Here is a 57,671-nt window from a genome sequence, read left to right on the forward strand (position 1 = left end):
GACCGAACCCTGCGCCTCCATCACCGCGAGCGGCGCGAAGTTCTCGGAGGCGATCATCTCCAGGGTGGACTGCTGACGCTCCAGCTCGGCGTCGACCGCGGCGGCCACCTCCGGGTCGAGCTCGTGCAGGGGCTGGTTGAACAGGGTCATCGGCGGTCTCCTCGGGTGTGGGCACAGTGGGCGGCGTAGGCATCGGCGTTCAGCGCGCCGGCGATGTTCTCGACCCGCAGCCGGAACAGCCAGCCGCCGGTGTAGGGGGCGGCGTTGACGACGCCGGGGTCGTGGGCCAGCGCGGGGTTGACTTCCAGGACGCGGCCCGAGGCAGGGGCGTACAGGCCGCTGACGGCGGTCCGTGACTCGATCCGCCCGCAGCTCTCCCCTGCCTCGACCCAGGTCCCGACGTCGGGCAGTCGGAGGTGGACGACATCACCGAGGGCTTTCGCCGCGAACGCGGTGATGCCGACGGTGGCGTTGCCCTCGTCCACGACCAGCCATTCGTGGTCCCAGGTGTAGCGCAGGTGCCGCGGAACGCTCTGGGCGGTCTCCGCTGCGGATTCCGGGGAGAGTCGGGGCGCGGAGCTCATGACACGACGGCCGCGGCGGCGGGGACGAGGGTGCGGCGGAGCCGGTTGAAGAACTTCGGCTGGTTGAGGGAGAGCACGGCGACGGGGGTGCCCTCGCGCCGGTAGACGGCCGTGAAGGTGCGGCTGTCGATGTCGCCCTCGACGACCTCGGGTGCGGCGCCGGGACCGACGTACCCGGCGACCTGGATGCGGACCTGGTACTGGTCGGACCAGAAGTACGGCGGGGTGAGCGGGGCTTCGGCCGACACACCGGTCAGCAGGGTGCGGGCGGCGGTCTTCGCCTGCTCGGTGGCGTTGCTCCAGTGCTCGATGCGGGCGTGCCGTCCGGTGAACGGGTGGGGGCAGCGGGCGACGTCACCGACGGCGACCACGCCCGGGACGCCGGTCGAGCAGCCGGAGTCGCACACCACGCCGTCGTCCACCTGCACACCCGAGCCGGCGAGCCAGTCGGTGTTGGGCCGCACGCCCACGCCGGCCACGACGATGTCGGCGGGCAGCACCCTCCCGTCCGCGAGCCGTACGCCCGTGACCCGGCCCTCGCCGATCAGTTCCGCCACACCGGTGCCGCACAGCAACTGAACACCGTGATCGCTGTGGAGCGAGGAGACCACCAGTCCCATCTCGCGTCCGAGTTGACGCTCCAGCGGGACAGGGAGCGCCTCGACGACGGTGACGTGGAGTCCGAGCCGGTGCGCGGTGGAGGCCACCTCCGCGCCGATGAAACCGGCGCCGATGACGACGACGCGGGGCAGGCCGTCGAGCAGTTCGGCGCGCAGGGCCTGGGCGTCCTCCAGGGTTCGCAGAGTGTGGACGCCCGCCAGTCCGTCGGTGCCGGGGAGGGTACGGGGGGTGGCGCCGGTCGCGATGACAACGCCGTCGGTGCGCACATGGCGTCCCCGGGCCAGGGTGATCGTGCGGGCGACGGGGTCGAGCCGCACGGCGCGCTCGCCGAGCAGCCACTGCGCGTCCAGGACCTCGTACTCGTCCGCGTCGCCGAGCGCGAGGGCGTCGGCGTCGATGTCGCCCTTGAGGAAGTCCTTGGACAGCGGCGGACGGTCGTAGGGAGTGTGGCGCTCCTCCCCCACGACGACGATCTCGCCGTCGTAGCCCTCTGCGCGCAGCGCGCGGACCGTGCTCAGGCCTGCCAGCGACGCTCCGACGACGGTGATGCTCCTCATGCCGGCTCCAGACGGGATGTCTCATATGACACAACGACAATCGCTATGCGCAACATGGTTTCGATGGAATTCGGGGGTGTCAAGGGAGGAACCACATATCGGTTCCCGATCACGCACAGGGTTGCACTCACCGCAACACCTGTCCCCTGGCCCGCCCACCTGCCGGAGGGGCCGCAACAGCAGGTGGGCGGGCGGTACCGGGGGGCGGGGTCAGTGCGTGGGCCGGACCTCGAGCTTGTTCTGCAGCCAGGTGTGGAACTCGCCGATGTGGTGCTCGCTGGGCACCAGCACGCCGCCCTTGGCATACGCCTTCGAGCTCATCGCCGGCTGGGTGCGTTCGCAGGCGTCGAAGTCCTGCTGGTTGACCCGGTGGAACAGTTCCACCGAACGCTCCACGTCCTTGCCGCTCTCCACGACGTGCGGCAGGTACAGCCAGTCGCACTCGACGACCGTGCGGTCGGGTGCCATCGGGTACATCCGGTGGAAGATCACGTGGTCGGGCACGAGATTGATGAACACCTGGGGCCTGACGGTGATCGCGTAGTAGCGGCGGTCCTGATCCTCGGCGACCCCGGGAATGCGGTCCAGACCCTCCGAGCCGTCGACGGTGAAGCCCTGGACGTCCTCACCGAACTCCGCGCCGTGGCCGACGTAGTACTGGGCGGCGTAGCCGTCCGCGAACTCCGGGAGTACCTCCGTGAGTTCGGGGTGGATGGTGGCGCAGTGGTAGCACTCCATGAAGTTCTCGATGATGAGCTTCCAGTTCGCCTTCACGTCGTAGGTGATACGGCGGCCCACCTGGAGGTTGTCGATGCCGTAGCGCTCGATCGACTCGAGGTCGCCGAGGCGTTCGACGACCGCGCCCTGCACGTCCGCCTCGAAGGACGGCGGGTTGTCGGCGAGGCACACCCACACATACCCGAGCCACTCCCGCACATGGACGTTGATCAGGCCGTACTCGGTCCGGTCGATGTCCGGCATCGACGTCAGGTTCGGGGCCGCGACCAGCTTGCCGTCCAGGCCGTAGGTCCAGGCGTGGTACGGACACTGGAAGGCGCGCTTGACCTCGCCGGACTCCTCGGTGCAGAGCTTGGCGCCGCGGTGCCGGCAGATGTTGAGGAACCCCTTGATCGAGCCGTCCCGCGAGCGGGAGATCAGCACGCTCTCGCGGCCCACCTGGTAGGTGCGGAAGGCGCCGGGCTTGTCCAACTCGGCGGCGCGGGCCACGCAGAACCACATGGCCTCGAAGACCCGCTCCTGTTCCTGGGCGAAGACCTCGGGGTCCGTGTAGTACTCGCCGGACAGCGTGGGGATCAGGCTGGGCGGCAGGTTCGTGATGGTCATCGTGTCACCTTTGGAGATTCGGACGTTCGGAAAGTCAGACGCGTACGCGGCGCGGGTCGAACAGGGCGATGGGGTGGTCGGTGGTGCCTTCGGTGGCGAGGTCGGCGAGGATCTCGCCGATGACGGGCACGAACTTGAACCCGTGGCCGGAGAAGCCGCAGGCCACCGTCACCTGCGGGTGCTCGGGGTGGTGGGCGAGGACGAAGTGCTCGTCCGGGGTGTTGGCGTACATGCAGGCGGCGGCCTTGAGGCAGCGGCCGGGCAGGGTGGGGATGCGCGGGCGCAGGTACTCGGCCATGGCCGCGATCTCGTCCGGGTGGATACGGCGGTCGAGGTGGTCGGGGTCGCAGGGCCCTGTCGCCACATTCCCGTCGTCCGCCTGAAGGGCGGGCCGCGCGGCGTCAGGTGCGTGCTCTCGGCGTGCCGGGCGGAGGCCCTCGTACTGGTTGTACGTGGGCCTTCGCCCGGTGCGGCGAGAGTGCGTGCATGGCGTCGCGCGGCAGGCGGGAATGTGGCGACAGGGCCCAGGGACGCCCTTGCGGAAGAAGGCGACCTTGGCGCCGCCGTCGGGTCCGTCCAGCGCGGGGAAGCCGTAGATCTGGGTGCCGTCCGGGTCCTCCCAGATGTAGACGGGGTGGCGTTCGGCGCTGAACGGGCGGGTTCCGCCCTCGGGCTGGAACCAGTACATGACCTGTCGTTCCACCGTCACGCGCACGCCGAGGTCGGACAGGAGCTTCGGAGCCCAGGCGCCGGGAGCGATGACGAGCCGGTCGGCGGTGTAGGCGCCGCGGTCGGTGACCACCCAGGCCCTGCCGCCCGGGCCGTCGGCCTCCCAGCCGAGGACCATCTCCGCGAAGTGCAGGTCTGCGCCGTGGGCCCGGGCCAGGTCCAGGTGGGCGGTGACGGTCGCCTCGGGCCGGGCGATACCGGCCTTGCGCTCGTGGAAGGCGACGTCCTCGGCCGCCGGGTTGAAGGTGGGGAAACGGCGCCGGATGTCGGCGGCGCCCAGGACCTCGTGGTCCAGGCCCCACTCGTGGGCGCTGCGCAGGGTGCCGGCGAAGGCGTCGCTCTCCTCGCGGCCGATCATGAGACCGCCGGTCTCGGTGAAGACCTCGCGGCCGGAGTCGACGGCGAGCTTCTCCCAGAGTTCATGGGCACGGAGGAGCAGGGGCACGTAGGCCGGGTCCTCGAAGTACGCCTGCCGGTAGATGCGGGAACCGCCGTGGCTGGAGCCGAGGTTGTGGGCCGGGCCGAAGCGCTCCAGGCCGAGCACCCGTTGGCCGCGGGCGGCGAGGTGGCAGGCGGCTGCGCTGCCCATCCCGCCCAGGCCGACGACGATCACGTCGTACGAAGAGGCCATGTGTCCATCTCCTGGGAATCTTGCCGATGAGGGTGTGGTTCTGCTGGGGCTCGGGCGCGTTCAGCGCCGGATGCGCGACATCTCGGGGTCGAAGAGGGGCTCTGCGGCGGTGACGGCCGGGACCTTGGCGCCGAAGTACTCGATCTCCACCGGGGTTCCGGGGGCGGCGTGTTCGGCGGGCAGCCAGGCGTACGCGATGGGCGCGCCGATCGTGTAGCCGTAGGCGGCGCTGGTCACGTAGCCGGCGGGGCGGCCGTGCACGTACACCGGTTCGTGGCCCATCACCACGGACCGCTCGTCCTGGACGACCAGCGGCGTGAGCCGGCGGGTGACCGTCCCGTCGCTCATGCCCTCCAAAGCGGCCTTGCCGGTGAAGTGCTCCTTGGTGCGGCGGACGGCGAAGCCGAGACCGGCCTCGTAGGGGTTGTGCTCGGTGGTCATGTCATGACCCCAGGAGCGGTAACCCTTCTCCAGGCGCAGGCTGTTGAAGGCGCTGCGGCCGGCGGCGATGATGCCCAGCTCCTGCCCGGCCTCCCACAGGGTGTCCCACAGCCTGGCGCCGAGGTCGGCGGTGGTGTAGATCTCCCAGCCCAGCTCGCCGACGTAGCTCAGCCGCATCGCGGTGACCGGGACGTCGCCGAGGTATGCCTGCTTGGCCTTGAAGTAGCCGAATCCCTTGTGCGAGAAGTCGGTGTCGGTGAGCGGCTGGACGAGGTCGCGGGCGCGCGGGCCCCAGACGCCGAGGCAGCAGGTGCCGGCGGTGATGTCCCGTACCTGCACGGAACCGTCGCCGGGCAGGCGTCGGCGCAGCCAGTCCAGGTCGAGGTTGCCGTTGGCGCCGATCTGGAAGCGCTCGGTCTCCAGGCGGGCGATGGTCAGGTCGCTGCGGACACCGCCGGCGGCGTCGAGCAGCAGGGTGTAGGTGACCGACCCGACCGGCCTGTCCAGCTGATTGGTGGTCAGGTTCTGGAGGAAGGCGAGCGCTTCGGGGCCGGTGACCTCCAGCCGCTTCAGCGGGGTCATGTCGTACAGGGCGACGCGCTCACGGGTGACGAGGGCCTCGGCACCGGCGATCGGCGACCAGTAGCGGGACGCCCAGGCGTTACGGCTGGGGACGCGGGCCACCTCGGGCAGGTCGGCGTTGGCCTCGTACCAGTGCGGGCGCTCCCAGCCGCCGCCCTCCAGGAAGACCGCTCCGAGGGCTTCCTGACGGGCGTGGAAGGGGCTGGTCCGCAGCGGGCGCGGGCGCTCGGCGGGCTGCAGCGGGTGCAGGATGTCGTACACCTCGGCGAAGTTCCGGCAGCTGCGCTCCATGACGTACGACGGCGCCAGCTGGACTTCCTCGAAGCGGTTGACGTCGCACGCGTGGACGTCGGTGCCGGGGCGGCCGTCGACCAGCCACTCGGCCATGGCCTTGGCGACGCCGGCCGAGTGGGTGACCCAGACGGCCTCCGCGACCCAGAAGCCCTGGACCTTCGGTGACTCGCCCATCAGCGGCATGCCGTCGGAGGTGAAGGAGAAGATGCCGTTGAAGCCCTCCTCGATCTTCGTGTCGGCGAGGGACGGGAGCAGGGCGAGGGAGTCGGCCCAGGCGCCCTCGAAGTCGGCCTCGGTGAAGGCCAGCGAGGACGGCATCGCGGCTTCGCTCGGGTGCGCCACCTCGTCCAGGGACACCGGTATGGGGCGGTGGGCGTAGGAGCCGATGCCGATGCGGTCGACGAGTTCGCGGTAGTACAGGCCGGCGTCCTGGTTGCGCAGGATCGGCAGGGAGGCCTCGGTGTGCTCGTCGTTGCGGCCGGCGAGCAGCGGGAGTTCGGTGGTACGGGCGTACTGGTGGGCCATGGGCACCAGGGGCACCGGCTGCCCGACCATCCGGCCGATCCTCGGGCCCCAGAAGCCGGCGCAGGAGACCACGATGTCCGCCGGGAAGGTGCCCTGGTCGGTGACGACCGCGCTGACCCGGTCGCCGGTCGTCTCGATGCCGGTCACCGTGTGGTGGGGGTGGAAGCGGGCGCCGCGGGCCGTCGCCAGGCGGGCCTGGGCCTCGCTCGCCCGCAGCGCCTTGGCCAGACCGTCGCTGGGGAGGTGGAAGCCGCCGAGGATGCGCTCGGGGTCGAGCAAGGGGTGCAGTGCGGCTGACTCCTCGGGGGTGAGGACGCGGCTGTCGACCCCCCAGGAGCTCAGCCAGCCGTGCCGGCGCTGGATCTCCGCCAGGCGCTCGGGGCTGGTGGCCACCTCCAGGCCGCCGACCTGGTTGAAGCACCACTGGCCGTCCAGGGTCAGCGCGCTGTACTTCTCGACCGTGTACCGGGCGAACTCGGTCATCGTCTTGGAGCCGTTGGTCTGGAACACCAGACCGGGGGCGTGCGAGGTGGAGCCGCCCGTGGCGAAGAGCGGCCCCTGCTCCAGAACGGTGACGTCCGTCCAGCCGCGTGCGGTCAGTTCGTCGCTGAGTGCGCACCCGACGATGCCGGCGCCGATGATGACCACCTTCGGCTGTGCCGCCATGGTCTTCCTCCAGGTTCGTAGTGCGGTGACGGGCTTCGTACTGCGGTGACGGGCTTCGTACTGCGGTGACGGTCGGGCGGGTCAGTGGCCGCGGGCGATCCACTCGTCGAGGTGGGGCGCCTCGGCTCCGATCGTGGTGGAGGGGCCGTGGCCGGTGTGGACGGTGGTGTCGGCAGGGAGGTTGAGCAGCCGGTCGCGGATGGAGGCGATGATCGTGTCGAAGTCGGAGAAGGAGCGGCCGGTGGCTCCGGGGCCGCCCTGGAAGAGGGTGTCGCCGGAGAACAGGGCGTTCAGCTCAGGCCCGTACAGGCAGACGGAGCCGGGCGAGTGCCCTGGGGTGTGCAGTACCTGGAGCTCGGTGCCGGCCACGGTCAGGTCCTCGCCGTCGATCAGCTCCCAGAAGTCGGGCACCCGCATGCCGTGCACCGTCTTCCACAGCACGGCGTCGGCCGGGTGGAGCAGGATCGGCGCGCCGTAGCGGGCGGCCAGGTCCGGAGCGACGCCCACGTGGTCGTTGTGGGCGTGGGTGCACACGACGGCGACCAGGCGCCGGTCGCCGACGGCGGCGGCGATCAGGTCGGTGTCGTGGGCGGCGTCGATGACGAGGACCTCGTCGTCGTTGCCGATGAGCCAGACGTTGTTGTCGACCTCCCAGCTGCCGCCGTCCAGTTCGAAGGTGCCGGAGGTGACGAGGCGTTCGATGCGCGCGGTCACAGGACCACCACCGAGCGCAGGACGTCGCCGTGGTGCATCTTGGCGAACGCGGCCTCCACGTCGTCCAGGCCGATCGTCTCGGTGACGAACTCGCCCAGGTCGAAGCGGCCCTGGAGGTAGAGGTCGACCAGGGCGGGGAAGTCCCGGGAGGGGAGACAGTCGCCGTACCAGGACGACTTCAGCGCCCCGCCGCGGCCGAAGACGTCCAGCAGGGGCAGGTCGAGGGTCAGCTCCGGGGTGGGGACACCGACCAGGACGGCGGTACCGGCCAGGTCGCGGGCGTAGAAGGCCTGCTTGAAGGTCTCGGGGCGGCCGACCGCGTCCACGACGACGTCGGCGCCGTGGCCGCCGGTCAGCTCGCGGATCGCCTCGACGGCGTCGGTCCGGGAGGAGTCGACGGTGTCGGTGGCGCCGAACTGCTCGGCCCACTTCAGCTTCCGCTCGTCGACGTCCACGGCGATGATGCGGGAGGCGCCGGCCACCTTCGCGCCCGCGATCGCGGCCATGCCGACGCCGCCGCAGCCGATCACCGCGATCGAGTCGCCGCGCCCCACGCCGCCGGTGTTGACCGCGGCACCGAACCCGGCCATCACCCCGCAGCCGAGCAGGCCGGCCGCGGCGGGCGAGGCGGCCGAGTCGACCTTGGTGCACTGGCCGGCGGCGACCAGGGTCTTCTCGGCGAAGGCGCCGATGCCGAGGGCCGGGGACAGCGGCGTGCCGTCGGCCAGCGTCATGGGCTGCGTGGCGTTGTGGGTGGCGAAGCAGTACCACGGCTTGCCCTTGCTGCAGGCCCGGCAAGTTCCGCAGACGGCGCGCCAGTTGAGGACGACGAAGTCGCCGGGCGCGACGTCGGTGACGCCCTCGCCGACCGCCTCGACGACACCCGCTGCCTCATGGCCGAGCAGGAAGGGGAACTCGTCGTTGATCCCGCCCTCGCGGTAGTGCACGTCGGTGTGGCAGACGCCGCATGCCTGCACCCGCACCAGCGCCTCACCGGGGCCGGGGTTCGGCACCAGGATGGTCTCCACCGAGACCGGTGCGCCCTTCTTCCGGGCGACGACGGCGCGTACCTCGTGTGTCACGGTCGATCTCCTCGTCGAGGGGACGGCCGAATGCGATCTTCGGGATCTTCGGCCTGATGTTCTGGGGAGGGAGGGGTCCGAGTGCCCAGCCAGGTTGCGTACTACGCAACTCTCTTCGCTATAAGCAACGACCGACCAAACTGTCTCCCCGCGGACACTCACTGTCAAGAGGTCGGTCGCGCGAACTTGCCATCCCGTCGGAAAACGGACGGCACAGGCCCGCAGACGTGCAGCGACATGCAGCCGGCCGGCCTCTCAGGAGGCCGGCCGGCTGCATGTCGCACGGTTCGGTGCCCGCCCGGTCAGGAGCGGCCCAGCCCGCTTTCGCGCAGGCTGTCGCGCCGCTCCTCACTGCCCGCCCCGGGCCGCATGGCGCCGGGCACGGCGCTGGTCTCGGCCAGGGTGCGACCTCGCGTCTCCTCGGCCCAGGCGAAGGACACCAGCCACCCCACCGCGGTGATGCCGGCGCCGATCAGCATGGTCGTGCCGATGCCCAGCCGGTCCAGGGAGATCGGCAGCAGATAGGTACCGGCGGCGGCGCCGATACGGCTGATCGACGTCGCCACGCCTCCCGCGGTGGCCCGGATACTCGTCGGGAACAGCTCGTTGGGATACGTCCACTCCAGCACCGTGGGCCCGCCCGAGAAAAGGGCGTAGGCGCAGAAACACGCGATGACCACCGCGACGGGGAGCGCCGAACCGCCGCCGAGCACCGCGAGCGGCACGACCATCAGGGCGAACGACCACACGATGACGGGGCGGCGCCCCACCCGGTCCACCAGACGCAGCGCGGGGATACAGCCCAGCACGAACACGACGCTGATCAGCGCCGAGCCGAGATTGCTCTCGTTGCCCTCCCCCAGCCCGAACGAGCCCAGGATGGCGGGACCGAAGGTGTACAGGGCGAACATCGGCGTGATCTGACACATGCAGAACAGCCCGCAGAACAGGGTTCGCCTCAGATAGGCGCCCTGGAACAGGTCACGGAACCGGCTCCGCTCCACCGACTGTTCGGCCGCCGAGGCCGCCAGCAGTTCCTCGACCGGGACGGTGCGGTCGAGGGCTTTCCTGATCGCTTTCTGGGCATCGGCCGTACGGCCCTTGTTGACCAGCCAGAGCGGCGACTCCGGCGTACCGATACGCATCAGCAGGATCAGGGCGCTCAGTACGGCGCCCGAGGCGAGCATCCAGCGCCAGGAGCCGTTGCCCCCGATCTCGGTCATCACATAGCCCACCACGTAGGCGGCCGCCGCTCCGACGTACCAGGCCAGGATGAGGATGCCCAACAGTCGGCCCCGGTGCTTGTTCGGCACCCATTCGGCGAGCAGCGACGTCGCGATCGGATAGTCGGCCCCGATGGCCATGCCGAGTACGAAGCGCAGCACGACGAACTGCCAGGTCTCGGTGGCGAACACCGACAGCACAGAGCCGCCGACGAGCACCGCCAGGTCGATGGTGTACATCGCCTCACGGCCGAGCCTGTCGGTGACGGGGCCGAAGAACAGGCCTCCCACGAAGATGCCGACCAGAGCGGCGGCACCGATGAGGCTCTCGTCCCCGGTGCTCAGGTTCAGTTCGTCGCTCATGCCGATGAGCGCGACGCCAATGATGCTGAGCAGGTAACCGTCCAGGAACCGGCCGCCGGCGCTGCGCTTCAAAGAACACGTTTCCTCATACGCAACCGAACATCGCTAGCGTGTCGCCGTCAAGGCGGGACGCCGAACCTCTCACCGACCCTTGACGATGCCTCACCCGGTCCGCATGATGTTGCATATAGCTCACAGCGTTGCGTAATACGCACCCAATGACGGAGGAAGGCAATGTCTCCTCGACCGCAGCCCGGCCGTGAGTTCATCCTCACCCTGTCCTGTCCCGACCAGGCCGGTCTCGTCCACGCCGTGACCACCTTTCTCATCGGCCACTCCGGCAACATCCTGGAGAGCCAGCAGTTCGACGACCGTCTGCAGGACCGCTTCTTCATGCGGGTCCACTTCGCCGTCTCGGACCCCGGCATCTCGCTGGAGGACCTGCGCACCGGCTTCGGCCCGGTCGGCCAGGCGTACGGGATCACCTGGCAGCTGCACGACGCCTCGACCCCGACGCGCACGCTGATCATGGTGTCGAAGTTCGGCCACTGCCTGAACGACCTGCTCTTCCGCAAGTCCACGGGCGCGCTCAACATCGAGATCCCCGCGATCGTCTCGAACCACCGGGACTTCGAGGGGCTCGCCGAGACGTACGGCATCCCCTTCCACCACGTCCCGGTGACCAAGGAGACCAAGGACCAGGCCGAGGCACGGCTGCTGGAGCTGGTGCGCGAGCTGGACATCGACCTGGTGGCACTGGCCCGCTACATGCAGATCCTCTCCGACGACCTGTGCAAGCAGCTCGACGGCAAGGCCATCAACATCCACCACTCGTTCCTGCCGAGCTTCAAGGGGGCCCGGCCCTACGTCCAGGCACACCGGCGCGGCGTGAAGCTCGTCGGCGCCACGGCCCACTACGTCACCCCCGACCTCGACGAAGGCCCGATCATCGAGCAGGACGTCGTCCGCGTGGACCACTCGCGCGACCCCGACGAGCTGGTCACCATCGGCCGTGACGTCGAGGCACAGGTACTCGCCCGCGCCGTCGAGTGGCACAGCGAGAGCCGCGTACTGGTCAACGGGAACTGCACGGTCGTCTTCCGCTGACGAACCGGCCGCCCTAGAGTGCGCGGAGACAGTCGGCGTCAAGTACCGAACCGGCCTCCTGCCCGGTCGCCGCGGCCCCTCGTAACACGCCGACGAATGCGTATAGTTGCGCTATGAGCAACTACGCCGCAGATAGCGAAACAACAGGCACCGTGGTGAACGGCGTGCAGTCCGTCGACCGCGCCGTCAGCGTCCTGGAGATCCTCGCCCAGCGCGGCGAGGCGGGCGTCAGCGAGGTGGCCGCCGAGATCGACGTGCACAAGTCGACCGCGTTCCGGCTGCTCGGGGCCCTGGAGGCGCGCGGCCTGGTCGAGCAGACGGCCGAGCGGGGCAAGTACCGGCTGGGCTTCGGGATCGTGCGCCTGGCCGGCGCGGTCACGGGGCGCCTCGACATCACCCAGCAGGGCCGGCCGGTGTGCGAGCGGCTCAGCGAGGAGATCGGCGAGACGGTCAACATCGCCGTCCTGCAGGAGCACTACGCCGTCAACCTCTACCAGGTGCGCGGCCCGGGCGCGGTCGGCACGCACAACTGGGTCGGGCAGCTGACCCCGTTGCACGCCACGTCCAGCGGCAAGATCCTCCTGGCCCACCTCTCGGAGAAGGAGCGCGCCGACGTGCTCGCGGCTTCCGGGACGCAGAAGCTGACGCCGCACACCCTGACCTCCAGGGCGAAGCTGGAGAAGAACCTCGCCGAGGCGCGGGAGCGGGGGTACGCGGTGGCGCTGGAGGAACTCGAGATCGGATTGCACGCCGTGGCCGCCCCGATCCGCTCCCGCGACGGCGAGGTGATCGCCGCCCTCAGCGCCTCGGGCCCCACGTACCGCTTCACCGAGGAACGCATGCACGAGCTCGCACCCGTGCTGATCAAGGGCGCGGCGGAGATCAGCCGCCGGATGGGCTATCTGGGCTGAGGCTCCGGCGACTGTGCGGGCTGTGGCTCCAGCGGCTGTCCGGGCTGAGGCTCGAGCGGCTGTGCAGGCTGAGGCTCAATGGGGGCGCGCCCCACGGGGCGCTCAGCGCAGCGACGACCGCGCCGACGCCGCCGCCCCGATCGCCTGCCGCTTGCCCGCCGCCTCGATGCCCCAGCGAGCCGTCACGCGCACCGCGTCGGCCGTGGAGGCGACATCGTGCACGCGCAGGCACCAGACGCCCTGCGCGGCGGCGAGCACGGACACGGCGCTGGTCGCGGCGTCGCGCAGCCGGGCGGGGCGGGGTTCTCCCGTCGCCCGGTCGGCCAGCAGGCTGCCCAGGAACGACTTGCGTGACGCGCCGACGAGAACGGGGTGGCCCAGGGCCATGACGTCCCCGAGGCGCCCCAGGAGCTCCCAGTTGTGCTCGGGCGTCTTGGCGAAGCCCAGCCCGGGGTCGACGACCAGACAGCCGGGCGGTATCCCCGCCTCCAGCGCGGCGTCGATCCTCAGGCGCAACTCGTCGAGCACATCGGTGACGACGTCGTCGTAGACGGCGTGCGCCTGCATGCCGGCGGAGTGTCCACGCCAGTGCATCAGCACATACGGCGTTCCCGCGCGGGCCATCAGCGGCAGCATCGCGGGGTCGGCAAGGCCTCCTGAGACGTCGTTGACCAGCCGCGCACCCGCGTCCAGTGCTCGTGCGGCGACCTCGGCCCGCATGGTGTCGACGCTCACGATCGCGCCCGCCGCGGCGAGTTCCCGGACGACGGGCAGGACGCGTCGCAGTTCCTCCTCGACCGGTGGGCGTTCCGCGCCGGGGCGGGTCGACTCGCCGCCCACGTCCACGATGTCCGCGCCCTGTTCGAGCAGCGCGAGCCCGTGCGCTACGGCCGCGTCCGCGGCGAACGACAGCCCGCCGTCGGAGAACGAGTCCGGGGTGACGTTCACGACCCCCATGACCAGTGCCCGGCCGGGTCGTGGCAGCCCGTATGGGTGGCGGCCGGGCGTTCCGGGGTGCGGTGGGGTGGTGGTGTCAGCCGTGACGGTCACAGGGGCCAGCCTTCGATCGGTAGGGCGAAACTCAGTGCGCACATCTCACTGCGCAAAGCCCTGTGGGAGCCCCTCGACGGAGCTCCCACAGGGGGACGGGGCAGTCCCGTCCATACTGCTCAGACGTATTCCGTCGCCGCGTCGAGCAGCCAGTCCGCCAGATAGCCGGCGAACGTCGAGCGCACCAGGACCCAGAACCCGGCCCTCGGTTCGTCCCGGGCGACCAGGACGACCTGCGTGCGGCCCAGGGTCGTCTGGGCGCAGCGTCCGACGCCGAAGACCCGCGGATGCAGGTCCAGCGAACAGCCGTGGGCCAGCAGGTCATGGGCGCGGGAGCCCGAGACGAGGAGCGTGGTGCGCTGTGCGGAGACGTCGGTGACCGAGACGGGCTCGTCGCCCGCGGCCTCCCGGATCCGGCTCTCCAGATCCCGCTCGCTGCCCGGCGGTCCCACCAGCAGCCACTCGTCGGGGCCGAGCCACAGCGCGGTCGACTCCCCCGCGCGGACGACGGTGTTCGGCTGGAGCGGCAGTTGCAGGTCCAGGGCGAGTCCGACGGCTGCCGCCGCCGCTCCCTTGGCGTCCAGGCGCACGTTGAGCTGGGCCAGGAAGGGAAGTTCGGCCAGCCGGATCGCACCCCCGGACGCGTGGGTCGCGGCGGCCAGCCGGTCGGCGACGCGCGACAGCGGGCTGCGCAGCGGGGCGGTAAGGGCGGTCTCAGCCATCGCGGCGTGCTCCCTCGGGGTCGTAGAGGACGGGGCCGGCCACGGTCACCGGCACCAACTGGTCACCGACGGGGGCGTACAGCCGCTCGCCGATGCGGTCCCGGCCGCCCTTGATCAGGGCGAGCGCGAACGTCCGGCCGAGGGCCGCGCTGCGGTAGCTGGACGTGACATGGCCGAGCATGGGGACGGGCGGGGTCGGCAGCACACCCTCGGCAACCAGGTGGGTGCCCTCCGGGAGGAAGGTCGCCGGGTCCTCGGGGAGCAGGCCGACCAGGTGCTTGCGGTCGGGGCGGGAGGTGTCGGCGCGGGCGTAGGAACGCTTGCCGATGAAGTCCGGCTTCTTCTTCGACACCACCCAGCTCATGCCGAGGTCCTGGGGGGTGACGGTGCCGTCCGTGTCCTGGCCGATGATCGGGTAGCCCTTCTCGGCGCGCAGGACGTGCATGGTCTCCGTGCCGTACGGGGTGATGCCGTACGGGGCGCCGGCCTCGTACACCGCCTCCCACAGGGCGAGGGCCCGCCACGGTGACACGTTGATCTCGAAGGCGAGTTCGCCGGAGAAGCTGATCCGGCAGACCCGGGCCTCGATGCCCGCGACGGTCGTCTCCCGCCAGGCCATGAACGGGAAGTCGTCGTTGGCGACGGCCAGTTGGGGCGCGAGCGCGGCGAGGACCGCACGGGACTTCGGGCCGACCAGGGCGACCGTGGCCCACTGCTCGGTCACGGAGGTGCAGTGGACCTTCAGTTCGGGCCACTCGGTCTGGAGCCACTCCTCCATCCAGTCGAGTACGGCGGCGGCGTTGCCCGTCGTCGTGGTGACCAGGAAGCGCTCCGGGGCGACGCGGATGACCGTGCCGTCGTCGAAGACCATGCCGTCCGGGCGGCACATGACGCCGTAGCGGATCATGCCGACCTTCAGGGTGCTCATCATGTTGGTGTAGAGCCGGTCGAGGAAGACGCCGGCGTCCGGGCCCTGGACGTCGATCTTGCCGAGGGTGGAGGCGTCCATGAAGCCCACGCTCTCGCGGGTCGCCCGGCACTCGCGCAGTACGGCGGCTTCCATGTCCTCGCCGTCCTGCGGGTAGTACCAGGGGCGCTTCCACTGGCCGACGTTCTCGAACAGGGCGCCGTGCGCGACATGCCACTCGTGGATGGCGGTCGTGCGGACCGGGTCGCTCAGCGCTCCCCGGTCGCGGCCCGCGAGGGCGGCGAAGGAGACCGGGGTGTACGGCGGACGGAAGGTCGTCGTGCCGAGGGCCGAGATGTCCACGCCGAGGAGTTCGGCCACCACGCCGCTGGCCAGGACGCCGGAGGTCTTGCCCTGGTCGTTGGCCGTGCCGGCCGTGGTGTAGCGCTTGGTGTGCTCGACCGAGCGCAGGCCGGCGCCGGTCGAGCGGGCCAGGTCGTCGACGGTGACGTCACGCTGGAGGTCGACGAAACGGGGGCCTTCCGCGTCGCCCGGGACGACGTACACGTGCATCGGCGGCGTCTGCCGCGGCTGCGCGGGCACCTCCGGGAGGCGCGGTGCCCCGGGCGTGTAGCCCTCGGCCTCGACCGCGCGGGCGCCGGCGGCCGCGCCCTGTGCCAGGACGGTGGCCGCATCGAGGGAACCGCTCGCGCTGCCGACGACCTCGACCGCCTGACGGGTGGTGTCGGGGACGAAGGAGCCCAGTGTGTCGTCGTAACGCAGCTTGCCGCCGGACTGGCTGAACAGGTGCGCCACCGGGTTCCAGCCGCCGGAGACCAGCAGCAGGTCGGCGGCGAACTGCCGGCGGCCCGCGGACTCTCCGTACGGGGCGACGGTCACGGCGGTGAGGCGGGCGTCGCCGCCTTCCGTGCCGGTGACGGCGTGGCCGGGCAGGACTTCGATCCCGGCCGCCCTCGCGCGCTCGGCCCACTCCCCCGGTTCGGGGCGGGTGTCGACGATCGCCGCGATGGCCAGGCCTGCCGAGGCCAGGTCCAGGGCCGCCTCGTACGCGCTGTCGTTGGTCGTGAAGACGACCGCGTGGCGGCCGGGCAGGGCGCCGTGGCGGTTGACGTGGGTGCGGGCCGAGGAGGCCAGCATCACGCCGGGGCGGTCGTTGTCCGCGAAGGCCAGCGAGCGCTCGTGGGCGCCGGTGGCGAGGACGACTCGGCGCGCGCGGATGCGCCAGACGCGTTCGCGGGAGACGTTCTCCGGGGCTTCGGCGCCGAGGTGGTTGGTGCGGCGCTCGACGGCGAGGAGGTGGTTGTCGTCGTAGTAGCCGAAGACGGTGGTGCGGGGCAGGACGCGGACCTCGGGGGCGGCTTCGAGCTGCTCCCGGACCTCCCGCACCCACTCGAGGTGTTCGGCCGTGCCGAGGAGGCTGCCGCCGAGCTCCGGCTGGTCGTCGGCGAGGATGACTCGGGCGCCGCTGTTCGCCGCGGCCGCCGCTGCCGCGAGGCCGGCCGGGCCGGCGCCGACGATCAGCAGGTCGCAGTGGGCGTGTACGGCGTCGTAGCGTGCCGGGTCCGGTTCCGTGGCGAGGCGGCCCTGGCCGGGGAGGCTCGTTGCCACGAGGCCGTCGTAGAGCTCCACGGTCGTGGCGGGGAGCATCGGCTCCGGGAAGGGTTCCTCGATCTGGATGACCGCGTTGGGCTCTTCGACGCCGGCGGAGAAGATGCCTCGGGGGCGGCCGAGCTTGATGCTGGTGCCGGTCCGGATGACGCCGTTGGCGAGGAGGGCGGAGGCGAGGGTGTCGCCTCGGAAGCCTCGGTATTCGGTGCCGTCGAAGGTGAAGGTGAGGGGGGTGTCGCGGTCGATTCGGCCGCGGGTCGCGTGGCGGAACGGTTGTGTCTCGCCCCCGCCGCCCCTACCCGTCCCATCCTGAAGGGGCTCCGCCCCTTCGACCCCGCTGGGGGCTGCGCCCCCAGACCCCCCTTCGGCCTGAACGGCCTCGTCCTCAAACGCCGGACGGGCTGAGATTGCCTGGACCGGCACCGACGAGTGGCCGTCCGCGCCCTGAGGCGAAGCCCCCTGCGGGTGGGCGGGGGATTGGGACGGTGTTGCCGCGTCCCCAAGCGCCGGACGGGCTGAAAGAACTGACCTTGGCTCAACAGGTGCCGGGCGTTCCTCTCCCGTCCTGTACACCGTCAGGATCTCGTTCGTCGACGTGTCCCGTACCGCGTTGAACCAGCGGCGGCAGCCCGCCGCGTGGCTCCAGCGTTCGGCGAAGGGGCCCTTCGGGTTGTCGCGGAAGAACAGGTAGCGGGCCCACTCCTCGTCGGAGAGGGACGCCGGGTCCTCCGGGTAGGGCACGTGGGCCTGGCCGCCGTAGTGGAACTCGGCCTCGTCGCGGGGCCCGCACCACGGGCAGGGGATGAGCAGCATGGATCGGCTCCCAGATTCCAGTGGTCCTAGTGGGCCACCGCGGCCGCGCCGTGCTCGTCGACGAGCGCGCCGGTGGTGAAACGGTCGAGCGAGAAGGGGGCGTTGAGGGCGTGCGGGGTGTCGTTGGCGATGGTGTGGGCGTAGACCCAGCCGACGCCCGGGGTGGCCTTGAAACCGCCCGTTCCCCAGCCGCAGTTGAGATAGAGGTTGTCGACGGGGCTGAGCCCGATGATCGGTGAGGCGTCGGGGCTGGTGTCGACGATGCCGCCCCAGGTGCGCAGGACGTGGGCGCGGGCGAAGACCGGGAAGAGCTCCAGGGCCGCCGACATCTGCTCTTCGATGATGTGGAAGGCGCCCCGCTGGGTGTACGAGTTGTACGCGTCGATGCCCGCGCCCATGACCAGCTCGCCCTTGTGGGCCTGGCTGACGTACACGTGGACGGCGTTGGACATGACGACCGTGGGGTGCACCGGCTCCAGCAGCTCGGAGACCAGGGCCTGCAACGGGTGGCTCTGGATGGGGAGTTCGATGCCCGCCATCGCCGCGAGGACCGAGGTGTGGCCCGCCGAGCAGAGCGCGACCTTGCCGGCCGCGATGGGGCCCAGGTTCGTCTGGACGCCCACTACCCGGTTGCCGACCACGTCGAGGCCCGTGACCTCGCAGTTCTGGATGATGTCGATGCCTGCCGCGTCCGCAGAGCGGGCCAGGCCCCAGGCGACGTAGTCGTGCTTGGCGATGCCCGCTCGCGGCTGGTACGTGGCGCCCAGGACCGGGTAGCGCACGTCCGGCGAGATGTTGACGATCGGGCAGACCTCCTTGACGCCGTCCGCGTCGAGCCACTCCGCGTCCACACCGTTGAGGCGGTTCGCCTCGACGCGGCGGACGCTGTCGCGGACGTCCTGGAGGCTGTGGGCGAGGTTCAGCACACCGCGCTGCGAGAAGAGGATCGGGTAGTCGAGCTCCTCCGCCAGGCCCTCCCAGAGCTTGAGGGCGTGCTCGTAGATGCCGGCGCTCTCGTCCCAGAGGTAGTTGGAGCGGATGATCGTGGTGTTGCGGGCCATGTTGCCGCCCGCGAGCCAGCCCTTCTCCAGCACCGCGACGTTGGTGATGCCGTGGTTCCTGGCGAGGTAGTGCGCGGTGGCGAGGCCGTGGCCGCCGCCGCCGACGATCACCACGTCGTACGACTTCTTGGGCTCGGGATTGCGCCACAGGAAGTCGGGGTGGTCGGGCAGGTCGGCGCCGGGGGTGCGGGGGCTCATCGGACGTCTCCGTCTTCTGAAAGGGCGTCTGCGAGGTGCGGATGCTGCGGGTACTCGGGGGCGTGCGCGTTCATACGGCGGTGGCGTTCCTCTCGGCGGCCTCGACGACGTTGGCGAGCAACATCGCCCGGGTCATGGGGCCCACGCCGCCGGGCATGGGCGCGATCCATCCGGCGACCTGGGCGGCGTCCGGGTGGATGTCGCCGACCAGGCCCTGCTCGGTGCGGGTGATGCCCACGTCCAGGACCGCGGCGCCGGGGCGCAGCATGTCCTTGGTGACCAGTCCGGGCGAGCCGGCGGCGGCGATGACGATGTCCGCCTCGCGGACGTGCCAGGCCAGGCCCTTGGTGCCGGTGTGGCACAGGGTGACGGTGGCGTTCTCGGAGCGGCGGGTGAGCAGGAGGCCGATCGGGCGGCCGACCGTGATGCCGCGGCCGATCACGCAGACGCGTGCTCCGGCGAGCGGTACGTCGTGGCGGCGGAGCAGCTCCACGATGCCGCGCGGGGTGCACGGCAGTGGTGCCTCGACGCCCAGGGTGAGCCGGCCGAGGTTGACGGGGTGCAGGCCGTCGGCGTCCTTGGCCGGGTCCATGCGTTCCAGTACGGCGTTGGCGTCCAGGTGACGCGGCAGCGGGAGCTGGACGATGTAGCCGGTGCAGGCCGGGTCGGCGTTGAGCTCGTCGATCGTCTCCTCGACCTGCTGCTGGGAGGCGTCGGCGGGCAGGTCCCGGCGGATGGAGGCGATACCGACCTGCGCGCAGTCGCGGTGCTTGCCGGCGACGTAGGCATGGCTGCCGGGGTCGTCGCCGACCAGGACGGTGCCCAGGCCCGGCGGGCGGCCGTTCGTGGCCGTCAACTTGGCCACGCGCTCCGCGAGTTCGCGGCGGATGTCGGCGGCGGTCGCCCTGCCGTCGAGCAGCTGTGCGTTCACCGGCGGTGTTCCTTCCCTCGGAGTCGACGCGGGGGTGTCAGCCACGGAGGCGGGACATGGTGGGGTCGAACAGGGGCTCCTCGGCGACGACCGCCTCGACGCGCTGGTCGAAGTAGCCGATCTGCAGGGGCGTGCCCGGGTTGGCCAGCTCCGCCGGGAGCCAGGCGTAGGCGATGCCCTTGTCGATGGTGTAGCCGTAGGCGGCGCTGGTGACGTAGCCGACCGCTCGGTCGCCGTCGTACACCGGCTCCTTGCCCAGGACGACCGCATGCGGGTCGTCGATGGTGAGGCAGGTCAGCCTGCGCCGTACGTTCTCCTTGCGGCGCTCCAGCGCCGCCTTGCCGATGAAGTCGCCCTTGTCGAGCTTGACGGCGAAGCCGACGCCGGCCTCGTAGGGGTCGTGCTCGTAGGTCATGTCGGTGCCGAAGGAGCGGTAGCCCTTCTCCAGGCGGAGGCTGTTGAAGGCGCCGCGGCCGGCGATGACGCCCCCGAGCGGCTTCGCCGCCTGCCACAGGGTGTCCCACAGCTTCTGGCCCTGATCGGCGGTGGTGTACAGCTCCCAGCCGAGTTCACCGACGTAGGACAGGCGCATCGCCGTCACCGGGACGCTGCCGATGTAGGCGCGCTTGGCGCGGAAGTACTTGAGGCCGTCGTTGGTGAAGTCCTCGTCCGTCAGCGGCTGGAGGACCTTGCGGGCGAGCGGGCCCCACAGGCCGATGCAGCAGGTGCCGGGGGTGATGTCGCGTACCTGGACCGTGCCGTCCGCGGGGAGGTGGCGGCTGAACCAGTCGAGGTCGAGGTTGCCGTTGGCGCCGACCTGGAAGAGGTCGCGGGCGAGGCGGGCGACGGTGATGTCGCTGCGGATGCCGCCGTCGTGGTCGAGGAGCAGGGTGTACGTCACCGAGCCGACCGACTTGGCGACCTTGCCGGTGCACAGGCGCTCCAGGAACTCGGCGGAGCCGGGGCCGCTCACCTCCAGGCGCTTGAGGGCCGTCATGTCGTACATCGCGACGGTCTCGCGGGTGACCTGTGCCTCGGCGCCGACGATGGGCGACCAGAACTGTGCGGCCCAGTCGTTCGGGGTGGGGATGGAACGGCCCTCGACCAGCTTCGCGTTGGCCTCGTACCACTGCGGGCGCTCCCAGCCGTTCGCCTCCAGGAAGAAGGCGCCGTGCTCCTGCTGACGGGCGTGGAAGGGGCTGGTGCGGATCGGGCGCGGGTCGCCGGACGGCTGGAGGGGGTGGAGGATGTCGTAGACCTCGACGAAGTTCTGGCAGTCGCGGGCCAGGACGTACTCCGGGGACAGCTGGTGCGGCTCGAAGCGGTTGACGTCGCACTCGTGCAGGTCGAAGGACGAGCAGTGGCCGTCGACCAGCCACTCGGCCATGGCCCGGCCGACGCCCGCGGAGTGGGTGACCCACACGGCCTCGGCGACCCAGAAGCCCTTGACGTCCGGGGACTCGCCGAGGAGCGGGAAGTTGTCGGTGGTGAAGGAGAACAGGCCGTTGATGCCCTCCTCGACCTTCGCCTCCTTCGTGGCGGGGAGGAGGGACTGCGTCTCGGTCCAGGCCGGCTCGAAGTCCTCCTCGGTGAACTTGAGGATCGAGGGCATCTCGGCCGCCTCGTCGACCGAGAGGATCTCGTCGGCGGTGATCGGCATCGGGCGGTGGCCGTAGTAGCCGATGCCGATGCCGTCGAAGCGGTCACGGTAGTAGAGGTCGGCGTCCTGGTGGCGCAGGATCGGGCGGACCGCCTCCTCCGTCTGACCGGCGAGGGCCGGGACGGGGCCGGTCCAGGCGAGCTGGTGGGCGAGCGGGGTCAGCGGCAGGTTCATGCCGACCATGCGGGCGATCTTCGGGCCCCAGATGCCGGCGCAGCACACGACGATGTCGGCTTCCAGATCGCCCTGGTCGGTGCGGACGCCCGTCACCTCGCCGTCGGCCGTCAGGACGTCCAGGACCTCGTGGCGGGCGAGGAAGCGTACGCCGCGCTCGGTGGCCCGGCGGATCTGGGCCTCGACGGCGAGGACGGCCTTGGCGAGGCCGTCGGTCGGGACGAGGAGGCCGCCGAGGACCTTGTCGCGGTTGACCAGTGGGTGCTGCTCGACGCACTCGTCGGCGGTCAGGATCCGTGACTCGATGCCCCAGGCGGTGATCCAGCCGTGCCGGCGGTGCAGTTCGGCGAGGCGCTCCGGCGTGGTCGCCACCTCAAGGCCGCCGACCTGGAGGAAGCAGGGCTTGCCGTCGACGTCGAGGGAGCAGAACTTCTCGACGGTGTAGCGGGCCAGCTCCGTCATGGTCTTCGAGGAGTTCGTCTGGAAGACCAGGCCGGGGGCGTGCGAGGTCGAGCCACCGGTGGCCGGGAGCGGCCCCTGGTCGACCACGGTCACCTCGGTCCAGCCCCGCGCCGAGATCTCGTCCGCGAGCGCCGCGCCGACGACCCCCGCTCCGATGATGACCACACGCGGTCCCGCCATCGCCGCACCTCCGGTTGAGTTGCTCTTTACGCAACGTGATTCAAGTTGCGCAACTCAATGTGCCTGCCCCGCAGGTGGGTGTCAAGAGGTCCGGTGACGTCGGAAAACGGCCCGGAAAACAGGAATGCCCGGTGGGCGGTGCGCGTCCGGGCGCACCGCCCACCGGGCATCCGTGGAGGGCCTACTTGATCCAGGCCTCCACCTTGTCCCGGTTGGCCTCGACCCACTTCTTCGCGGCCGCCTCGGGGGTCATCTTGTCCACCGCGATGTACTTGGCCACGATGTTCTGGTCCTCGTTGGTCCAGGTGAAGTTCTTCACCAGGTCATAGGCCGGGCTGCCCGACTTGGCGAACTTCGCGCTGACGATCTTGTCCAGCTTGTAGACCGGGTAGTCGCAGTCGACCTTCTCGGCGTCGGCGTCGCAGCCCGTCTTGTATTCGGGCAGCTTGACCTTCTTCAGCGGCACCTCGGACATGAACCACTGCGGCTCGTAGAAGTAGCCGATCACCCATTCCTTGTCCTTCTCCGCCTTGCGGAAGGCCTGGATGAGGGCGGTCTCGCTGCCCGCGTACACCACCTTGTAGTCCAGCTTGAGGTTCTTCACCAGCGCCTCGTCGTTGGTCACGAACGACGGGTCGCCGTCGAGGAGCTGGCCCTTGCCACCGGACTCGGACGTCTTGAACTCGGCGGCGTACTTGTTGAGGTTGTTCCAGTCGAGGATATCCGGGTGCGCCTTGGCCAGCCACGGCGGCACGTACCAGCCGATGAGGCCTTCGTTGCCGGTCGGGCCGGCCTCGACGGCGGTCTTCTGGTCGGTGATGTACTTCTTCTTCAGGTCGTCGTGACCCCAGTTCTCGACGACGGCGTCGACCTCGCCCGTCCCGAAGCCCTGCCAGGCGATCTCCTCCTTGAGGTCCTTCTGGGTGACCTTGCAGCCGAGGTCGTGCTCCGCGACGTACGCGATGACCGCCGCGTTGGCCTCGTAGCCCACCCACGGGTTGACCGCGAGGTTGAAGGTGCCGCACTTGCCCGAGCTGCCCGAGCCGCCGGCGTCCGAGGAGCTGTCACCGACCTTCGCACCGCCGCAGGCGGTGAGGGTGAGCCCGAGGACGGCCATGCCCGCTATGCCGGCCGTGCCGACTCTCCACTGTCTTGCTTGCCTTGCCATGGTCAGTTGCTCCTTACGCGCTGGTACGCCGCGCCGCTGCCTGAGTGATCCGGTCGAACATGACTCCGAGAAGGACGATGGCGAGCCCTGCGGCGAGCCCCTTCCCGAACAACTGCCCCTGCGAGAAGCCGGCCACGACGTCGTAGCCGAGGGCGCCCGCCCCCACCAGGCCGCCCACCACAACCATCGACAGCACGTAGATCAGGCCCTGGTTGGTCGCGAGAGTCAGGGCGCCGCGTGCCATCGGCAGTTGGACCTTGGTGATGATCTGCCAGGTGTTGCACCCGGCGGAGGTGGCCGCCTCCACGGTCGTCGCGGGCACGTTCCGCACGCCGTCCGCGATGATCTTCATCGCGACGGGAGCCGCGTAGACGACGGCGGCGACGATCGCCGTGAAGCGGGTCGCGCCGAACAGCGCGAGGAACGGCACGAGGTAGACGAACGGCGGCATGACCTGGGCCGCGTCCAGGGTGGGCCGGATCAGCCGGTCCACCAGCGCGCTGCGTCCCATCCACACGCCGAAGACGACGCCGAGCAGCATCACCAGCACCGTGGCGACGAGGGTGGACGCCAGCGTCGTCATGCCGTCCGACCACACTCCGGTGCCGACCAGCAGGCCCACGCACACCGTCGTGGTGACACCGGCGCGCCAGCCGCCGAGGACGACGGCGAGCGCGATCAGTGCCGCGCCGACGAGCCACCACGGGGAGTCCGTGAGCAGCGCCTGGAACGGGTTGAGCAGGCTGTTGGTGATGGCGTCCCGGAAGGCGTTGGTGATGCCCGAGAGGTTGTCCTGCACCCAGGTGGTCAGGTTGTCCGCCGTGCTCCTGATGGTGGTGCCGGTGCTCCCCTCGCCGGGGAACTCCGCCGCCCACAGGTAGGTGTGGGACAGATAGGCCAGGACCGCCGTGACCGCCGCTCCCGCCGCCAGCAGCGGGCGTCGCCAGGTCAGGAAGCGGTTCTTCGAACGGCGGGCGGCCTCCTCGCGTGCGCTCGCCGCGGTGGTGACCCGGTCCAGCACGATGGCCATGACGACGATGGCCAGACCCGCGTTGAAGGCGGTGCCGACGTCGAGCGTCTGGAGTGCCTGGACGACGGTCTTGCCGAGGCCGGGCGCGTCGATCAGGGCGGCGATGGTCACCATGGCCAGGGCGGCCATGATGGTCTGGTTGACGCCCATCACCACGGTCCGCTTGGACATCGGCAGCAGGACCTTCATCAGCGACTGCCGTCGCGTCGCACCCAGCGAGTCGGCCGCCTCCACCGTCGTCTCCGGTACGGAGCGGATGGCGTGCGCGGTGATGCGGATCGTCGGCGGCGCCGCGTAGATCAGCGTGGCGATCGTGGCGGAGGCCGGGCCGATCTGGAAGAACAGCGTCAGCGGGGCCAGGTAGACGAAGGTCGGCATGGTCTGCATGAGGTCGAGGAAGGGCGTCACGAACCGGTTGAACCGGTCGGACAGCCCCGCCCACACACCCAGCGGGATCGCGATCACCAGCGCCACGAAGACGGCGGAGACGGTGAGCGCCAGGGTGTCCATGCTCTCCTGCCACAGGCCCTGAAGGCCCAGGAAGGTGAAGCCGGCCACCGCCAGCAGCGCGACCCGCCAGTTGCCCACGGCCCAGGAGACATAGCCGGCGATGCCGACCACACCGAGCCAGCCGATCTGCGGGACGGGGCGGCCGGCGGGCTCCTGCGAGATCAGCTCCTGGATGAAGGTCACCAGGTTGTCGATGACCAGGCGGATCTCGTTGAAGAAGTACAGGAAGACGGGGTTGGAGTTGCGGTTCGCGCCGATGGAGTCGTTGACGTCGTTGAACCACCGGTGCAGATCGGTGAGGTCGGCCGCCGCCAGGGCGAGGGTCTGCTTGCCGCGCAGTGCGACGAACAGCACCAGCCAGACGACAAGGATGGCGCCGACCACCATGGACCGGCTGACCTTGCGTGTCTCTTTGACGGGAGCGGCCGGCTCGGGTGTCCGCGTCTTCTCGGGTTTCTCGACGACGACGGTCATCACGCGCCGCCTTCCTGCCCGGCGACCACCGCGAGGATCTCCTCGTCGCCGACGATGCCGAGCAGTTTGCCGTTCTCGACGACCTTGACCGGCTTGTCGGCCGCGAGCACCGCCCGCGTGGCCTCCTTCACCACGACGTCCGGGCCCAGCTCGGGGCCGTCCAGGGCGTCGCCGTCCTCCAGAGGCCGCATGATCCATCGCAGGGTCAGCACGTCACCGCGCGGCACGTCCTTGACGAACTCGCGCACGTAGTCGTCCGCCGGGGCGCCCACCAGCTCGTCGCCGGTACCGCACTGGACCATCTTGCCGTCGCGCATGATGAGGATGCGGTCGCCCAGTTTGAGGGCCTCGGAGAGGTCGTGGGTGATGAACACCATCGTCTTGCCGACCTCGTGGTGCAGCCGGATGACCTCGTTCTGCATGTCACGGCGGATCAGCGGGTCGAGCGCCGAGAACGGCTCGTCGAAGAAGAGCACGTCCGGATCACCGGCCAGCGCCCGGGCGAGGCCCACACGCTGCTGCATACCTCCCGACAGCTGGTCGGGGTAGGAGTTCTCGTATCCCGCGAGGCCGACCAGCTCGACGACCTCCTGGGCCCGCCTGGTGCGCTCTGCCCTGCCCATGCCCCGGATCTCCAGACCGAACGCCACGTTGTCCACGACGCGGCGGTGGGGCAGCAGACCGAAGTGCTGGAAGACCATGGAGAACTTGCGGCGCCGCAGATCGCGCAGGCGCTTGTCGTCCGCCTGGCGGATGTCCTCGCCCTCGAAGACGACCTCACCGGCGGTGGGCTCGATCAGGCGGGTCAGACATCGCACCAGCGTGGACTTGCCCGAACCGGACAGGCCCATCACGACGAAGACCTCACCGGGCGAGACGTCGAAGTGGACGTCGCGTACGGCCGCGGTGCATCCGGTGCGGTCCATGAGCTCGCGGCGGGTGAGCCCGCACAGCTCCTCGGAGTCCGGCACCTGGTCGGCCTTCGGCCCGAACACCTTCCACAGCCTGCGCACGGAGATGACCGGGGTGGAGCCCGAGTCCTGGGGCGTGCCGCGCCGCTGCGACACCTCGGTCTGTGTGGTCACGTTCGACCTTCTTTCGGCGTTCAGCCGCGGAACCAGTGCTGCGGCCGGGGTTGGATGTTCTGCCAGATGTGTTTGGGCTCTCGGTATTCGTCGAGACCGGTCGGTCCCAGCTCCCGGCCCACGCCCGAATGCCCGAAGCCACCCCATTCCGCTTGCGGCACATAAGGGTGGTAGTCGTTGATCCACACCGTGCCGTGGCGCAGCCGCCGGGCGACCCACTGGGCCTTGCCGGCGTCCTGCGTCCACACGGCTCCGGCGAGTCCGTACTCGGTGTCGTTGGCGATGCGTACGGCGTCGTCCTCGTCGGTGAAGCGCTCCACCGTGAGCACGGGCCCGAACGACTCCTCGTGCACGACGCGCATGTCCTGCCGGCACTCGTCGAGCACGGTCGGCGAGTAGTAGTGGCCGTTCGCCAGCGCGGGATCGTCGGGGCGTGCGCCGCCGCAGCGCAGTACGGCGCCTTCGGCGAGGCCGGCCGCGACGTACGCCTCGACCTTCGCGAGGTGCTGTGCGGAGATCAGCGCCCCGGTCTCGGCCTCGGGGTCGAAGGGGCCGCCGAGGCGGATCTGCCGGGCACGGCGGACGATCTCGTCGACGAAGCGGTCGTGCAGACGGTCCTCGACGATGAGGCGGGTCCCGGCCGAGCAGACCTGCCCCGAGTGCAGGAAGACGGCCGTGAGGGCGAAGTCCACGGCCGTCTCGAAGTCGGCGTCGGCGAAGACGACGTTGGGGTTCTTGCCGCCGAGCTCCAGCGCGACCTTCTTCACGGTCGCGGCGGCGGTGGCCATGATGCGCTTGCCGGTCTCCAGGCCGCCGGTGAAGGAGACCATGTCGACGGCCGGGTGCTCGGAGAGCGGTGCGCCCACCTCGGGCCCCGTGCCCAGGACGAGATTGGCGGCGCCGGCCGGGAGTCCTGCTTCCTCCAGCGCCTTCATCAGCAGGATCGAGGTGGAGGGGGTGAGCTCGCTGGGCTTGAGGACGATCGTGTTGCCGGCGAGGAGCGCCGGGGCGACCTTCCAACTGGCCTGCAGCAAGGGGTAGTTCCAGGGTGTGATGAGCCCACACACCCCGACCGGCTCGTACACGACGCGGCTGACGGCGTCATCGCGACCCGTGTCGATCACCCGGCCGGCGTCCGTGCCGCCCAGCCCGCCGTAGTAACGGAAGCAGGAGACGACGTCGACGATGTCGTACTCGCTCTCCACCAGCCGCTTGCCGGTGTCCAGGGACTCCGCGCGGGCGAACTCCTTGGCGTCGCGCTCGACGATGTCGGCGGTGCGCAGCAACAGCGCGCCGCGCTCCCGCTCGGAGGTGCTCGGCCAGGGCCCCTCGTCGAAGGCCCGGCGGGCCGCGGCGATCGCCGCCTCGGTGTCGGGGCGTGTCGCCTCCGAGACGGTCGCCGCGAGCGTGCCGTCAGCGGGACATCGGATCTCCCGGTGCCCGCCGGCCACCGGGTTCCGCCATTCGCCATCCACGTACAGGTCTGCCACGCGCCGAGCCTTTCAACAGAAATTCGTTGCGCATCGTGCACCCAATTGCTTGTGGTGGAACACCCTGGCGAATGTCCAGACAGACGTCAAGAGGTTGGCCGATGACGATTTGGCCATGCGATCACTTACTGCGACCACTTACCCGGCCACCCTTGACCGCAAGCCTCGCCGCGCCGACCATGTTGCGTATCGCTCACCATGTTGTGCATTACGCACCGACGGAGGCCGCTTATGTCCCCTCGACCGCAACCTGGCCGTGAGTACGTCCTCACCCTCTCCTGTCCCGACAGCGCCGGACTGGTCCACGCCGTGAGCGGCTTTCTCGTCAGGAACTCCGGCAACATCCTGGAAAGCCAGCAGTTCGATGATCGACTCCAGGGCCGTTTCTTCATGAGGGTCCATTTCGACGTTTCCGATCCGAACGCCGGTCTGGAACAACTGCGTTACCGGTTCGGCCCCGTGGCCCAGGCCTACGGCATTTCCTGGACGCTGCGCGAGGCGGCCACGCCGACCCGGACGCTGATCATGGTGTCCAGGTTCGGCCACTGCCTGAACGACCTGCTCTTCCGCCGCCGCACCGGCGCCCTCAACATCGAGATCCCGGCGATCGTCTCGAACCACCGGGACTTCGAGGGGCTCGCGGAGACGTACGGCATCCCCTTCCACCACGTCCCGGTGACCAAGGAGACCAAGCCCGAGGCCGAGGCACGGCTGCTGGAGCTGGTGCGCGAGCTGGACATCGACCTGGTGGTGCTGGCCCGCTACATGCAGGTCCTCTCCGACGACCTGTGCAAGGAGCTGGAGGGCCGCGCCATCAACATCCACCACTCCTTCCTCCCCAGTTTCAAGGGCGCACGCCCCTACGAGCAGGCCTACCGGCGCGGAGTGAAGCTCGTCGGCGCGACGGCCCACTATGTGACGCCGGACCTGGACGAGGGCCAGATCATCGAACAGGACGTGGTCCGGGTGGACCACTCCCTCGACCCCGGCGACCTGGTCACGGTCGGACGGGACGTGGAGGCACAGGTGCTCGCGCACGCGGTGAAGTGGCACAGCGAGAGCCGCGTGATGGTGGACGGCAACCGCACGGTGGTCTTCCGCTGAGCCAAACCCACAAGGGGGCGGGACCGGATTCCGGTCCCGCCCCCCTTCGTATACGGTCCCGGGCGCGCCGCCCTCGGTCACAGCGGCAGCTGAAGGAAGGCGATGAGCGCCGCCGTGAGCTCCGCGGGGGCGTCCTCCTGGACGAGGTGACCCGCGCCGGCGATCGGTTCGAAGCACGCGCCGGGGATGAGAGCGGCGAGCTCGCGCCCCTTGGCCACAGGGATCCAGGTGTCGTCCTCGCCCCAGCAGACGAGCGTGGGGATGCCGATCGCGCCGTACCGACTCTGGATCTCGTCGGTGTACCGCTGGTCGGCCTGAGCGATCTGCCGGTAGAAGGCCGCCTGGCCGGGGCCGTCCACCCAGGGCTCGACGAGCCGGTCGAGGACCGCGGGATGCAGGCCGGGGCTGCTGGCGGAACTGACGTACTCACGCACCAGGGCGCCGTGGAGCGCGGGCGGCAACTGCTCGAAGACGTCGGCGTGCTCGCCGACCAGCCGGAAGAACGGGGACCCCCACGGTGCCAGCGCCACCGGGTCCACCAGGGCGAGGCCCCGGTAGCGGGCGCCGTGCAGCAGGTGGGCCCGTAATGCGACGGCACCGCCGAAGTCGTGGGCGACGACGAGCGGTTCGTCCAGGCCCCAGCGGCTCAGGAGTTCGGTGAAGACGCGGCCCTGCGCGGCCAGCGACACGTCCTGGCCCGCTGCCTTCTCCGAGGCCCCGTAGCCGGGCATGTCCCAGACGAAGACCTCGTGGTGGCGGGCGAGCGAGCGGGCGACGGCACGCCATACATACGAGGAGAAGGGCGTGCCATGCAGAAGCACGACCGGCGGTCGGCCGGGCTGTCCCAGCCGACCCCAACGGACGTGCCCTGATGCGCTGTTGAAGGTCTGGGTCAGCTTCCAATCGAGGTCCGTTGCCATCCTTCTCCCGGTTCAGCCGCCCAGCCGGTCCAGCAGCGCGCGGCGCCACCGCTCCGTCTCGGCGATCTGGTTGAACGTGAACATGTGCAGACCGGCCACGCCGGCCGAGGGTGCGGTGAGCGCCTCCTGCGTGCGGGTCAGCAGCCTCTCGGGCGCATACCCTCCGGGCGCCGCGAAACGCACGAACCAGGAGGCGTGCTTCGTCAGGAAGCGCGTCGACTCCCCCACCCCGATCTTCGTGGCCATCGCCAGGAGCTTCGCCCGCTGCACGGGCCCGGCGACCCCCACATACAGGGGCAGGGTGACGTCCCGGCGCCGTATGCGCGCGATCCACTCCCCCAGCACCCTCGGGTCGAAGCAGAGGTTGCTCACGAGGTACGTGGCGTGCTCGCGCTTGTCCCACATCGCCTGGATGGTGACGTCGTCGTGGATGAGGGGATGGCTCTCGGGGTAGCCGGTGACGCCGACGTGAGCGAAGGGGCTGCCCAGCTCGCTCAGCCTGCGCAGCACCGGCAGCGCCCCGTCGTAGACCCCGGCGGGCGGGTCGGCGTCGCCCGCCGGGACGAAGACGTCGTCCACGCCCGCCTCGCGCAGCCGGCCCGCGACCTCCTTCAGGTGCAGGTCGTCCCGCAGCAGCCGCGCCGGCACGTGCGGGACGACCCGGTAGCCGTGGCCCGCGAGCCGGCCGGCGAGGGCGAGGGTCGGTTCCAGGCCCTTGACCGGCGAGGCCGTCACGGTGACGACGACGTCGCGCGGCACATGGGCGAGGACCTTGTCCTCGGTCGCCTTCGCGGGCAGCACCTCATAGCGGACGCTGTGCAGCAGCGCCCTGAGCCCTGCGGTGCCCAATGTCTACCCCGTCTGCTTCTGAGCGTCGCGGAGGCGGTAGTACGCGGCCTTCGACGGCTCCAACGGCTGCTTGCCGAGGATCAGGTCGGCGGCCTTCTCGGCGATCATCATCACCGGGGCGTAGATGTTGCCGTTGGTGACGTAGGGCATCACCGACGCGTCCACCACGCGCAGGCCCTCCACGCCGTGCACCCGCATGCTCGCGGGGTCGACGACGGACATCTCGTCGGTGCCCATCTTGCAGGTGCAGGACGGGTGCAGGGCGGTCTCGCCCTCCTTCGCGACCCAGGCGAGGATCTCCTCGTCCGTCTCCACCGACGGCCCCGGCGAGACCTCCCCGCCGTTGTACGGGGCGAGGGCGGGCTGGTTGAGGAGCTTGCGGGCCACACGGATCGCCTCGACCCATTCGCGGCGGTCCTGCTCGGTGGAGAGGTAGTTGAAGCGCAGCGCCGGGTGTTCGCGCGGGTCCTTGCTCTTGATCTTCACCGAGCCGATGGCGTCGGAGTACATGGGTCCGACGTGCACCTGGTAGCCGTGGTCACCGGCGGGCGAGGAGCCGTCGTAGCGGACCGCGACGGGCAGGAAGTGGAACATCAGGTTGGGGTAGTCGACGTCCTCGTTGCTGCGGGCGAAACCGCCGGCCTCGAAGTGGTTGGTCGCCGCCGGACCCTTCCTGAACAGCCACTGCAGGCCGATGAAGGGGGCACGCCACTTCGCCATGTACGGCTGCATGGAGACGGGCTGCTTGCAGGCGTACTGGACGTAGACCTCAAGGTGGTCCTGCATGTTCTCGCCGACGCCCGGGAGGTCGTGGACGACGTCGATGCCGAGGGCGCGCAGCTCTTCGGCGTTGCCGACACCGGAGAGCTGCAGCAGCTGCGGGGAGTTGATGGCGCCGCCGCAGAGGATGACTTCCCCGGCGCGGACCTGCTGGAGCGCACCCCGGCCGCGCTGGAACTCGACACCGACGGCGCGCTTGCCCTCGAAGAGGACGCGGGTGACCAGGGCGCGGGTCTTGACGGTGAGGTTGGGCCGCTTCATCGCGGGCTTGAGGTACGCCTTCGAGGCCGACAGGCGACGTCCACGGTGGACATTCCGGTCGAACTTGGCGAAACCTTCCTGTCGATAGCCGTTGACGTCCTCGGTCGGCGCGTAGCCCGCCTCCTCAGTGGCCTTGAGGAAGGCGCCGAAGAGGGGATTGGTCGCCGGGCCGCGTTCGAGCACCAGCGGCCCGTCGTGGCCGCGGAACTCGTCGTCCGGATCGGCCGCCAGACAGTTCTCCATCCGCCGGAAGTACGGCAGACAGTGGGCGTAGTCCCAGGCCTCCATGCCCGGGTCGGCCGCCCAGCGCTCGTAGTCCATGGGGTTGCCGCGCTGGAAGATCATGCCGTTGATGCTGCTGGAGCCGCCCAGGACCTTGCCGCGGGCGTGGTAGATGCGCCGGCCGCCCATGTGGGGCTCGGGCTCGGACTCGTACTTCCAGTCGTAGAACCGGCTGCCGATCGGGTACGTCAGCGCCGCGGGCATGTGGATGAAGACGTCCCACGGGTAGTCCGACCGGCCGGCCTCCAGGACCAGCACCCGGTTGGCCGGGTCAGCGGAGAGTCTGTTCGCCAGTGCACTGCCGGCCGAACCGCCGCCGACGATGACGAAGTCGTACTGCACAGGAGCCATGGTGCCTCGTCTCGCTCGCGCCGTAGATATGCGAGGCATGCTAAACCCGGTCGCGTTATACGCACCAGGTTGCGAACCACGCAACTTCCAACATCTTGGTTTCGGTCCGGTTACTTGCAGGGGCGTTGTTTACTACGCGTATAGTTTTACTGTGAGCAACTACAGCCCTGACTCAGAAACGTCGAATTCGCAGGCCGGCGGCGTGCAGTCGGTCGACCGCGCCATCAGCGTCCTGGAGATCCTCGCCCAGCGTGGCGAGGCGGGCGTCAGTGAGGTGGCGGGCGAGATCGACGTCCACAAGTCCACCGCCTTCCGCCTGCTCGGTGCCCTGGAGGCGCGTGGCCTGGTGGAGCAGGCCGGTGAGCGCGGCAAGTACCGGCTCGGCTTCGGCATCGTCCGCCTGGCCGGCGCGGTCACCGGCCGGATCGACATCACCCAGCAGGGCCGCCCGGTCTGCGAGCGCCTCGCCGAGGAGATCGGCGAGACGGTGAACATCGCCGTCATGCAGGAGCACTACGCGATCAACCTGTATCAGGTGCGCGGCCCGGGCGCGGTCACCGCGCACAACTGGGTCGGCCAGCTGACGCCGCTGCACGCCACGTCGAGCGGCAAGATCCTGCTGGCCCACATGCCCGCGAAGGAGCGCGCCGCGCTGCTGTCCGCCGCCGGCATGAAGAAGGTCACCCCGCACACCATCACGGCGAAGACGAAGCTCGAGAAGAACCTCGCCGAGGCGCGGGAGCGGGGCTACGCCTTCACCCTGGAGGAGCTGGAGATCGGCCTGCACGCCATGGCCGCGCCGGTCCGCAACCGGGACGGCGAGGTCATCGCGGCACTGAGCGCCTCCGGGCCCTCCTACCGGTTCACCGAGGAGCGTCTGCACGAGCTCTCCCCGGTGCTCGTCAAGGGCGCCGAGGAGATCAGCCACCGGATGGGCTACCTGGGCTGAGTCAGCCCTGAGAAATGCCCAGGCGCTCGTTCACCCAGTCGTGGAAGGCGCCGATGTGGTGCTCGCTGGGCACCAGCACGCCCCCCTTGGCGTACATACGGGAACTCATGCCGGGCTGCGTGCGCTCGCAGGCATCGAAGTCCTGCTGGTTGACGCGGTGGAAGAGTTCCACGGACCGGCTGACGTCCTTGCCGCTCTCGACGACATGCGGCAGGTACAGCCAGTCGCACTCGACGATCGTGCGGTCCACGGACACCGGGTACATCCGGTGGAAGATCACGTGGTCGGGCACGAGATTGATGAACACCTGGGGCTTGACGGTGATCGCGTAGTAGCGGCGGTCCTGATCCTCGGCGACCCCGGGAATGCGGTCCAGACCCTCCGAGCCGTCGACGGTGAAGCCCTGGACCTCGTCACCGAACTCCGCGCCGTGGCCGACGTAGTACTGGGCCGCGTAGCCGTCCGCGAACTCCGGCAGTACCTCCGTGAGTTCGGGGTGGATCGTGGCGCAGTGGTAGCACTCCATGAAGTTCTCGATGATGAGCTTCCAGTTCGACTTCACGTCGTACGTGATCCGCTTGCCGACGGAGAGGTTGTCGATGTCGTAGCGCTCGATCGACTCGACGTCGCCGAGGCGGGCGACGACCTCACCGATGACGTCCTCCTCGAAGGAGGGCGGGTTCTCGGCGAGGCAGACCCAGACATAGCCGAGCCATTCGCGTACCGCCACGCTCACCAGGCCGTACTCGGTGCGGCCCACGTCGGGCATCTTGGTGAGGTTGGGCGCCGCGACGAGCTTGCCGTTCAGGTCGTACGTCCAGGCGTGGTAGGGGCACTGGAAGGCCCGCTTGACCTCGCCGGTCTCCTCGGTGCAGAGCTTGGCCCCGCGGTGCCGGCACACGTTGAAGTACGCGCGGATGCTGTTGTCCCTCGCCCGGGTGACCAGGATGCTCTCGCGGCCCACGTCGACGGTGCGGAAGGCACCGGGCTTCGCCAGCTCGGAGGCCCGCGCCACGCAGAACCACATGGTCTCGAATATGCGCTCCTGCTCCTGGGCGAAGATCCCCGGGTCCGTGTAGGAGGAGCCGGGGAGGGTGGCGATCAGGCTGTCCGGCAGGCTGGTCGAGGTCACGGTGCACTCCTCGGGAGAACGTCGTGGAGGGGTCATTCACGCGCCGGGAAGAGCGACTCCGGACGGCGTTGTGTATGGAGCAACGCTGCGTGCTATATGCAACCGCAGCATGGGATGCCGCTGGGGCGGTGTCAAGATGCGAGCGGTGTCAGGATGCAGATGGTGATGCGGTGGCGGCGAGTTGCTTGCGCCAGCGCATGAACAGCCGGGGCTGGTTCATCCCGAGCACGGCGACCGGGTCCCCGGACCGCCGGTAGACGGCCAGGACGTCGCGGTCGTCCGCTGAGCCCGCCTCGATGGTCACTCTGTCCGCGCCGGCCGCGTGACCGGCGAACTGGATCTTCACGCCGTACTGGTCGGACCAGAAGTACGGCGGCCTGGGCACACCCGGTTCCACCGCGCCGCCCGCCAGCAGCGTGGCGATCGCGGCGTCGGGCCGCTCCCGCGCGCCGGTCCAGTGCTCGACGCGACGATGGAGACCCGCGCGCGGGTCGTACCAGTTGGCACAGTCGCCGACCGCGACCACACCGGCCAGGCTGGTGCGGCCGTCGGCGCCGCACTTGACGCCGTTGTCGAGAGCGATGCCGGAACCTTCCAGCCACTCGACGTTCGGGCGTGCGCCCACTCCGACCACGACGATGTCGGCCGGGATACTGCGGCCGTCCTCCAGCAGGACGGCGTCGACACGGGTCTCCCCGCTCAGCCCCTTGACGCCCACGCCGCACTCCAGCCGTACGCCGTGGTCGGCGTGGAGGGCGGAGACGATGGCGCCCATGGTCTCGCCGAGCGGTCCGGCGAGCGGTGTCGGGGCCGCCTCGACGACGGTCGCCTCCAGCCCGAGGGCGTATGCGGTGGAGGCGACCTCGGCTCCGATGAAGCCTCCGCCGATCACCACCAGCCGTCCGCCGCGGGCCAGTTCGTCGCGCAGGGCGCGGGCGTCGTCCAGGGTGCGCAGGGTGTGCACGCCGGCCAGCCCCTCGGAGCCGGGCAGGGTGCGCGCCGCGGCGCCGGTCGCGATGACGACTCCGTCGGCCTGCACCTCCCGTCCGTCACCGAGCCGGACGACACGCCGCGCGTGGTCGAGTCCGGTGGCGCGGACGCCGAGCAGCCACTCGGCCCCGAGGTCCTCGTCGTCCGTCTCGAGGGCGAGTTCGGCCTCGCCGAGCGTGCCGGACAGGAACTCCTTGGACAGCGGGGGCCTGTCGTACGGGCGGTGGAGTTCGTCGCCGATGACGACGAGCCGCCCGTCGTAACCCTGCCTGCGCAGTGAGCGCGCCGCCGACAGGCCGGCCAGTGAGGCGCCGACCACGGCGACGGTCCTCACGCGGGACCCCCGGCGAGCCGGGCCGAGATGCAGGGCGGCAGGTTGGGGGCGTCGGTGGACAGCCGCACGAAGATCATGCCGTCCTCGACGACGACCTCGTGCGTCCGGACCGGGAGCTTGGCCGGCGGGGCGTCGACCGCGCCGGTCCGCAGGTCGAACTTGGAAGCATGCAGCGGGCATTCCACCTCGCAGCCCTCCAGCCAGCCGTCGGCGAGCGACGCGTCCTGGTGGGTGCAGGTGTCGTCGATGGCGAAGAGTTCGCCGTCGTCGGTGTGGAACACCGAAACCGGCGGATCGATGTCGAGCCGGTGAGCCTCGCCTCGGGGGAGGTCCTCGAGACGGCACGCGGGAATCATCATGACACCTCGGTGCGTATAACGAAACGGATTGCGGTAAGCGCAACATCAGTCTGGGGTCGCCCAGAACCCTTGTCAAGGCGTTCAGAGGCCGCTTGCGGCCACTGTTTTCGTTGCGTCATACAAAACGTGACTCATATAGAACAACAGCAGCCCGCCGTATCGGCTCGCGATGTCCGCGAGCCGATACGGCGGGCGCTCAAGGGCTGCCGGTGCGGCGTCAGAAACCGCGGTCGACCCACTCCTGGAGGTGCGGGGCCTCCGCGGCGATGGTGGTCGTGTCACCGTGGCCGGTGTGCACGACGGTGTCTCCCGGCAGTGTCAGCAGCCGGTCCTGGATCGAGTCGATGATGGTCGGGAAATGGCTGTACGACCGTCCTGTCGCCCCCGGCCCGCCCGCGAACAGGGTGTCGCCGCTGAAGAGGGCCTGCAGGGCCGGTGCGTACAGGCAGACCGCCCCAGGGGCGTGGCCGGGCGTGTGCAGCACGGTCAGCTCGATGCCGGCCACCGTGAGGCCCTGGCCGTCGGTGAGTTCGGCGTCCGGTGCCCGGTCGGGGTGGGTCTGCTTCCACAGCGGCAGGTCGTCCGGGTGGAGGAGGACCGGGGCGCCGGTGCGGTCGGCGAGTTCGGGCGCGGCGTCGATGTGGTCGTTGTGGGCGTGGGTGCACACGATCGCGGTGAGGCGCCGGGCGCCGACGGCCTCGGCGATGGCCTCGGCGTCATGCGCGGCGTCGATGACGATCACCTCGGTGTCGTCGCCGACGATCCACACGTTGTTGTCGACGTCCCAGGTACCACCGTCCAGCGAGAACGTCCCCGAGGTGACGAGGTGTTCGATGCGGGCGGCCATCAGAGGACCACCACCGAGCGCAGCACGTCGCCGTGGTGCATGCGCTCGAAGGCCTTCTCGACCTCGTCCAGCGCGATGGTCTCCGTGACGAAGGCGTCGAGATCCAGGCGGCCCTGGAGGTAGAGGTCGATCAGCATCGGGAAGTCACGGGAGGGCAGGCAGTCGCCGTACCAGGAGGACTTCAGGGAGCCGCCGCGGCCGAAGACGTCCAGCAGCGGCAGTTCGAGCTTCATCTCCGGGGTGGGCACGCCGACCAGGACGACCGTGCCGGCGAGGTCGCGGGCGTAGAACGCCTGCTTGTACGTCTCGGGGCGGCCGACCGCCTCGATGACGACGTCGGCGCCGAAGCCGCCCGTCAGCTCGCGGATCGCCTCGACCGCGTCGGCGTCCTTGGAGTTGACGGTGTGGGTCGCGCCCAGCTTCCTGGCCGTGTCCAGCTTGCGGTCGTCGATGTCGACGGCGATGACCTTCGCCGCGCCCGCCAGGTTCGCCCCGGCGATCGCCGCGGCCCCGACACCGCCGCAGCCGATGACGGCGACCGAGTCACCCCGGCCCACGTTGCCGGTGTTGATGGCCGCGCCGATGCCCGCCATCACGCCGCACCCCAGCAGACCGGCGGCGGCCGCCGACGCGGTCGGGTCGACCTTGGTGCACTGCCCGGCCGCGACCAGCGTCTTCTCCGCGAACGCGCCGATGCCCAGTGCGGGAGACAGCTCGGTACCGTCCAGCAGGGTCATCTTCTGCTTGGCGTTGTGGGTGTTGAAGCAGTACCACGACTCCCCGCGCAGACAGGCACGGCACTGGCCGCACACCGCCCGCCAGTTGAGGATCACGAAGTCGCCGGGCGCGACATCGGTGACGCCCTCCCCCACGGACTCCACGATCCCCGCGGCCTCATGGCCCAGCAGGAACGGGAAGTCGTCGTTGATGCCGCCCTCGCGGTAGTGCAGATCGGTGTGGCAGACCCCGCAGGCCTCGATCTTCACCAGCGCCTCACCCGGACCCGGGTCGGGCACGATGATCGTCTCCAGGCTGACGGGGGCGCCCTTGCCCCGCGCGACGACAGCACGGACCTGGTGCGTCATGGCCACTCCTCGGCTGGTCGTGACTTGAATCGAATGTCGATCAGATGTTGCTCATTACGGCACACATTTCATGTGCCGCAACACAGCATCGTGGAGCGCCGACCGGGGGTCAAGCGGCTCGACGGGGTTGCCTCAGCTGGATCGATCCCGGCGGAACAGCGCGAACGCCCGGCGGGGTCGTGACCGGACATGCCGGTTCACGACCCCGCCGGGCGTGGGTCCCGCCGATCTCAGCGGGCAGAGGAGGAGGTCGTTTCCGTGGCCTCCGTGGCCTGCGTGGACTGCTCGGGCTGCTCGGACTGCTCGGAATCCGGGCCCTCGTTGCACGCCACGGGGCCGATGCGCAGCTCGAAGTCGCCGTCGTACTTCTCGTGGCCGGTGATGACGGCCGTTTCGATGGCCTCCTTGCCGATGCGCCCGCGAATGATGAGCGGGTCCTGGCGCAGGTCGCGGGTGAGCGCGATGCACAGGCCGACCATCACCAGGGTGAAGGGCGCCGCCGCGAGGATGGTCAGGTTCTGCAGTCCGGTGAGCGCGTCGCCCTTGCCGCCGCCGATGAGCAGCATGATCGCGGCGACCGCGCCGGTCAGCACGCCCCAGAAGACGACGACACCGCGGGTCGGTTCCAGGGATCCGCGCTGCGAGAGCGTGCCCATCACGATCGAGGCGGCGTCGGCGCCGGAGACGAAGAAGATGCCGACGAGGATCATCACGACCACACTCGTGATCGTGGCGACCGGGTACTGCTGCAGCACGTCGAAGAGCTGGCCCTGGGCGGTCGAGGCGTCGCTGAGCTTCTTCTCGTCCTGCAGGTGCATCGCCGAGCCGCCGAAGACGGCGAACCACAGCAGGCTGACGGTGCTGGGGACCAGGATGACGCCGCCGACGAACTGCCGGATGGTCCGGCCGCGGCTGATGCGCGCGATGAACATGCCGACGAACGGCGTCCAGGAGATCCACCAGGCCCAGTAGAAGACCGTCCAGCCGGCCAGCCAGTCGGCGACGCCCTCGCCGCTCGACGCCTCGGTACGCCCTGCCATCTGGGTCAGGTCGCCGAGGAAGGCGCCGATGGACGTGGGCAGCAGGTCGAGGATGAAGATGGTCGGGCCGACGAGAAACACGAAGACCGCCAGGGTCACCGCCAGCACCATGTTGATGTTGGACAGCCACTGGATGCCCTTCTCGATCCCGGACACCGCCGAGGCGACGAACGCCACGGTCAGCGCCGCGATCACGGCGACCAGCAGGCCGGTGCCGACGGATCCCAGCCAGCCCAGTCCGGTGAAGCCGCTGCCGATCTGCAGGGCGCCGAGCCCCAGGGAGGCCGCGGAGCCGAAGAGCGTGGCGAAGATCGCGAGGATGTCGATGATCCGGCCACCCCAGCCGTTCGCCCGCTTCTCGCCGATCAGCGGGGTGAACACGGCGCTGATCAGCTGGCGGCGGCCGCGCCGGAAGGTGCTGTAGGCGATCGCGAGACCCACCACCGCGTACATCGCCCACGGATGCAGTGTCCAGTGGAAGAGGGTGGTGGCCATGGCGGTCTCCATGGCCTCGTTGGCGTCGGCCGGGTCGGTGCCCGGCGGCGGTGTGACGAAGTGGGAGAGCGGCTCGCTCACGCCGTAGAACATCAGGCCGATGCCCATGCCCGCGCTGAACAACATGGCGATCCACGAGACCGTGCGGAACTCGGGCTGCTCGCCCTCCTTGCCCAGGGTGATCCGCCCGTAGCGGCTCATCGCCAGCCAGAGGGCGAAGACCACGAAGCCCGAGGCGGCGAGAACGAAGGCCCAGCCGCCGTTGCGGATGGTCCCGTCCAGCAGCTTCCCGGACACGCTCTCCAGCGTGTCGGTCGCGACGGCGCCCCACACGACGAAGGCGAGGGTGAGGACCGCGGCGACACCGAAGACGATCAGGTCGGTGCGGGGTCCGGCGGATGCCGCCGGGCTTCCCGGCAGATCCGCTGCGACGGGATGACCACGACTCCCGTCCCTTTCGCGTACTTTATTCATCTGCTCGTCCTTTCCACAGGCGGCGGTGGAGTCTTTGTCGCGGACGACGAGAGAAGGGGAGGCGGAGCGGCCGCCATCGTGCGTCGTTGCGAATAATGCATCGTCACTCACTATGAGCAACAACCTTCTGGGCGCCGCAGAGGGCTGTCAAGGGGGCGGACGTGCTGAGTTGCCCGTCCGCCGGCTCTGCGCCCACCCATGGGCTACGCGTCGGCGGTCACCGGTTCCAGCCGGACGACGATGGACTTCGACGTGGGCGTGTTGCTGATGGCTGCCGTGGAGTCCAGGGGTACGAGGACGTTGGTCTCGGGGAAGTAGGCGGCGCAGCAGCCTCGCGGGGTCGGGTACGGCACGGCCCGGAAGGCGTGTGCCCGGCGCTCCACCCCGTCCCCGTACTCACTGACGATGTCGACGAGGTCCCCGTCGGAGAGGCCGCGCTCGGTGAGGTCGTCGGGGTGCAGGAAGAGGACCCGGCGGCCCTGGTGGATGCCGCGGTAGCGGTCGTCCAGGCCGTAGATCGTGGTGTTGTACTGGTCGTGCGAGCGCAGCGTCTGGAGCAGCAGCCGGCCCGGCGGGACCTTGGGGCTCTCCAGCCGGTTGACGGTGAAGTTGGCCAGCCCGGTGGCGGTCGTGAACCGGCGCTCGTCGCGGGGCGGGTGGGGCAGGGCGAAGCCGCCCGGTAGCCGCACCCGGGCGTTGAAGTCCTCGAAGCCGGGGATCACGCGTTCGATGCGGTCGCGGATGCGGTCGTAGTCGGCCTCGAAGTCTTCCCACGGCACTTGCGGGCCGGTGTCCCCGAGGGCGGCGCGTGCCATCCGGCAGATGATCGCGACCTCGCTCAGCAGGTGCTCGGACGCGGGCGCGAGCCGCCCTCGTGAGAGGTGCACCATGCCCATGGAGTCCTCCACCGTGACCAGCTGGGGTCCGCCCGGCCGCAGGTCGGCCTCGGTCCGGCCGAGGCACGGCAGGATGAGGGCCTGTTCCCCGGCGATGACATGCGAGCGGTTCAGCTTGGTGGAGATCTGGACGGTGAGCCGGCACCTGCGCAGCGCCTGCTCGGTCAGGTCGGTGTCGGGGGCCGCGGCGACGAAGTTGCCACCCAGCGCGACGAAGACCCGTACGTCACCGTCGCGCATGGCGCGGATGCTGTCGACCGCGTCATGGCCGTGGTGTCGCGGAGGTGTGAAGGTGAACTCGGCGCCGAGCCGGTCCAGGAACGCGGCGTCCGGCTTCTCGTAGATGCCCATGGTGCGGTCGCCCTGCACGTTGGAGTGGCCGCGCACCGGGCACAGGCCGGCGCCCGGGCGGCCGATGTTGCCGCGCAGCAGAAGGAAGTTGACGACGTCCCGGATGGTGGGCACGGAGTGCTTGTGCTGGGTGAGTCCCATCGCCCAGCAGACGACGATCTTCTCGGCGGCCAGCACCTGGCCGAACGCCTCCCGGATCTCCTCCTCGGGCAGGCCGGTGGCCTGGAGGATCTCGTCCCACGACACCTTGCGGGCGTGCTCGGCGAACTCCTCGAAGCCATGCGTGTACCGCTCGATGAAGGAGGTGTCCAGGGTGCCGGGCGCCTCGTCCTCCGCCTCCAGCAGCATGCGGTTGAAGGCCTGGAAGAGCGCCTGGTCCCCGCCCAGCCTGATCTGGAGGAACTGGTCCGCCAGCTTCGTGCCGCCGCCGATGACGCCGGAGGCCTTCTGGGGGTTCTTGAACCGCAGCAGTCCCGCCTCGGGCAGCGGGTTGACCGCGATGACGCGGGCACCTTGCTGCTTGGCCTTCTCCAGCGCGGAGAGCATCCGGGGGTGGTTGGTGCCCGGGTTCTGGCCGACCACGAGGATGAGATCGGCCTCGTAGAGATCCACCAGGCTGACGCTGCCCTTGCCGATGCCGATGGTCTCCACCAGGGCCGAGCCGCTGGACTCGTGGCACATGTTGGAGCAGTCCGGCAGGTTGTTGGTGCCGAAGCCGCGGACGAAGAGCTGGTAGAGGAACGCGGCCTCGTTGCTCGCCCGTCCTGAGGTGTAGAAGGCGGCCTGGTCCGGGTGGTCGAGCGCGGCGAGTTCGCGGGCGATCACGGCGAACGCGTCGTCCCAGGAGATCGGCTCGTAGCGGTCGGCGCCGGCCGGGCGGTACATCGGGTGGGTGAGGCGTCCCTGCTGCCCGAGCCAGTAGTCGCTGCACGGGAGCAGGTCCTCCAGAGTGTGCTCGGCGAAGAAGTCCGGGGTGACCCGCCGTACGGTGGCCTCCTCGGCCACGGCCTTGGCGCCGTTCTCGCAGAACTCCGCCTTGTGCCGGTGATCGGGCTCGGGCCAGGCGCATCCCGGGCAGTCGAAGCCCTCCTTCTGGTTCACCCGGAGCAGAGTGAGCAGGCTGCGGCGGGCCCCCATCTGTTCGCCGGCGTGCCGCAGCGAGGAGGTGACCGCGGGGATGCCGGCCGCGTACTCCTTCGGGGGTCCGATCCGCAGACGGGCGTCGCCGGGGTCCTCAGCAGGTGGCTTGCGAGTCATCTGTAGCGCTACTCCGCGATGTAGGGGAACCAGAGCCGTGCCATGGCACCTTCGCCAGTTGCGCATTATTCAACAGTAGCGTGATGCGCAACAGACCTAGGGAAGCCCGACCGGCGACCCCCTGTCAAGGCCCGCAGCGCCTGACGTGTGCCTCGGCGAGGAGCAGGTAGCTCGCGGCCGTCCAGGTGTAGGCGCGGTCGCGCAGGCCGGTTCCGGTGAGGGCGTCGAAGTTCTCGGCGAAGCCGTGGGTCTCGCACAGGGTGCGGAAGCGGGCACTGATCTCGTCCGCCAGGCGGTGGTGGCCGGCGCGGCGCAGCCCGTCCTCGATCAGGACCGTGGCAGGGGCCCAGATGGGACCGCGCCAGTAGCCGTCGGAGAGGTAGTGCGGCGAACTCGGCAGCTCGGTGGCCAGTCCGTACGGCGTCAGGTGGGCCTCGATACGGGCGGCCAGCACGCCGCTGATCTCCTCCGGCAGATGCTCGCCCAGCGCGATGGGCATCAGGTCGAGAAGGCTGGAGCTCTGCCAGGTGTCGCCGCTGTCGACTCCCCGGGCGACGAACCGGTCACCGGTCCAGAGCTGCTCGAGCATCGCCGCCTGGGTGGCCTCGGCGGCCCGCGTCCATCGGCGGGCGTCGTCCGGCCGGGCCAACTGGATGGCCAGTTCGGCGAGTTCGCGGAGCTGGAGGACGAGGAAGGCCGCCAGGTCCGCGGTGACGACGACGCGTTCGGGGGCGAAGGTAGTGGCGTTGTCCCAGCCGCTGTCGTTGCCGTGCTGGTAGTGGGGCAGTGCGGCGCCGGGGGCGCGCCGTGCGGTGAGCCAGAAGTCCGTCCAGCGTTCCAGCCTGTCGTACGTCTCGGCCAGTTCCGCCCGGCCGGGCGGCGTGGGCAGGCGACGGCGCAGGTGCCCGAACGCCCAGCCGTGGATGGGCGGTTTGACGAAGTTGTGGAGGACCTCGGAGTGGGTGACCGAGTCGGGCAGCGCCCCGGTCTCGTCCTGGTGGTCGAAGGGCAGGTGGTACTGGTCCCGGGCCAGCTCGGGGCGGCCGGGGGCCAGGGCCAGTGCGTTGAAGCAGTGGTCCCAGCTCCAGACCTTGTCCATCCAGTGCTTGGACATCAGGACGGCGGGCCGGGTGACCAGACCCGCCGGGCGTACGGTCGCGGACCACAGGACGTAGGCGGCGAGTTCGGCGGCCGGTGTCGCGGACGAGCGCCACGGGGCCACCGTGTCGACGAAGTCCGCGAAGGCGTTCCGCGCGGCCTCGACGACCTTGCCGAAGGTCGCCGTCGACGCGTACGGCCGGCGGGCGGTGTCGAGTTCCTCCACCGCGATCTCCCAGGGCGCCTCCGCGTCCGGGCCGGCGGCGACGGTGAGACCGCGGTCGGCAGCGCCGAGGGCCTGGCCGCCGAACGTGTCGGTCGCCGTGCCGGAGAGCACGGTGACGCGGCAGCGGCGTCCGGTCTCGTACGACGTGAACACGTACGCGTCCCCCGCCGGGTCGCGGAAGAAGTACGTACCGCTGAACGGCGTCAGGGTCTGCGCCGCGGCGAGCACTCGGATGCCCAGACCGCTCCCCCGCAGCCGTACGGTGTCCGGCGACTCGTAGGCGAGGTCGACACGGCCACGCCCGGCGGTCCAGCTGAGCAGTCCCGGCGTCGCCTCGACGCGGGTCTCGGCGCGGTGGCCCGTCACCGGGTCCACGGGGACCAGACGCAGGACGGCGTGCATGCCGTTCTGGTGCGAGACGAGGTGGAGATCTTCGGCGTACGTCTTCTCCGCCACCACGGGCGAGATGTCGAACCAGGATCCGTACGTGCTGAACGGGATGTCATGGACGGAGAAGGCCGGGCCGGGAAGGGCGGCGGTCATGAAGTGCGACTCGTTTCTCGAGCACGGGGACTCGAACAGAGGGAAGGGTCTCGGTCCCTCGGAGGGAAGGGAGCTCAGTCCTTGACCGCGCCGGCCGTCACGCCGGCGGCGACGTAGCGCTGGGCGAGGACGAGGATGACCGCGGCGGGCAGCGAGGCCACGACGGCGGTGGCCATGATGGCGTTCCACTCCTGGTTGTTGTTGCCGATGTAGTGGTAGATGCCGAGGGTGATCGGCTCGTGGGCGCCGCCGTTGACGAGGGTGCCGGCGAAGACGAAGTCGGACCAGGACCACAGGAACGCGAACAGGGACACCGTGACGACGGCGTTGCGGCTCATCGGCAGGACGATCGACCAGAACGTGCGCAGCGGTCCGGCGCCGTCCGTCTTCGCGGCCTGGAGCAGTTCGCCGGGGATGCCGGACATGAACGCGGTGAAGATCAGGACCGCGAAGGGCACGGCCAGGGTGGAGTCGGCGACGATCAGGCCGGGGACGGACTGGAGCAGGCCGAGCTGGAGGTAGATGGCGTAGAAGCCCATCGCCATGATGATGCCGGGGATCATCTGGGCGGCCAGCAGGAGAAAGCTGAGCACACCGCCGCCGCGGGGGCGCAGCTTGGCCAGGGCGTAACCGGCGGGGGCGGACAGAGCGACGGTCAGCACGACGGTGCCCAGGCCGATGACGAGGCTGGTGCCGAGGTAAGGCAGCTGCTCGGCGAGGACGGTGCGGTAGCCGGCCAGCGTGCCGTGGACGGGGAACAGGTCGGGCGGGCTCTTGCGCATGTCCTGGTCACGGGTGAAGGACACGTTCAGCATCCAGTAGACCGGGAAGAGCATGATGCCGGTCAGCAGGACACCCACGGTCGTCTTGCCCCAGGTACGTCGGCTCATGAGAACGCCTGCTTCCGCTGGGTCCGCACATAGACCAGGCCGAAGACCAGCGCGGCCACCACGAGGAGGTTGCCGACGGCCGCACCCGGGCCGAAGGCGGGCACGAGGTTGCCGAAGCCGAGCTGGTAGGACCAGGTGGCGAAGGTCGTGGACGAGTCCGCCGGGCCGCCCTTGGTCATGATCCAGATGATGTCGAAGACCTTGAGCGTGTAGACCAGGCCCAGCAGCAGGGTGATCGCGGACACCGGGCGCAGCAGCGGGAAGGTGATGCTCCAGAACCGCCGCCAGGCACCCGCCCCGTCGAGGGCGGCGGCCTCGTACAGGCCGGCCGGGATGGACTGCAGGCCGCTGTACAGCACGACCAGGTTGAACGGGACGCCGATCCAGATGTTCGCGATGATCACCGAGGTCAGCGACCAGGACGGGGAGGTCAGCCAGTTCACCTGGTCGACGCCGACGGCGCCCAGCAGGGCGTTGACGACACCGGACTCGCTGTTGAACATCCACGACCAGGTGGAGGCCGACACGATCAGCGGCAGCAGCCAGGGCACCAGGAACAGGGCGCGCAAGGTCACCGACAGCGGGAAGTGCCGGTTGAAGAAGACCGCGAGGGCCAGGCCGATGCAGTACTGGAAGACCAGGCACACGGCGGTGAACACCACGGTGTGGAGCAGGGCGGGGGCGAAGGTCGGGTCGTCGAGGACGGTCCGGTAGTTCTGCAGGCCCGTGAACGGTGCGTCGCCCTGGACGAAGGAACGGACCGTGTAGTTGCGCAGGCTCAGGTCGAGGTTGCGGTAGAGCGGATAGGCGTAGAAGAGGGCGAGGTAGAGGGTCACCGGGGCGAGGAAGGCCCAGGCGGCCCACTGCTGGGAGCCGGGCCTTCGGGTCGCCGGTGAGGTCAACGGGCTTCGGGTCACGGTCACCGGACCCGTCAACGAGCCTCGGGTGACGGTCACTTGACGGCGGACTGAGCGGCGGTCAGCGCGTCCTTCGGGGACTTCGAACCGCTGAGGGCGGACTGTACGGCCTTCCACAACTGCTCCGATATCTTCGGGTACTTGGTGCCCAGGTCGTCGCTGGTGCGTCCCTTGGCCGCCTTGACGGCGTCGACCCACGGCTTCAACTCGGCGTTCGCCGCCACCTGCTTGTCCTGGACCTCGCCGGTCGGGGCCACGTAGGACAGGGTGGTGTCGGTGTCGTAGAGGTTCGCGGTGCTGGTCAGGCAGGTGACCAGCTTCTGGGCGGTGGCGTAGCGGCCGGTGTCGCCCTGGACGGGGATGGTGACGAACTCGCCGCCGGTCGGGGCCGCGGCGTTGCCTCCGTCGGCGCCGGGGACGGGCAGGACGCCGTAGTCGAAGCCGGCCTTCTCGGCGTTGGCGAGCTGCCAGGTGCCGTTCTCGGCGAAGGCGTAGTCGCCGCTCGCGAACTCCTGCCAGCTGGTGGTCTGGGTGTTGTTGATGACCGAGTTGGGCGCGTACCCCTTGTCCAGCCAGCCCTTCCACAGGGACAGCGCGGAGACGGCCTGGGCGGAGCCGAGGTCGGTCAGCCGGGCGCCCGAGCCCCAGAACCACGGCAGGAACTGGAAGCTGCCCTCCTCGGTGCCGATCGCGGAGAAGGTGATGCCCTTCTTGCCCGCCTTCTTCACCTTCTCCAGCGCCGCCGTCAGCGACGTCCAGTCCTTGATCGAGGCCGTGTCCACGCCGGCCTTCTTCAGCACCTCCTTGTTGTAGTAGAGGGCGAGGGTGTTGGCGCCGATCGGCGTGCCGTAGGTCTTCCCGCCCGACTGGCCGGCCGCGAGCAGGTTGGGGTCCACCTTCGAGGTGTCCAGCTTGTTGTCGTCGGTCGTGGTGAGCACGCCCGCCTCGGCCAGCGTCGACACCACCGGGTTGTCGACGACGAGGACGTCCGCGGAGTTGTCCTGCTGCGCGGCCAGCAGCGCCTTGTTGGCCAGGTCGCTGGTGTCGAACGCGGTCCGCTTGATCTTCACACCGGCCTTGGTGCCGCAGGCGTCCAGGAGCTTCGCCCAGGCCGAGCTCTTGTCGAACTGGGGGTACGGGTCCCAGACGGTGTACGTGCCGTCGCCGGCGCCCTTGGTGTCGGTGCTGCCCGAGCCGGAGGAGCAGGCGGTGGCGCTGACGGCCACGGCGAGCGCGGTCACGGCCGCGGCGGTCAGACGGCGCTGTCCGGAGGAGCTGTTCATGGCGGGGGTTCCTTTGTTTGGGCATGCGGGTGCCGAGGGCACGGGGTGGCGAGCGCATGGGGCGGCGAGGGCACCGTGGTGAAAGGGAGCGGGCACGGTGGTGAAGAGGAGAGGGCACGCCGAACAGCGCCGATGAGCGACCGGCGGGTCAGCGGGTGACGTAGGTACGCGGGGGTCGCCCGTGGGGTGTGGTCAGGACGCCGTGCTGGGCCCGGTGCTGGCCCGCAGGGAGATCGGCGGCGCGAGGAGATGGTGGCGGGGCGGGCCGTCGGGATGGTCGAGCCGCTCCACCAGCAGTTCGACGGCGCGTCGGCCCATCTCCTCGGCCGGCACGTCCGCCGCGGTGAGCTGCGGGGTCACCGTCTCCGCCCAGCGGCCGGCCACGACCCCGGTCACGGAGACGTCGCGCGGCACATGGCGGCCCGCCTGGGCGAGCCCCCGGTAGAGGCCGCCCAGAGCGGCCTCGTTCAGTGTGACCAGGGCCGTGGTGGCCGGCTCGTCGTGCAGGATCCGCTCCACGCAGGCCTGGCCCGAGGCGGCGTCGTCCCCGCAGCAGTACGTCCGCACTGTCAGCCCGCGTTCGGCCGCGGCCTTGGTGAAGCCGTCCAGGCCGCGGTGCGCGGACTCGTACCCGGCCCGCAGCAGCTGCTCGGGCCGGTTGACGAAGGCGACCCGGCGGTGGCCGAGGTCCGCCAGGTGGTGGACGCACGCCGCCGCCAGCGCGGTGTGGTCCAGGCCGACCCACCAGCCGCTGTCGGGATGCGCGGTGCGGCCGATGGCGACGAAGGGGAAGTCCACGGCGGTCAGGTGCTCCGCCCTGTCGTCCTCCAGCCTGATCTCCATCAGGATCGCGCCGTCGACCCGCCGCTCCCCCAGCAGCCGCTGGAACGAGCGGTCGCTGTCCACGCCGCTCGGCGCCACCAGCACGTCGTAGTCGTAGGCCGCGGCGGCCTCCACGACGCTGCCGATGAAGTCCAGTTGCATCCCGGTGTAGTGGTTGCCGGCCGGCGGGAAGACCAGGCCGATCGTGCTGGTCCGGCCGTTGGCGAGGGCGCGGGCGCTGGCGTTCGGGCGGTAGCCCAGTTCATCGATGACCTGCTGGATCTTGCGGCGGGTGTCGTCGGAGACCGGTCGCTTGCCGCTCAGTGCGTAGGACACGGTGCTGCGCGAGACACCGGCCCGCCGGGCGATCTCACCGATGTTCACGGCAGCTCCTTGCTCGAACCGGTTCGATTCTGCGGACCGGCTGTCGAACCGGTTCGCGTGAAGTGAAGTTAGGAACTGGCCGCACGCCTGTCAACACCCTTGACGGCACTCACGGCCCTGGACACGAACCGACAGAACCTCGTGCCGGAGGGATTGATGGTCCGGCTTCACCGGTGCTAGCTTCCGGAACCGGTTCGACGAAGTGATCCGAAGCGGTCCTTCCGACGATTCCAGCCCGACAGCAGGCTCCCCGGGGAACGCGGGGGCCGCCGACCACCGTGACCTGAAGAGCGCAGCGCCTTCGCGGCGCATTGGTCGAACCGGTTCGACATGCATCGACGCCCCGCACCCAAGGATTGAGGACGCAATCCATGCCATCCCCCGACAGATCCGCCCGCCGCCGCGCCCCGGCCGCCGTGGCCGTCGCTCTCGGCGCGGGCCTGCTGACCGCACCCGCAGTCCCCGCGGAGGCGGCCGACGCACCGCAGCCCGCCGCCCGCTACACCTTCGACGAGGACGACCTCGCCTCCGGCAGGATCACCGACAGCTCCGGCAACGGCCTGACGGCGACCCTGGTGAACGGCACCACCGCCCGGTCCGTGGCCGGCACGGACGGGGGCAAGGCCCTGGCCCTGCCCGGCGGGGCGCCCACCTCGGACGGTGCGTACGTCCGTCTGCCCCGCGAAGTCCTCGGCGACGCCACCGACCTGACGGTCTCCGCCCGCGTGAGGTGGAGCGGCGACAAGTCGTCCTGGCAGCGGATCTTCGATCTGGGCACCAACACCACGAAGTACCTCTTCAGCACCCCGTACAACAACGGCGGGCTGTTCCAGACCTCCGTGACCACCGGCGGAGGCGGCGCGGAGACGCAGGTCCGCGGCTACGCGATGCTGCCCGCGAACGAGTGGCGGACCGTCACCGTCACCCTCGACACCACCGCCGGCCGGCTCACCACCTACCTCGACGGCGTGGCGGTCTCCTCCGCTGCGACCGGCATCAAGGCCAAGGAGCTGCTGGACGGCTCGGCCACGGCCGCCGGCTACATCGGCAAGTCCTTCTGGCCGGACCCGCTGCTCAAGGGCGCGATCGACGACTTCACCGTGTGGCACGCGGCGCTGAGCGCCGAGCAGGTGGCCGGTACGGTCGGGACCGTGCCGACGCTCCAGGAGCTCTCGAAGACCACCTTCGACGTCCGAACGACCACCGGGACCGCTCCGTCCCTCCCGCCCGTCGTCCGCTCCTCGTTCTCCGACGGTTACGACCGTGACACGCCGATCACCTGGGACGCCGTACCGCCCGAGAAGTACGCCCGGCCGGGGACCTTCACGGCGACGGGTACGGCAGCCGGGCGCGCGGTGAAGGCGAACGTCACCGTCGTCCGCGAGGGACAGCTCACCGTGGACCTCGGCTCGGACACCGGCCCGTTCCACGGCGGCGCCTCCGGCACCCTCTACGGCGTGTACGGGCCGGACGTCCCCACCAACAACCTCATGGAGGGCATGGGCCTGCGCACGGTCTCCACCAAGGCGCAGGACGGTCCGCAGCACCCCGGCGCCGATGCCCTGGAGGTGGTGAAGCCACTGGCCGACTCCACAGACGGCGATGTCTACATCTACATGACGGACATCCACCGCGGCTTCCCGTACCAATGGCCGGGCGACACCCCCGAGGACAAGCTCAAGCTCTACAAGGAGAAGATCGCGACGCAGGTCGACCAGGTCCTCCGACTGCCCGAGGAGTACCAGGACAACATCGTCTTCGTGCCGTTCAACGAGCCCGAGGGCAACATGTTCGGCACCGGCGAGTGGAGCTACAACAAGGTCAGCTGGCTGGACGACCCCGACGACTACTTCGCCGCCTGGGACGACGCCTACAAGCTCATCAGGGGCAAGATGCCGAGCGCCCGCATCGCCGGCCCCAACACCAGCGTCCTGTACGACCAGGTAAAGGGCTTCCTCACCCACGCGCTGGCCGCCGGCACCCTCCCGGACGTCATCACCTGGCACGAGCTCAGCCATCCCGAGGCGGTGCGCCAGAGCGTCGCCAAGTACCGGACGTGGGAGAAGGAGCTCTTCAAGGGCACCGAGCGTGAGGGCACCCGACTCCCCGTCAACATCAACGAGTACGCCTTCAACTACCACACCTCCGTCCCCGGCCAGATGATCCAGTGGGTGTCCGCGATCGAGGAGTCCAAGGTCGACGCGGACATCGCGTACTGGAACATCGACGGCAACCTGTCCGACTCCGCGGTGCAGTCGGGCCGCGGCAACGGCCAGTGGTGGCTGCTGAATTCGTACGCCGCGATGAGCGGGCACACGGTGCAGGTGACCCCGCCGTTCCCCGGCGAGAACTACACCATGCAGGGCGTCGCCACGCTCGACGAGAAGAAGAAGCAGTCCCGACTGATCTTCGGCGGGTCCACCGGCAAGGGCCACATCACCTTCGCGGGCGTCCCGAAGAAGGTCTTCGGCGACAGCGTGCACGCCTGGGTGAAGGAGATCGAGTGGAGCGGGCAGGTGGGCGACAGCTCCGGCCCGAAGCTGCTCGCCGAGCAGAACCTGAAGGTCGGTGAGGACGGCACGGTGGCCGTCGACTTCGGCGACGGCGCGCTGCCGAAGCTCAAGGAGTCCTCGGCGTACGAGATCGTCCTCAGCCCGGCCGGCAAGGCGAAGGGCACGCAGTCCCCGCCGGTGCGCCGGCAGGGGTCGTACGAGGCGGAGGACGCCGCCCACACCGGGTCCGGCTACTCCAGAAACGGTCCGGAGGGCTCGCCGCGTGACGTGTCGAAGTTCTACACCTCCGGCGGCTACGACGTGGGCGGCCTGCGCACCGGCTCGGACGTCACGCTCGACTTCGCCGTGGACGTGCCCGAGGACGGCACCTACGACCTGAGCGTCTTCGCCAACTCCCTCAACACCTTCGACAAGGTGAAGGAGCAGGGTCCCACCAACGTCTTCCTGCGGGTGGACGGCAAGGCGGACAGCGAGCAGGAGTTGTACCTGCCGCTCGGCTACAAGTGGGTGGTGTGGGACCACACCGACACGAAGGTCCACCTCACCAAGGGCAGGCACACCCTGACCCTCGCCGCGAAGAGCCTCGACGGCAAGCGCGCCACCAAGGGTGACGCCATCGTCGACCGCCTCACCCTGTCCCTGCCGGAGGCTTCGGCGAACACCCAGGTGTACGAGGGTGAGCTGGCCTGGCTGAGCGGTGGGGCACGGCCCGCCTACGACCTGCCGAAGCAGCCGGCCACCGGCTCGGGCGCGGCCCGGCTGGCGAAGGGCCAGACCGCCACGTTCTGGGTCTACTCCCCCGCCGACCGCGAGGCCACCCTCGAGGTCGACACCCTCGGCGGCTCGGGCGCCCGGCTCTCGGTCAACGGCCACGACGTCCTGCGACTGGGCAACGGCAAGAGCACCGTGGCCGTCTCCCTGTCGGGCGGCGTCAACAAGGTGACGGTGACAGGAGGTTCGGCCACGACGCTCATCGACCGCCTCAGGGTCACGCCGACCGAGGGCACGCTCCCGGCGCGCACGTACGAGGCGGGCGACGCCGAGCTCGCCGGCTCGGCCACGCTCACCCCGCTCTCCCTGGCCACCGACGGCACGGCGATCACCGGCATCGGCGGCGACCCCGGCAACGGCAACACCGCGACGTTCACGGTCGACGCCGACCGGGCCGGCCTGTACGCGCTGCGCATCCGCTACTCGAACCCGGAGCAGTCGGAGGCCACCCACTACAACCCGGACCCGCTCGCCCGCCACGCCGACATCACCGTCAACGGCGGCGACATGCGGCGGGTCGGCTTCCCGCACAGCTTCCACGCGAACAACTTCTGGGAGCTGACCGTCCCCGTCCATCTCGAGAAGGGACAGAACACGATCACCTTCCGCTCCGAGGAGCTGCCGAACTTCGACGGCACGACCTACGCCTCGGACACCTTCCCCGGCGTGCTGCTCCGCTCGCGCTACGCGCCACTGATCGACCGGATCACGATCGCGCCGTACGCCCGCGAGGTGCGATGAGGTGAGCGGCACCGGCGGCCACGCGCCGCCGGTGCCGCACGCGGCTCGACAGCGAACCGCCTCGTCCGGAATCACCGCCCCCCGGCTGCTGTTGTGCGGAACAGCAGCCCCAGCACGAACACCAAGGAGGCCGAGCGTGTACGGCGACCCGGCAACAGTCCGCAAGATCCTCACCGAGCTCGGCGACACCTGGGCCGTCGTGGGCCTGTCGACGAACCAGCGGCGCGCGGCATACGGCGTCGCGGACGTGCTCCAGCGCTTCGGCAAGCGCATCGTGCCCGTGCATCCGAAGGCGGAGACGGTCCACGGGGAGCAGGGATACCCGTCCCTGGACGCGATCCCCTTCGAAGTCGACGTCGTCGATGTGTTTGTCAACAGCGACCTCGCCGGGGCCGTCGCCGACGAGGCCACCGCCATCGGCGCCAAGGCCGTCTGGTTCCAGCTCGGCGTCATCGACGAGGCCGCGTACGACCGCACCCGCGCCGCCGGCCTCGACATGGTCATGGACCGCTGCCCGGCGATCGAGATCCCCCGCCTGGGATAGCCGGGACCGCTCCGTCGCCGACGCGCTGAGCCACCCCCGGAAGAGCCCCGGAACGCTCCCCTCCCCGAGTCGGCCGCCCCCATAATGCTCGGGTGACTTCCACCTCCCCCCACTCCAACTCCGGTGCCCCGCAACACTTTCCGGTCGTCGTCGTGGGCGCCGGACCGGCCGGCCTCACCGTCGGCAACATCCTGCGGGCGGCGTCCGTCGACTGTCTGGTCCTGGAGACCGAGACACGTCCGTTCATCGAGCAGCGGCCACGGGCCGGGGTCATCGAGGAGTGGGCCGTACGCGGACTCCAGCGGCGGGGGCTCGCGGACACCCTGCTGGAGCGGGCTCAGCGGCACACCGAGTGCGAGTTCCGGTTCGCCGGGGAGCGCTATCGGTTCGAGTACTTCGAACTGACAGGGCGTCACCACTGGGTCTATCCGCAGCAGTTCCTGGTGACGGACCTGGTGCGCGAGTACGCCGACGCGCGCGGCGGGGCCATCCGCTTCGGCGTGCGGGACGTGGAACTGCACGACCTCGACACCGACCACCCCTCGGTGTCGTACGTCTGCCCGGACACGGGCCGACGTGAGGTCGTGCGCTGCGACTTCGTCGCCGGCTGCGACGGGGCGCGCGGGGTGACGCGCGCCGCGGTGCCCGCGGGCCGGGCCCACATCTCCCGCAGCGACTACGGCGTCGGCTGGCTGGCGCTGCTCGCCGAGGCGCCGCCGTCCGCCGACTCCGTCGTGTTCGGCATACATCCCAACGGGTTCGCCGGGCACATGCAGCGCAGCCCCGAGGTGACCCGCTACTACCTCGAGTGCCCGCCCGGCGACGACCCGGAGAACTGGTCGCACGACCGGGTCTGGGCGGAGCTGCAGCAGCGGCTCGGCGCCAACGGCGCGCCCCCGCTGACGGAGGGGCGGCTGATCGAGAAGCGCGTCCTCGACATGCACAACTACGTGGTCGAACCCGTGGTGTACGGCCGCCTCTTCCTGGCCGGCGACGCCGCCCACCTGACCGCCCCGATCGCCGCCAAGGGCATGAACCTCGCCCTGCACGACGCGTTCCTGCTCGGCGACGCGATCGTCGCGTACGTCACCAAGGGCGACGGCACCGGTCTGGACGGCTACTCGGCGGCCTGCCTCGGCCGGGTGTGGGACTACCAGGAGTTCTCCCACTGGCTGTCCGAGGTCTACCACGGCGCGTCGTCGGGCGACCCGTACCGCGCGGGCACCACGCTCGCCCGCCTGCGCCGTATCTTCGGCTCCCCGCAGGCGGCGATGGCGTTCGCGGAGCAGTACCTGGGCCTGAACGCCGACTACTGAAGCCCCGATCAGCGGTTGCCCGTCAGTCGTGCAGCGGCCGGTCGCTGAGCCGGTGGTCCGCCACGTTCAGCGCCTCGTCGACGAGGCGGCGCAGATGGCCGTCGCGGAGGGAGTAGATCACCCGGCGGCCCTCCTTGCGCGTGTTCACCAGCCCCGCGAGACGCAGCCGGGCCAGATGCTGGCTGACGGCGGGCCGGGCGGCGCCGCAGGCCTCGGTCAGCGTCGTGACATCGGCCTCCCCCGCCGTCAGGGCGTGCAGCAGCGTGAGGCGGGTGCGGTCGCCGAGCAGGGCCAGGAGTTCGGCGGCGAGCGCGAACTGCTCCTCGCCCGGGGTGCGCGGATGCGCATCGTGTGCAGGTGACAGGTGCATGCGTGCGCTCATACGCACATAATGGCGTCGTGGGCGGGCACTCGTCCACTCCCGCGTCGAAAGGGGAGCGCTGTGAGCGACGGGCACGAGCACGACCACCACGGCCACGCGCGCGAGCACGACCACCATCACGGCCGCGCGCACGAGCACCATGGCCATCACGGCCACGCTCATGGCCGCACCCCGCTGCGCCACCGCCTCTCCCACCTCCTCAAACCCCACTCCCACGAGACCGCCGACAAACTCGACTCCGCCCTGGAGTCCTCGGCCCGCGGCATGCGCGCGCTGTGGGTCTCGCTGGCCGTGCTCGGTGTGACGGCGCTCGTCCAGGCGGTCGTGGTGGTCGCGTCCGGGTCGGTGGCGCTGCTCGGGGACACGGTGCACAACACCGCGGACGCGCTGACGGCCGTACCGCTCGGAATCGCCTTCGTACTGGGCCGACGCGCGGCGACGCGCCGCTTCACCTACGGCTACGGGCGGGCCGAGGATCTCGCGGGCATCGTCATCGTGCTGACCATCGCCGCGTCCGCGGCCTTCGCGGCATGGACGGCCGTCGACCGTCTCCTCGACCCGCGTCCGGTGGAGCAGATACCGGCGGTCGCCGTGGCCGCCCTCGTCGGGTTCGCGGGCAACGAGTGGGTGGCCCGCTACCGGATCCGGGTCGGCCGTGCGATCGGCTCGGCCGCGCTGGTCGCCGACGGACTGCATGCCCGTACGGACGGATTCACCTCACTGGCCGTCCTGTTGAGCGCGGGCGGTGCGGCGCTGGGCTGGCAACTCGCGGATCCGATCGTGGGGCTGGCGATCACGGCCGCCATCGTGCTGGTGCTGCGGGACGCGGCGCGCGAGGTGTTCCGGCGCGTGATGGACGCCGTGGACCCGGCCCTGGTGGACCGGGCCGAGCGGGCGCTCCGGGAGGTCTCCGGGGTACGTGAGGTGGGCGAGTTGCGGCTGCGCTGGATCGGGCACCGGCTGCGCGCCGAGGTGGCGGTCGTCGTGGACGGCGAGGCGACGGTACGTCAGGCGCACGCCATCGCCGTCGACGCCGAACACGCCCTGCTGCACGCCGTCCCCCGGCTCACCGCGGCCCTGGTCCACGCCGACCCGGCACCGGCGCCGGGCGAGGCGGATCCGCATCTGGCCCTGGCGCACCACACCGCGGCCTGAGGCGTCAGACCGCGATGCCGAGCCCCTCCAGGACGACCGCCCCGGGCAGTTCCGCGAACGCCTTCCCCGGCACCAGCAGCTTGCCGCGCCGGCGTCCGCTGCCGACCAGGACGTACGGCAGGTCGACGACGGCCGAGTCCACCAGCACCGGCCAGTCGCCCGGCAGTCCGATCGGGGTGATGCCGCCGTACTCCATGCCGGTCTCGCCGGTCGCCGTGTCCATCGAGGCGAACGACGCCTTGCGGGCGCCGAGTTGCTTGCGTACGACGCCGTTGACGTCGACCCGGGCGGTGGAGAGCACCACGCACGCGGCCAGCGTCGTCTCGCCGCCGCGTTTGCCCGCGACGACCACGCAGTTCGCGGACTGTTCGAGCAGTTCCTGGCCGTAGTGCTGCACGAAGACGGCGGTGTCGGCCCACTGCGGGTCTGTCTCGACGTAGAGGAACTGGTCGGCGGGGACGCTGCCGTGCCAGTGGCGTACGGCGTCGGCGACCGGGCGGGTGAGTTCGTCGAGGCAGTCGGGGGCCGGGGTGGCGGTGTCGAAGTGTCCGATGGGTGCGTCCATGAGCGCACGCTAACAGGACCGGGACGGCCGTCGGCCGGGAGTCTCAGCGGACGGGCGGCACGGACACCGCGAGCACCCACTCCGTCGGGACATCGCCCTGATTGCCGTACGTGTGCGGGGCGTTGGCCTCGAAGGTGGCGCTCGCGCCGGCCGGGACGCGGTACTCCACGTCCTCGACGGTGAGGGTCAGCTCGCCCGCGGTGACGTGGACGATCTCGAAGGTGCCGGCGGGGTGCGGGTCCGAGCTGCTGCTCTCGCCCGGCATCAGCCGCCAGTCCCACATCTCCAGCGGCCCCGGCGCCTCGGTGCCCGCCAGGAGCCTGCTGTAGCTGCCGGCGTCGGTGTGCCACAGCCGTACCACCTGGTCGGCCGGCACGACCCGCACCTTCGGGCCCTGCCCGTAGTCCAGCAGGGTGGTGATGCTGACCCCGAGCGCGTCACCGATCTTGATCACCGTACCGAGGCTCGGGTTGGTCCGCGCCTGCTCGATCTGGATGAGCATGCCGCGGCTGACACCGGCGCGGGCGGCGAGCACGTCCAGAGTGAAGCCGCGCACGGCGCGCCAGTGCTTGACGTTGCGCCCCAGCGACTGGGTCAGCAGGTCTAGGTCCGCCACATTCCGTCCATTGTTCCGGAGGCCAATATTCTGGATGACAGGGTCCATCTCACTGCACTACGGTGAGGTGCACCTGATCGTGCACCGAACTGTACTGCGAGGCGACCCGTGACAGCACTCTTCGCCCTGGCCACCAGCCTGCTGTGGGGGCTGGCCGACTTCGGCGGCGGACTGCTGACGCGGCGCACCCCGGCGCTCACGGTGGTGGTCGTCTCGCAGGCGATCGCGGCC

The 57,671-nt window shown here is 70.2% G+C and carries 45 protein-coding genes and 1 pseudogene (1 of these 46 running past the window's edge); 9 read left to right on the forward strand and 37 right to left on the reverse strand.

Annotated features, from left to right (window positions below):
- From ACZ7L6_RS38985 to ACZ7L6_RS39025, 9 genes and pseudogenes are all read right to left on the reverse strand, one after another.
- Window positions 1-150: pseudogene (locus tag ACZ7L6_RS38985) on the reverse strand (serine hydroxymethyltransferase); the annotation flags it as partial.
- Window positions 147-584: a glycine cleavage system protein GcvH gene (gene gcvH, locus ACZ7L6_RS38990; RefSeq protein WP_471932481.1), complete on the reverse strand. Its 438-nt coding sequence runs from the start codon at window positions 582-584 to the stop codon at window positions 147-149. The pseudogene ACZ7L6_RS38985 and the gene gcvH, both read right to left, overlap by 4 nt.
- Window positions 581-1,762: an NAD(P)/FAD-dependent oxidoreductase gene (locus tag ACZ7L6_RS38995; protein ID WP_471932483.1), complete on the reverse strand. Its 1,182-nt coding sequence runs from the start codon at window positions 1,760-1,762 to the stop codon at window positions 581-583. Before ACZ7L6_RS38995 ends, gcvH begins: the two co-directional genes overlap by 4 nt.
- 210 nt (window positions 1,763-1,972) lie before the next feature.
- Window positions 1,973-3,106, reverse strand: coding sequence for an aromatic ring-hydroxylating oxygenase subunit alpha (locus ACZ7L6_RS39000; RefSeq protein WP_471932485.1), 1,134 nt, complete (start codon window positions 3,104-3,106; stop codon window positions 1,973-1,975).
- Window positions 3,107-3,140: 34 nt separating this feature from the next.
- On the reverse strand, window positions 3,141-4,466 hold the full coding sequence (solA, locus tag ACZ7L6_RS39005; protein WP_471932487.1) for an N-methyl-L-tryptophan oxidase: 1,326 nt from the start codon (window positions 4,464-4,466) through the stop codon (window positions 3,141-3,143).
- A 60-nt stretch (window positions 4,467-4,526) separates the two neighbouring features.
- Complete coding sequence (locus ACZ7L6_RS39010; RefSeq protein ID WP_471932489.1) at window positions 4,527-6,974, reverse strand: GcvT family protein; 2,448 nt, start codon at window positions 6,972-6,974, stop codon at window positions 4,527-4,529.
- Between the two features lie 81 nt (window positions 6,975-7,055).
- The gene (locus tag ACZ7L6_RS39015; protein WP_471932491.1) at window positions 7,056-7,688 is read right to left on the reverse strand and encodes an MBL fold metallo-hydrolase; all 633 of its coding nucleotides are present in this window, start codon (window positions 7,686-7,688) and stop codon (window positions 7,056-7,058) included.
- Window positions 7,685-8,770, reverse strand: a complete 1,086-nt coding sequence (locus ACZ7L6_RS39020) for an S-(hydroxymethyl)mycothiol dehydrogenase (protein ID WP_471932493.1) — start codon at window positions 8,768-8,770, stop codon at window positions 7,685-7,687. The genes ACZ7L6_RS39015 and ACZ7L6_RS39020 overlap by 4 nt, the downstream gene beginning before the upstream one ends.
- 302 nt (window positions 8,771-9,072) lie before the next feature.
- Window positions 9,073-10,428, reverse strand: coding sequence for an MFS transporter (locus ACZ7L6_RS39025; protein WP_471932495.1), 1,356 nt, complete (start codon window positions 10,426-10,428; stop codon window positions 9,073-9,075).
- Between the two features lie 162 nt (window positions 10,429-10,590).
- Here ACZ7L6_RS39025 and purU (ACZ7L6_RS39030) point away from each other — a divergent pair, with 162 nt between their 5' ends.
- Together purU (ACZ7L6_RS39030) and ACZ7L6_RS39035 are read left to right on the forward strand one after the other, a co-directional pair.
- Window positions 10,591-11,463, forward strand: a complete 873-nt coding sequence (gene purU, locus ACZ7L6_RS39030; protein ID WP_471932497.1) for a formyltetrahydrofolate deformylase — start codon at window positions 10,591-10,593, stop codon at window positions 11,461-11,463.
- Window positions 11,464-11,576: 113 nt separating this feature from the next.
- Window positions 11,577-12,374, forward strand: coding sequence for an IclR family transcriptional regulator (locus ACZ7L6_RS39035; RefSeq protein ID WP_471932499.1), 798 nt, complete (start codon window positions 11,577-11,579; stop codon window positions 12,372-12,374).
- A 102-nt stretch (window positions 12,375-12,476) separates the two neighbouring features.
- Here ACZ7L6_RS39035 and folP read toward each other — a convergent pair whose 3' ends face one another.
- The 10 genes from folP to ACZ7L6_RS39085 form a co-directional block, all read right to left on the reverse strand.
- Complete coding sequence (gene folP, locus ACZ7L6_RS39040; RefSeq protein ID WP_471932501.1) at window positions 12,477-13,424, reverse strand: dihydropteroate synthase; 948 nt, start codon at window positions 13,422-13,424, stop codon at window positions 12,477-12,479.
- A gap of 119 nt (window positions 13,425-13,543) precedes the next feature.
- Window positions 13,544-14,146 carry a sarcosine oxidase subunit gamma gene (locus ACZ7L6_RS39045; protein ID WP_471932503.1) on the reverse strand — a complete coding sequence of 201 codons (603 nt, stop codon included), beginning with the start codon at window positions 14,144-14,146 and terminating at the stop codon, window positions 13,544-13,546.
- On the reverse strand, window positions 14,139-17,495 hold the full coding sequence (locus tag ACZ7L6_RS39050; protein ID WP_471932505.1) for a sarcosine oxidase subunit alpha family protein: 3,357 nt from the start codon (window positions 17,493-17,495) through the stop codon (window positions 14,139-14,141). The genes ACZ7L6_RS39045 and ACZ7L6_RS39050 overlap by 8 nt, the downstream gene beginning before the upstream one ends.
- 26 nt (window positions 17,496-17,521) lie before the next feature.
- On the reverse strand, window positions 17,522-18,754 hold the full coding sequence (locus ACZ7L6_RS39055; RefSeq protein WP_471932507.1) for a sarcosine oxidase subunit beta family protein: 1,233 nt from the start codon (window positions 18,752-18,754) through the stop codon (window positions 17,522-17,524).
- A gap of 70 nt (window positions 18,755-18,824) precedes the next feature.
- Window positions 18,825-19,685: a bifunctional methylenetetrahydrofolate dehydrogenase/methenyltetrahydrofolate cyclohydrolase gene (locus ACZ7L6_RS39060; RefSeq protein WP_471932509.1), complete on the reverse strand. Its 861-nt coding sequence runs from the start codon at window positions 19,683-19,685 to the stop codon at window positions 18,825-18,827.
- Window positions 19,686-19,722: 37 nt separating this feature from the next.
- Complete coding sequence (locus tag ACZ7L6_RS39065; RefSeq protein WP_471932511.1) at window positions 19,723-22,161, reverse strand: GcvT family protein; 2,439 nt, start codon at window positions 22,159-22,161, stop codon at window positions 19,723-19,725.
- A 181-nt stretch (window positions 22,162-22,342) separates the two neighbouring features.
- On the reverse strand, window positions 22,343-23,329 hold the full coding sequence (locus ACZ7L6_RS39070; protein WP_471932513.1) for an ABC transporter substrate-binding protein: 987 nt from the start codon (window positions 23,327-23,329) through the stop codon (window positions 22,343-22,345).
- Between the two features lie 13 nt (window positions 23,330-23,342).
- Window positions 23,343-25,343 (reverse strand): ABC transporter permease, encoded by a 2,001-nt coding sequence (locus tag ACZ7L6_RS39075; protein ID WP_471932515.1) that lies wholly within the window; start codon window positions 25,341-25,343, stop codon window positions 23,343-23,345.
- On the reverse strand, window positions 25,343-26,428 hold the full coding sequence (locus ACZ7L6_RS39080) for a quaternary amine ABC transporter ATP-binding protein (RefSeq protein ID WP_471932517.1): 1,086 nt from the start codon (window positions 26,426-26,428) through the stop codon (window positions 25,343-25,345). Before ACZ7L6_RS39080 ends, ACZ7L6_RS39075 begins: the two co-directional genes overlap by 1 nt.
- A gap of 20 nt (window positions 26,429-26,448) precedes the next feature.
- Window positions 26,449-27,918 (reverse strand): aldehyde dehydrogenase family protein, encoded by a 1,470-nt coding sequence (locus ACZ7L6_RS39085; protein ID WP_471932519.1) that lies wholly within the window; start codon window positions 27,916-27,918, stop codon window positions 26,449-26,451.
- Window positions 27,919-28,149: 231 nt separating this feature from the next.
- On the opposite strand from ACZ7L6_RS39085, the gene purU (ACZ7L6_RS39090) reads away from it, so the two are divergent.
- Window positions 28,150-29,022: a formyltetrahydrofolate deformylase gene (gene purU, locus ACZ7L6_RS39090; RefSeq protein WP_471932521.1), complete on the forward strand. Its 873-nt coding sequence runs from the start codon at window positions 28,150-28,152 to the stop codon at window positions 29,020-29,022.
- Between the two features lie 77 nt (window positions 29,023-29,099).
- On the opposite strand, the gene ACZ7L6_RS39095 is transcribed toward purU (ACZ7L6_RS39090), so the two are convergent.
- Genes ACZ7L6_RS39095 through betA form a run of 3 tightly spaced genes read right to left on the reverse strand, consistent with a single transcriptional unit; the run spans window position 29,100 to window position 32,465 of the window.
- Entirely contained in the window at window positions 29,100-29,942 is an 843-nt protein-coding gene (locus ACZ7L6_RS39095; RefSeq protein WP_471932523.1) for an alpha/beta fold hydrolase, read from the reverse strand.
- Window positions 29,943-29,954: 12 nt separating this feature from the next.
- Window positions 29,955-30,791 carry a methylenetetrahydrofolate reductase gene (locus ACZ7L6_RS39100; protein WP_471932525.1) on the reverse strand — a complete coding sequence of 279 codons (837 nt, stop codon included), beginning with the start codon at window positions 30,789-30,791 and terminating at the stop codon, window positions 29,955-29,957.
- 3 nt (window positions 30,792-30,794) lie between these two features.
- Entirely contained in the window at window positions 30,795-32,465 is a 1,671-nt protein-coding gene (gene betA, locus ACZ7L6_RS39105; protein WP_471932527.1) for a choline dehydrogenase, read from the reverse strand.
- Window positions 32,466-32,667: 202 nt separating this feature from the next.
- On the opposite strand from betA, the gene ACZ7L6_RS39110 reads away from it, so the two are divergent.
- On the forward strand, window positions 32,668-33,414 hold the full coding sequence (locus tag ACZ7L6_RS39110) for an IclR family transcriptional regulator (protein WP_471932701.1): 747 nt from the start codon (window positions 32,668-32,670) through the stop codon (window positions 33,412-33,414).
- A gap of 1 nt (window position 33,415) precedes the next feature.
- Here ACZ7L6_RS39110 and ACZ7L6_RS39115 read toward each other — a convergent pair whose 3' ends face one another.
- From ACZ7L6_RS39115 to ACZ7L6_RS39170, 12 genes are all read right to left on the reverse strand, one after another.
- The gene (locus tag ACZ7L6_RS39115) at window positions 33,416-34,546 is read right to left on the reverse strand and encodes an aromatic ring-hydroxylating oxygenase subunit alpha (RefSeq protein ID WP_471932529.1); all 1,131 of its coding nucleotides are present in this window, start codon (window positions 34,544-34,546) and stop codon (window positions 33,416-33,418) included.
- Window positions 34,547-34,694: 148 nt separating this feature from the next.
- Window positions 34,695-35,870 (reverse strand): NAD(P)/FAD-dependent oxidoreductase, encoded by a 1,176-nt coding sequence (locus tag ACZ7L6_RS39120; protein WP_471932531.1) that lies wholly within the window; start codon window positions 35,868-35,870, stop codon window positions 34,695-34,697.
- A complete protein-coding gene (locus ACZ7L6_RS39125) occupies window positions 35,867-36,229 on the reverse strand; it encodes a bifunctional 3-phenylpropionate/cinnamic acid dioxygenase ferredoxin subunit (RefSeq protein ID WP_471932533.1) in 363 nt (120 codons plus the stop codon). The genes ACZ7L6_RS39120 and ACZ7L6_RS39125 overlap by 4 nt, the downstream gene beginning before the upstream one ends.
- Window positions 36,230-36,446: 217 nt before the next feature.
- Window positions 36,447-37,076, reverse strand: a complete 630-nt coding sequence (locus ACZ7L6_RS39130) for an MBL fold metallo-hydrolase (protein WP_471932535.1) — start codon at window positions 37,074-37,076, stop codon at window positions 36,447-36,449.
- Complete coding sequence (locus tag ACZ7L6_RS39135) at window positions 37,076-38,161, reverse strand: S-(hydroxymethyl)mycothiol dehydrogenase (protein ID WP_471932537.1); 1,086 nt, start codon at window positions 38,159-38,161, stop codon at window positions 37,076-37,078. Before ACZ7L6_RS39135 ends, ACZ7L6_RS39130 begins: the two co-directional genes overlap by 1 nt.
- A 230-nt stretch (window positions 38,162-38,391) precedes the next feature.
- Window positions 38,392-40,170 carry a BCCT family transporter gene (locus ACZ7L6_RS39140; RefSeq protein WP_471932539.1) on the reverse strand — a complete coding sequence of 593 codons (1,779 nt, stop codon included), beginning with the start codon at window positions 40,168-40,170 and terminating at the stop codon, window positions 38,392-38,394.
- 203 nt (window positions 40,171-40,373) lie between these two features.
- Window positions 40,374-42,674, reverse strand: a complete 2,301-nt coding sequence (locus tag ACZ7L6_RS39145) for an FdhF/YdeP family oxidoreductase (protein WP_471932541.1) — start codon at window positions 42,672-42,674, stop codon at window positions 40,374-40,376.
- Window positions 42,675-42,798: 124 nt separating this feature from the next.
- Window positions 42,799-44,541: an amylo-alpha-1,6-glucosidase gene (locus tag ACZ7L6_RS39150; RefSeq protein WP_471932543.1), complete on the reverse strand. Its 1,743-nt coding sequence runs from the start codon at window positions 44,539-44,541 to the stop codon at window positions 42,799-42,801.
- Between the two features lie 74 nt (window positions 44,542-44,615).
- A complete protein-coding gene (locus tag ACZ7L6_RS39155) occupies window positions 44,616-45,431 on the reverse strand; it encodes a carbohydrate ABC transporter permease (protein WP_471932545.1) in 816 nt (271 codons plus the stop codon).
- Window positions 45,428-46,348: a carbohydrate ABC transporter permease gene (locus tag ACZ7L6_RS39160; protein ID WP_471932703.1), complete on the reverse strand. Its 921-nt coding sequence runs from the start codon at window positions 46,346-46,348 to the stop codon at window positions 45,428-45,430. The genes ACZ7L6_RS39155 and ACZ7L6_RS39160 overlap by 4 nt, the downstream gene beginning before the upstream one ends.
- A 35-nt stretch (window positions 46,349-46,383) precedes the next feature.
- The gene (locus tag ACZ7L6_RS39165) at window positions 46,384-47,631 is read right to left on the reverse strand and encodes a sugar ABC transporter substrate-binding protein (protein WP_471932547.1); all 1,248 of its coding nucleotides are present in this window, start codon (window positions 47,629-47,631) and stop codon (window positions 46,384-46,386) included.
- 192 nt (window positions 47,632-47,823) lie between these two features.
- Window positions 47,824-48,837 (reverse strand): LacI family DNA-binding transcriptional regulator, encoded by a 1,014-nt coding sequence (locus ACZ7L6_RS39170; RefSeq protein ID WP_471932549.1) that lies wholly within the window; start codon window positions 48,835-48,837, stop codon window positions 47,824-47,826.
- Between the two features lie 371 nt (window positions 48,838-49,208).
- Between ACZ7L6_RS39170 and ACZ7L6_RS39175 the strand changes: the two genes are divergently transcribed.
- From ACZ7L6_RS39175 to ACZ7L6_RS39185, 3 genes are all read left to right on the forward strand, one after another.
- Window positions 49,209-52,862, forward strand: coding sequence for a LamG-like jellyroll fold domain-containing protein (locus ACZ7L6_RS39175; RefSeq protein ID WP_471932551.1), 3,654 nt, complete (start codon window positions 49,209-49,211; stop codon window positions 52,860-52,862).
- Window positions 52,863-52,998: 136 nt separating this feature from the next.
- Window positions 52,999-53,406, forward strand: coding sequence for a CoA-binding protein (locus tag ACZ7L6_RS39180; protein ID WP_471932553.1), 408 nt, complete (start codon window positions 52,999-53,001; stop codon window positions 53,404-53,406).
- Window positions 53,407-53,498: 92 nt separating this feature from the next.
- The gene (locus ACZ7L6_RS39185) at window positions 53,499-54,722 is read left to right on the forward strand and encodes a 4-hydroxybenzoate 3-monooxygenase (protein ID WP_471932555.1); all 1,224 of its coding nucleotides are present in this window, start codon (window positions 53,499-53,501) and stop codon (window positions 54,720-54,722) included.
- Between the two features lie 22 nt (window positions 54,723-54,744).
- On the opposite strand, the gene ACZ7L6_RS39190 is transcribed toward ACZ7L6_RS39185, so the two are convergent.
- Window positions 54,745-55,104 carry an ArsR/SmtB family transcription factor gene (locus ACZ7L6_RS39190; protein WP_302002526.1) on the reverse strand — a complete coding sequence of 120 codons (360 nt, stop codon included), beginning with the start codon at window positions 55,102-55,104 and terminating at the stop codon, window positions 54,745-54,747.
- A 60-nt stretch (window positions 55,105-55,164) separates the two neighbouring features.
- Here ACZ7L6_RS39190 and ACZ7L6_RS39195 point away from each other — a divergent pair, with 60 nt between their 5' ends.
- Window positions 55,165-56,259, forward strand: a complete 1,095-nt coding sequence (locus ACZ7L6_RS39195) for a cation diffusion facilitator family transporter (protein ID WP_471932557.1) — start codon at window positions 55,165-55,167, stop codon at window positions 56,257-56,259.
- Between the two features lie 4 nt (window positions 56,260-56,263).
- Here ACZ7L6_RS39195 and ACZ7L6_RS39200 read toward each other — a convergent pair whose 3' ends face one another.
- Both ACZ7L6_RS39200 and ACZ7L6_RS39205 read right to left on the reverse strand, forming a co-directional pair.
- Complete coding sequence (locus ACZ7L6_RS39200; RefSeq protein WP_471932559.1) at window positions 56,264-56,824, reverse strand: YbaK/EbsC family protein; 561 nt, start codon at window positions 56,822-56,824, stop codon at window positions 56,264-56,266.
- A 43-nt stretch (window positions 56,825-56,867) separates the two neighbouring features.
- On the reverse strand, window positions 56,868-57,440 hold the full coding sequence (locus ACZ7L6_RS39205) for a helix-turn-helix domain-containing protein (protein WP_471932561.1): 573 nt from the start codon (window positions 57,438-57,440) through the stop codon (window positions 56,868-56,870).
- A gap of 108 nt (window positions 57,441-57,548) precedes the next feature.
- On the opposite strand from ACZ7L6_RS39205, the gene ACZ7L6_RS39210 reads away from it, so the two are divergent.
- On the forward strand, window positions 57,549-57,671 hold the start of the coding sequence (locus ACZ7L6_RS39210) for an EamA family transporter (protein ID WP_471932563.1). It continues 735 nt past the right edge of the window; 123 of the gene's 858 nt are visible here — the first part of the coding sequence; its start codon is at window positions 57,549-57,551; the stop codon falls past the right edge of the window.

It is taken from the genome of Streptomyces sp. NPDC107522, assembly GCF_055657525.1.

Coding starts and splice junctions, on each gene's coding strand:
- gcvH (WP_471932481.1), bottom strand. CDS start 584: ATGAGCTCCGCGCCCCGACTCTCCCCGGAATCCGCAGCGGAGACCGCC.
- ACZ7L6_RS38995 (WP_471932483.1), bottom strand. CDS start 1,762: ATGAGGAGCATCACCGTCGTCGGAGCGTCGCTGGCAGGCCTGAGCACG.
- ACZ7L6_RS39000 (WP_471932485.1), bottom strand. CDS start 3,106: ATGACCATCACGAACCTGCCGCCCAGCCTGATCCCCACGCTGTCCGGC.
- solA (WP_471932487.1), bottom strand. CDS start 4,466: ATGGCCTCTTCGTACGACGTGATCGTCGTCGGCCTGGGCGGGATGGGC.
- ACZ7L6_RS39010 (WP_471932489.1), bottom strand. CDS start 6,974: ATGGCGGCACAGCCGAAGGTGGTCATCATCGGCGCCGGCATCGTCGGG.
- purU (WP_471932497.1), top strand. CDS start 10,591: ATGTCTCCTCGACCGCAGCCCGGCCGTGAGTTCATCCTCACCCTGTCC.
- ACZ7L6_RS39035 (WP_471932499.1), top strand. CDS start 11,577: ATGAGCAACTACGCCGCAGATAGCGAAACAACAGGCACCGTGGTGAAC.
- ACZ7L6_RS39045 (WP_471932503.1), bottom strand. CDS start 14,146: ATGGCTGAGACCGCCCTTACCGCCCCGCTGCGCAGCCCGCTGTCGCGC.
- ACZ7L6_RS39050 (WP_471932505.1), bottom strand. CDS start 17,495: ATGCTGCTCATCCCCTGCCCGTGGTGCGGGCCCCGCGACGAGGCCGAG.
- ACZ7L6_RS39055 (WP_471932507.1), bottom strand. CDS start 18,754: ATGAGCCCCCGCACCCCCGGCGCCGACCTGCCCGACCACCCCGACTTC.
- ACZ7L6_RS39065 (WP_471932511.1), bottom strand. CDS start 22,161: ATGGCGGGACCGCGTGTGGTCATCATCGGAGCGGGGGTCGTCGGCGCG.
- ACZ7L6_RS39070 (WP_471932513.1), bottom strand. CDS start 23,329: ATGGCAAGGCAAGCAAGACAGTGGAGAGTCGGCACGGCCGGCATAGCG.
- ACZ7L6_RS39075 (WP_471932515.1), bottom strand. CDS start 25,343: ATGACCGTCGTCGTCGAGAAACCCGAGAAGACGCGGACACCCGAGCCG.
- purU (WP_471932521.1), top strand. CDS start 28,150: ATGTCCCCTCGACCGCAACCTGGCCGTGAGTACGTCCTCACCCTCTCC.
- ACZ7L6_RS39095 (WP_471932523.1), bottom strand. CDS start 29,942: ATGGCAACGGACCTCGATTGGAAGCTGACCCAGACCTTCAACAGCGCA.
- betA (WP_471932527.1), bottom strand. CDS start 32,465: ATGGCTCCTGTGCAGTACGACTTCGTCATCGTCGGCGGCGGTTCGGCC.
- ACZ7L6_RS39125 (WP_471932533.1), bottom strand. CDS start 36,229: ATGATGATTCCCGCGTGCCGTCTCGAGGACCTCCCCCGAGGCGAGGCT.
- ACZ7L6_RS39130 (WP_471932535.1), bottom strand. CDS start 37,076: ATGGCCGCCCGCATCGAACACCTCGTCACCTCGGGGACGTTCTCGCTG.
- ACZ7L6_RS39135 (WP_471932537.1), bottom strand. CDS start 38,161: ATGACGCACCAGGTCCGTGCTGTCGTCGCGCGGGGCAAGGGCGCCCCC.
- ACZ7L6_RS39140 (WP_471932539.1), bottom strand. CDS start 40,170: ATGAATAAAGTACGCGAAAGGGACGGGAGTCGTGGTCATCCCGTCGCA.
- ACZ7L6_RS39145 (WP_471932541.1), bottom strand. CDS start 42,674: ATGACTCGCAAGCCACCTGCTGAGGACCCCGGCGACGCCCGTCTGCGG.
- ACZ7L6_RS39150 (WP_471932543.1), bottom strand. CDS start 44,541: ATGACCGCCGCCCTTCCCGGCCCGGCCTTCTCCGTCCATGACATCCCG.
- ACZ7L6_RS39155 (WP_471932545.1), bottom strand. CDS start 45,431: ATGAGCCGACGTACCTGGGGCAAGACGACCGTGGGTGTCCTGCTGACC.
- ACZ7L6_RS39165 (WP_471932547.1), bottom strand. CDS start 47,631: ATGAACAGCTCCTCCGGACAGCGCCGTCTGACCGCCGCGGCCGTGACC.
- ACZ7L6_RS39175 (WP_471932551.1), top strand. CDS start 49,209: ATGCCATCCCCCGACAGATCCGCCCGCCGCCGCGCCCCGGCCGCCGTG.
- ACZ7L6_RS39190 (WP_302002526.1), bottom strand. CDS start 55,104: ATGAGCGCACGCATGCACCTGTCACCTGCACACGATGCGCATCCGCGC.
- ACZ7L6_RS39200 (WP_471932559.1), bottom strand. CDS start 56,824: ATGGACGCACCCATCGGACACTTCGACACCGCCACCCCGGCCCCCGAC.